This is a genomic window from Pelosinus sp. IPA-1 (assembly GCF_030269905.1).
Classification (GTDB): Bacteria; Bacillota; Negativicutes; order DSM-13327; family DSM-13327; genus Pelosinus.
In genome coordinates this window covers 1-57671 of the sequence record NZ_BSVC01000014.1, presented here as the reverse complement: position 1 = coordinate 57671, position 57671 = coordinate 1, and the positions used below count along the sequence as shown (strand labels likewise).

At 39.3% G+C, this 57671-nt stretch carries 50 protein-coding genes, 1 rRNA gene and 1 other annotated feature (1 of these 52 running past the window's edge); of the genes, 13 read left to right on the top strand and 38 right to left on the bottom strand.

All coding sequences use genetic code 11. From position 1 onward, the window contains the following. Both QSJ81_RS24225 and QSJ81_RS24220 read left to right on the top strand, forming a co-directional pair. Positions 1 to 59: the end of a DHA2 family efflux MFS transporter permease subunit gene (locus QSJ81_RS24225; RefSeq protein WP_285719891.1), read on the top strand. Its footprint begins 1513 nt before the window's first position; only the last 59 of its 1572 coding nucleotides appear in the window; the start codon falls outside the window, past its left edge; the stop codon is at positions 57 to 59. A 20-nt stretch (positions 60 to 79) separates the two neighbouring features. Continuing rightward, the gene (locus QSJ81_RS24220; protein WP_285719890.1) at positions 80 to 523 is read left to right on the top strand and encodes a universal stress protein; all 444 of its coding nucleotides are present in this window, start codon (positions 80 to 82) and stop codon (positions 521 to 523) included. Positions 524 to 846: 323 nt separating this feature from the next. Here QSJ81_RS24220 and QSJ81_RS24215 read toward each other — a convergent pair whose 3' ends face one another. Continuing rightward, complete coding sequence (locus QSJ81_RS24215) at positions 847 to 1905, bottom strand: M48 family metallopeptidase (RefSeq protein ID WP_285719889.1); 1059 nt, start codon at positions 1903 to 1905, stop codon at positions 847 to 849. Between the two features lie 356 nt (positions 1906 to 2261). Here QSJ81_RS24215 and ccpN point away from each other — a divergent pair, with 356 nt between their 5' ends. Genes ccpN through ppdK form a run of 3 tightly spaced genes read left to right on the top strand, consistent with a single transcriptional unit; the run spans position 2262 to position 6436 of the window. Next, the gene (ccpN, locus tag QSJ81_RS24210; protein ID WP_285719888.1) at positions 2262 to 2912 is read left to right on the top strand and encodes a transcriptional regulator CcpN; all 651 of its coding nucleotides are present in this window, start codon (positions 2262 to 2264) and stop codon (positions 2910 to 2912) included. A gap of 36 nt (positions 2913 to 2948) precedes the next feature. Then, positions 2949 to 3782, top strand: a complete 834-nt coding sequence (locus QSJ81_RS24205) for a pyruvate, water dikinase regulatory protein (RefSeq protein ID WP_285719887.1) — start codon at positions 2949 to 2951, stop codon at positions 3780 to 3782. After that, positions 3779 to 6436 (top strand): pyruvate, phosphate dikinase, encoded by a 2658-nt coding sequence (ppdK, locus tag QSJ81_RS24200; RefSeq protein ID WP_285719886.1) that lies wholly within the window; start codon positions 3779 to 3781, stop codon positions 6434 to 6436. Before QSJ81_RS24205 ends, ppdK begins: the two co-directional genes overlap by 4 nt. A 155-nt stretch (positions 6437 to 6591) precedes the next feature. On the opposite strand, the gene hutH is transcribed toward ppdK, so the two are convergent. From hutH to QSJ81_RS24130, 14 genes are all read right to left on the bottom strand, one after another. Further along, on the bottom strand, positions 6592 to 8121 hold the full coding sequence (gene hutH / locus QSJ81_RS24195) for a histidine ammonia-lyase (protein ID WP_285719885.1): 1530 nt from the start codon (positions 8119 to 8121) through the stop codon (positions 6592 to 6594). A 37-nt stretch (positions 8122 to 8158) separates the two neighbouring features. Beyond that, positions 8159 to 9586: an amino acid permease gene (locus tag QSJ81_RS24190; RefSeq protein WP_352230933.1), complete on the bottom strand. Its 1428-nt coding sequence runs from the start codon at positions 9584 to 9586 to the stop codon at positions 8159 to 8161. 86 nt (positions 9587 to 9672) lie between these two features. Next, positions 9673 to 10296 (bottom strand): cyclodeaminase/cyclohydrolase family protein, encoded by a 624-nt coding sequence (locus QSJ81_RS24185; RefSeq protein WP_285719883.1) that lies wholly within the window; start codon positions 10294 to 10296, stop codon positions 9673 to 9675. Between the two features lie 35 nt (positions 10297 to 10331). Then, the gene (gene ftcD / locus QSJ81_RS24180) at positions 10332 to 11222 is read right to left on the bottom strand and encodes a glutamate formimidoyltransferase (RefSeq protein ID WP_285719882.1); all 891 of its coding nucleotides are present in this window, start codon (positions 11220 to 11222) and stop codon (positions 10332 to 10334) included. Then, positions 11215 to 12510, bottom strand: coding sequence for an imidazolonepropionase (hutI, locus tag QSJ81_RS24175; RefSeq protein WP_285719881.1), 1296 nt, complete (start codon positions 12508 to 12510; stop codon positions 11215 to 11217). Before hutI ends, ftcD begins: the two co-directional genes overlap by 8 nt. A 33-nt stretch (positions 12511 to 12543) precedes the next feature. Continuing rightward, entirely contained in the window at positions 12544 to 14571 is a 2028-nt protein-coding gene (gene hutU, locus QSJ81_RS24170) for a urocanate hydratase (protein WP_285719880.1), read from the bottom strand. Positions 14572 to 14748: 177 nt separating this feature from the next. Next, complete coding sequence (hutG, locus tag QSJ81_RS24165; protein WP_285719879.1) at positions 14749 to 15759, bottom strand: formimidoylglutamase; 1011 nt, start codon at positions 15757 to 15759, stop codon at positions 14749 to 14751. 35 nt (positions 15760 to 15794) lie between these two features. After that, on the bottom strand, positions 15795 to 17462 hold the full coding sequence (locus tag QSJ81_RS24160) for a formate--tetrahydrofolate ligase (RefSeq protein ID WP_285719878.1): 1668 nt from the start codon (positions 17460 to 17462) through the stop codon (positions 15795 to 15797). A 21-nt stretch (positions 17463 to 17483) separates the two neighbouring features. Then, positions 17484 to 17822: a diguanylate cyclase gene (locus QSJ81_RS24155; RefSeq protein WP_285719877.1), complete on the bottom strand. Its 339-nt coding sequence runs from the start codon at positions 17820 to 17822 to the stop codon at positions 17484 to 17486. Positions 17823 to 18113: 291 nt separating this feature from the next. Continuing rightward, entirely contained in the window at positions 18114 to 21221 is a 3108-nt protein-coding gene (locus QSJ81_RS24150; protein ID WP_285719876.1) for an ATP-binding protein, read from the bottom strand. 359 nt (positions 21222 to 21580) lie between these two features. Continuing rightward, entirely contained in the window at positions 21581 to 23110 is a 1530-nt protein-coding gene (locus QSJ81_RS24145; RefSeq protein WP_285719875.1) for a CYTH and CHAD domain-containing protein, read from the bottom strand. 252 nt (positions 23111 to 23362) lie between these two features. After that, a complete protein-coding gene (locus tag QSJ81_RS24140) occupies positions 23363 to 24967 on the bottom strand; it encodes a peptide chain release factor 3 (protein WP_285719874.1) in 1605 nt (534 codons plus the stop codon). A gap of 374 nt (positions 24968 to 25341) precedes the next feature. Further along, positions 25342 to 26013 carry a hypothetical protein gene (locus QSJ81_RS24135; protein ID WP_285719873.1) on the bottom strand — a complete coding sequence of 224 codons (672 nt, stop codon included), beginning with the start codon at positions 26011 to 26013 and terminating at the stop codon, positions 25342 to 25344. 13 nt (positions 26014 to 26026) lie between these two features. Continuing rightward, entirely contained in the window at positions 26027 to 26983 is a 957-nt protein-coding gene (locus QSJ81_RS24130) for a DUF1858 domain-containing protein (protein ID WP_038674236.1), read from the bottom strand. 155 nt (positions 26984 to 27138) lie between these two features. Further along, positions 27139 to 27392: a binding site (T-box leader), on the top strand. A gap of 53 nt (positions 27393 to 27445) precedes the next feature. On the opposite strand from QSJ81_RS24130, the gene ilvD reads away from it, so the two are divergent. From ilvD to QSJ81_RS24115, 3 genes are all read left to right on the top strand, one after another. Continuing rightward, positions 27446 to 29098, top strand: a complete 1653-nt coding sequence (gene ilvD / locus QSJ81_RS24125) for a dihydroxy-acid dehydratase (RefSeq protein WP_285719872.1) — start codon at positions 27446 to 27448, stop codon at positions 29096 to 29098. A 13-nt stretch (positions 29099 to 29111) separates the two neighbouring features. After that, positions 29112 to 30056 (top strand): bile acid:sodium symporter family protein, encoded by a 945-nt coding sequence (locus QSJ81_RS24120; RefSeq protein WP_285719871.1) that lies wholly within the window; start codon positions 29112 to 29114, stop codon positions 30054 to 30056. Between the two features lie 161 nt (positions 30057 to 30217). Continuing rightward, positions 30218 to 30478, top strand: coding sequence for a hypothetical protein (locus QSJ81_RS24115; protein WP_285719870.1), 261 nt, complete (start codon positions 30218 to 30220; stop codon positions 30476 to 30478). Between the two features lie 241 nt (positions 30479 to 30719). Here QSJ81_RS24115 and QSJ81_RS24110 read toward each other — a convergent pair whose 3' ends face one another. The 4 genes from QSJ81_RS24110 to QSJ81_RS24095 form a co-directional block, all read right to left on the bottom strand. Then, positions 30720 to 31352: a flavodoxin family protein gene (locus QSJ81_RS24110; protein ID WP_285719869.1), complete on the bottom strand. Its 633-nt coding sequence runs from the start codon at positions 31350 to 31352 to the stop codon at positions 30720 to 30722. 117 nt (positions 31353 to 31469) lie between these two features. Then, a complete protein-coding gene (pepT, locus tag QSJ81_RS24105) occupies positions 31470 to 32708 on the bottom strand; it encodes a peptidase T (protein ID WP_285719868.1) in 1239 nt (412 codons plus the stop codon). Between the two features lie 129 nt (positions 32709 to 32837). Further along, positions 32838 to 33551, bottom strand: a complete 714-nt coding sequence (locus QSJ81_RS24100) for an SDR family oxidoreductase (protein ID WP_285719867.1) — start codon at positions 33549 to 33551, stop codon at positions 32838 to 32840. A 173-nt stretch (positions 33552 to 33724) separates the two neighbouring features. Then, on the bottom strand, positions 33725 to 34072 hold the full coding sequence (locus QSJ81_RS24095; RefSeq protein ID WP_038674244.1) for a winged helix-turn-helix transcriptional regulator: 348 nt from the start codon (positions 34070 to 34072) through the stop codon (positions 33725 to 33727). Positions 34073 to 34220: 148 nt separating this feature from the next. Between QSJ81_RS24095 and QSJ81_RS24090 the strand changes: the two genes are divergently transcribed. Further along, positions 34221 to 35033, top strand: a complete 813-nt coding sequence (locus QSJ81_RS24090) for a nitroreductase family protein (RefSeq protein WP_285719866.1) — start codon at positions 34221 to 34223, stop codon at positions 35031 to 35033. Between the two features lie 338 nt (positions 35034 to 35371). Here QSJ81_RS24090 and QSJ81_RS24085 read toward each other — a convergent pair whose 3' ends face one another. The 3 genes from QSJ81_RS24085 to QSJ81_RS24075 all read right to left on the bottom strand — a co-directional run bounded on the left by QSJ81_RS24085 (position 35372) and on the right by QSJ81_RS24075 (position 37444). Continuing rightward, positions 35372 to 36520 carry a metallophosphoesterase gene (locus QSJ81_RS24085; protein ID WP_285719865.1) on the bottom strand — a complete coding sequence of 383 codons (1149 nt, stop codon included), beginning with the start codon at positions 36518 to 36520 and terminating at the stop codon, positions 35372 to 35374. 152 nt (positions 36521 to 36672) lie between these two features. Further along, complete coding sequence (locus tag QSJ81_RS24080) at positions 36673 to 36834, bottom strand: hypothetical protein (protein WP_173406235.1); 162 nt, start codon at positions 36832 to 36834, stop codon at positions 36673 to 36675. A gap of 109 nt (positions 36835 to 36943) precedes the next feature. Continuing rightward, a complete protein-coding gene (locus QSJ81_RS24075; RefSeq protein ID WP_285719864.1) occupies positions 36944 to 37444 on the bottom strand; it encodes a YbhB/YbcL family Raf kinase inhibitor-like protein in 501 nt (166 codons plus the stop codon). A gap of 341 nt (positions 37445 to 37785) precedes the next feature. On the opposite strand from QSJ81_RS24075, the gene QSJ81_RS24070 reads away from it, so the two are divergent. Continuing rightward, positions 37786 to 39282, top strand: a complete 1497-nt coding sequence (locus QSJ81_RS24070; protein WP_285719863.1) for an IMP dehydrogenase — start codon at positions 37786 to 37788, stop codon at positions 39280 to 39282. A gap of 195 nt (positions 39283 to 39477) precedes the next feature. On the opposite strand, the gene QSJ81_RS24065 is transcribed toward QSJ81_RS24070, so the two are convergent. The 7 genes from QSJ81_RS24065 to QSJ81_RS24035 all read right to left on the bottom strand — a co-directional run bounded on the left by QSJ81_RS24065 (position 39478) and on the right by QSJ81_RS24035 (position 45712). Then, positions 39478 to 39720, bottom strand: coding sequence for a hypothetical protein (locus QSJ81_RS24065; protein ID WP_038674250.1), 243 nt, complete (start codon positions 39718 to 39720; stop codon positions 39478 to 39480). Positions 39721 to 39928: 208 nt separating this feature from the next. Further along, on the bottom strand, positions 39929 to 41347 hold the full coding sequence (gene gnd / locus QSJ81_RS24060) for a decarboxylating NADP(+)-dependent phosphogluconate dehydrogenase (protein WP_285719862.1): 1419 nt from the start codon (positions 41345 to 41347) through the stop codon (positions 39929 to 39931). A gap of 235 nt (positions 41348 to 41582) precedes the next feature. Then, positions 41583 to 41729, bottom strand: coding sequence for a hypothetical protein (locus QSJ81_RS24055; RefSeq protein WP_285719861.1), 147 nt, complete (start codon positions 41727 to 41729; stop codon positions 41583 to 41585). An 80-nt stretch (positions 41730 to 41809) separates the two neighbouring features. Next, on the bottom strand, positions 41810 to 42463 hold the full coding sequence (locus QSJ81_RS24050; RefSeq protein ID WP_285719860.1) for an HAD family hydrolase: 654 nt from the start codon (positions 42461 to 42463) through the stop codon (positions 41810 to 41812). Positions 42464 to 42575: 112 nt separating this feature from the next. After that, the gene (locus tag QSJ81_RS24045; RefSeq protein WP_285719859.1) at positions 42576 to 44186 is read right to left on the bottom strand and encodes a nitrite/sulfite reductase; all 1611 of its coding nucleotides are present in this window, start codon (positions 44184 to 44186) and stop codon (positions 42576 to 42578) included. A gap of 210 nt (positions 44187 to 44396) precedes the next feature. After that, positions 44397 to 44855: a chemotaxis protein CheX gene (locus QSJ81_RS24040; protein ID WP_285719858.1), complete on the bottom strand. Its 459-nt coding sequence runs from the start codon at positions 44853 to 44855 to the stop codon at positions 44397 to 44399. 2 nt (positions 44856 to 44857) lie between these two features. Next, complete coding sequence (locus tag QSJ81_RS24035; protein ID WP_285719857.1) at positions 44858 to 45712, bottom strand: response regulator; 855 nt, start codon at positions 45710 to 45712, stop codon at positions 44858 to 44860. Positions 45713 to 45942: 230 nt separating this feature from the next. Here QSJ81_RS24035 and QSJ81_RS24030 point away from each other — a divergent pair, with 230 nt between their 5' ends. Both QSJ81_RS24030 and QSJ81_RS24025 read left to right on the top strand, forming a co-directional pair. Further along, positions 45943 to 47430 carry an AMP-binding protein gene (locus tag QSJ81_RS24030; protein ID WP_285719856.1) on the top strand — a complete coding sequence of 496 codons (1488 nt, stop codon included), beginning with the start codon at positions 45943 to 45945 and terminating at the stop codon, positions 47428 to 47430. 155 nt (positions 47431 to 47585) lie between these two features. Next, positions 47586 to 48914 carry a hexokinase family protein gene (locus QSJ81_RS24025; protein ID WP_285719855.1) on the top strand — a complete coding sequence of 443 codons (1329 nt, stop codon included), beginning with the start codon at positions 47586 to 47588 and terminating at the stop codon, positions 48912 to 48914. 60 nt (positions 48915 to 48974) lie between these two features. Here QSJ81_RS24025 and pdxT read toward each other — a convergent pair whose 3' ends face one another. From pdxT to QSJ81_RS24000, 5 genes are all read right to left on the bottom strand, one after another. After that, on the bottom strand, positions 48975 to 49544 hold the full coding sequence (gene pdxT / locus QSJ81_RS24020) for a pyridoxal 5'-phosphate synthase glutaminase subunit PdxT (RefSeq protein WP_285719854.1): 570 nt from the start codon (positions 49542 to 49544) through the stop codon (positions 48975 to 48977). Positions 49545 to 49567: 23 nt separating this feature from the next. After that, positions 49568 to 50449: a pyridoxal 5'-phosphate synthase lyase subunit PdxS gene (gene pdxS / locus QSJ81_RS24015; RefSeq protein WP_038674267.1), complete on the bottom strand. Its 882-nt coding sequence runs from the start codon at positions 50447 to 50449 to the stop codon at positions 49568 to 49570. A 116-nt stretch (positions 50450 to 50565) separates the two neighbouring features. Further along, positions 50566 to 51252, bottom strand: a complete 687-nt coding sequence (locus tag QSJ81_RS24010; protein WP_285719853.1) for an NAD(P)-binding domain-containing protein — start codon at positions 51250 to 51252, stop codon at positions 50566 to 50568. A gap of 264 nt (positions 51253 to 51516) precedes the next feature. Further along, positions 51517 to 51906: a YkvA family protein gene (locus QSJ81_RS24005; protein ID WP_285719852.1), complete on the bottom strand. Its 390-nt coding sequence runs from the start codon at positions 51904 to 51906 to the stop codon at positions 51517 to 51519. Positions 51907 to 52063: 157 nt separating this feature from the next. Further along, entirely contained in the window at positions 52064 to 53800 is a 1737-nt protein-coding gene (locus tag QSJ81_RS24000; protein WP_285719851.1) for a hypothetical protein, read from the bottom strand. A gap of 252 nt (positions 53801 to 54052) precedes the next feature. Between QSJ81_RS24000 and QSJ81_RS23995 the strand changes: the two genes are divergently transcribed. Further along, positions 54053 to 54418, top strand: coding sequence for a methylglyoxal synthase (locus QSJ81_RS23995; RefSeq protein ID WP_285719850.1), 366 nt, complete (start codon positions 54053 to 54055; stop codon positions 54416 to 54418). 98 nt (positions 54419 to 54516) lie between these two features. Here the strand turns inward: QSJ81_RS23995 and QSJ81_RS23990 are convergent, their stop codons facing one another. The 4 genes from QSJ81_RS23990 to rrf form a co-directional block, all read right to left on the bottom strand. Then, positions 54517 to 55269, bottom strand: coding sequence for an ABC transporter permease (locus QSJ81_RS23990; RefSeq protein ID WP_285719849.1), 753 nt, complete (start codon positions 55267 to 55269; stop codon positions 54517 to 54519). Beyond that, entirely contained in the window at positions 55266 to 56195 is a 930-nt protein-coding gene (locus QSJ81_RS23985) for an ABC transporter ATP-binding protein (RefSeq protein WP_285719848.1), read from the bottom strand. The genes QSJ81_RS23990 and QSJ81_RS23985 overlap by 4 nt, the downstream gene beginning before the upstream one ends. A gap of 87 nt (positions 56196 to 56282) precedes the next feature. Then, the gene (mqnE, locus tag QSJ81_RS23980) at positions 56283 to 57368 is read right to left on the bottom strand and encodes an aminofutalosine synthase MqnE (protein WP_285719847.1); all 1086 of its coding nucleotides are present in this window, start codon (positions 57366 to 57368) and stop codon (positions 56283 to 56285) included. A 119-nt stretch (positions 57369 to 57487) separates the two neighbouring features. After that, positions 57488 to 57604 (bottom strand): 5S ribosomal RNA (gene rrf / locus QSJ81_RS23975). Between the last annotated feature and the right edge of the window lie 67 nt (positions 57605 to 57671).

Here is a 57671-nt window from a genome sequence, read left to right as displayed (position 1 = left end):
GTTTCCTAGCTTTATTCATTAAAACTAACAGTCACCCACAGCAAAAGAAGCCAACTTAAAGAAATAGGGAGGAATCTACATGAATCAGTCCCGTTTTCGAAAAATTCTCGTACCCCTAGATGGCTCTAAAAACGCCTTCCGAGCATTATCCTGTGCCTGTGACTTAGCCGGATTTTCTAATGCCACCATAGAACTGCTCTATGTCCTGCTTCTTTCTAAGGAGGTAGCGTCTACTCATATCAATAATATTTCGGTTCCTGATAGTGTAATTAATGATCTCCAGGAAAATGGTCAAAATATTTTAAGAATGGGTTTACAGCAAATCCCCTCCTCCATAAATGTAACCTATTCACTTGAAGTAGGTTCCCCTTCCGAAAAAATTATTGAGATTTCTCAAAATAACAAAACCGACTTAATTGTTATGGGCAGCCGAGGCTTAGGAGTCCTCAAGGGAATATTAGTCGGAAGTGTTAGCAGTTATGTCGTTCATCATTCCCAATGCCCTGTTATGGTAGTAAAATAAGTTCAATGAGACAGGAAGACCAGCATGAGCCCATGCTGGTCTTTATTAATACATCCTTCTAACTTCCTTAGGCACCACCAATCTACTTTTCAATTAAAACTCAATAAAGCATACTATATTACCTCTCTTAGTCATTTCAACCCATATCTTCAATATTTTTAAGTTCCGAAATTATATTTTACAAATCTTCATATACTAACGTGGCATTGACTGGCATTAGACTTTTGTGGTCAAATAATTTCTGATTTAATTCACTTTATAAGTTAGCCCCAACCTGCTCTGAGGGTTGAGGTATTTTTTATAAGCGTTACCTTTCATATTGTCTACAACTTTTTCCTGTCCCATTCTTTTAGCTTATCAACATATAATCCAGCCAGCTCCATTTGGTTCGTATTATAGGCTAAGGCATCTTCTGGGGTAATGACAAGAATACGAATGTCATTATAATTTATAACTATGTTTTCACCATCATAATCTAAGATATATGTATCGGGATTATATTCTGCCAATTGACTGACACGATATAATGCTCCTGCCGTTTCATAGGCTCTATATAAGGGTGTGACTCCATTGTATAATACCGTAATAGTTGGTAATTTCCATGTTCCGTCTACCACGATTGCACCTTTCTTATCTGCTGTTAATTGCGCTTTTGGATGTACATGATCCTTCTCTAAATAGCCTTGTATTAATGCAATACGTTCCTTTCCCTCTGGATGATCTGAGAATAAGTCATATTGATAGTGCTGATCCAAACTAGAGAGTTTCATTAACCCCATCGTCATGCTATACGGATTGTACCCTGCCTTAGAAGAATGAATATATCCTAAGTAATCAGCTTCCCGCTCATCACTACGACTATAACCAGCCATGATAACATCCATTGCAAGACTTTGTAATGCAATACCTCGATCACCGAACACAGCCATAAATCCTACATTCATCAAAAGATTTTTTTCAATTTGATGCACTGTATGACGTTTAACTACATGGCCAATTTCATGGCCAATCACTCCAGCCAATTCATCATCTGACGGCATCAAATCTACCAACCCTTTAAATAGATAGATAAATCCACCAGGTGCGGCGAGGGCATTTACCTCATTTGAATTTAATACTTTAAAAGTATAAGGTAAATTTCTCCGTTCACTCACTGCCACCATATTCATCCCTATTTTAGTTACACGTTCCTCTAAAGCCGGGTCACCCACTAAACCATATTGTTTTTCTAACTGCTTCCCTACATCTCGTCCAATATCAATCTCACCCTGAGTACTGATAATAGCAGCTTGAGCACCATTTGGTACCACCCCAAATACAATAAAAAGGCTAACAAGTAGAGTTATAATCATTTTGGCCTGCCGTGCTATACTATGTGTCATATTTCCTCCTTTAGTTCTTATCACGACTTTACTCTATCATTAGTATATTTTAGAAAAGGTTTCCTAATAATAAAAAATCACAAACAGCTCTGTACAAAATAATTCACCCACTATTTATAAATTTCCTTTTATTGATTTGAAAAGTCTACCTTAATTTTACTTTTTAAAAGTATTCAAAAACTATAGTATTTTACAGGGACAGCCGCATATAAATAGTAAAGTAGAGAGACTTAAGCTCTTTGCTGTGTCAGAGTTTGTCAAAAATACAATAATATTTTGTTAAGTAAGCAGGTATTTCAGTTTAAATGTAGTATACTATATACTAGAAAATCACTATATGATGTTTACTTTATCATTTGGAAGGTGAATATATTATACAACTTACAATGCGACAGACTCATATTTTAGAAATAATTCAGTCTCTCGGCCCTATTACAGGAAACCAGATTGCAGAGAAGCTTAATTTAAGCAGGGCAGCATTACGCTCAGATTTGGCCATTTTAACAATGTCTAAATTAATTGGTGCCAAACCTAAAGTAGGCTATTACTTTATAGGACAGGATCTGCAGAAACTAAAAACAATGTCTTTTGATACCATCCTTGTAGGGGATGCTCATTCCTTACCTATTGTTGTAAAAGAAAATAGTTCTGTCTATGATGCTATTGTCACTTTATTTATTGAAGACGTAGGCACTATTTTCGTTGTATCAGAAGGAAATTTTCTTGAGGGAGCAATCTCTAGGAAAGATTTACTAAAGGCTGCAATGGGAGGGAAAAATAATAACGAACTTCCTGTTAGTATTATTATGACTCGAATGCCTAAGATTATTTTGACTACACCAGAAGAATCTGTGTTGTCAGCAGCACAAAAACTCTTATATCATCAAGTGGATGCTTTACCAGTGGTAAAAGCCGTAAAGGAGGGTGAAAATACAAAATTTCAAGTTGTTGGTCGTTTTACCAAGACAAATATTGCACGTCTTTTTGTCCAATTAGCAGAAAGCTAAAAAAATAGCCTTATAGTAAGGTAAAGGAGGTTCTCTTTGAACACTTTATATAACAGCCATACACCTGCTGTCTACGTATTGTCTGATTCCATTGGAGAAACAGGCGAATTGGTTGTAAAGGCGGCAATCAGTCAATTTGATGGAGCGCATATTGAAATTCAACGCAAGCCCTACCTAAAATCATCTTTACAAATCGATGCCGTTCTCGAAGAGGCATCTAAAACCAAAGGCGCTATCGTATATACATTAGTTCGCCCTGATTTAAAAAGTGCATTAGAAACCAAAGCCCAAGCATTAGGACTTATTCATGTAGATATTATGGGTCCAGTCATTTCTGCTTTGCAGAAAATTACCAATTTATCTCCTCGTAATGAACCTGGACTCATTCGCAAAATAGATGAAGCTTATTTTACCAAAGTAGAAGCCATTGAGTTTGCTGTAAAATTTGATGATGGCAAAGATCCTCGAGGCCTATTACAAGCCGATATTGTAATAACAGGAGTATCTAGGGCCTCTAAGACACCTTTATGTATGTATTTGGCCCATAAAGGCATTAAGGCCGCTAACGTGCCTCTTGTAAAGGAAATTCCGCCGCCACCCGAACTTTTTCAAGTGCCTCCCCATAAAGTCGTCGGACTTACTATCAAGCCTTCCTTATTATTTGAAATACGCAGGGAGCGCTTAAGAGCTATGGGGTTACAGCCATCTAGCAGCTACGCAAATTTGGAACGAATCGTTGAAGAACTAGATTATGCGCAAGCAATTATGCGAAAAATAGGCTGCCCTACTATCGATATCACAAATAAAGCTACTGAGGAAACTGCTGCAAGAGTTTTAGATTTTTATCGCAAAGGAGTCGCTGAACAATGAAAAAATTCGTATACTTATTTAACCAAGGTTGCGCTGAAATGCGTTCACTACTAGGAGGCAAGGGAGCCAACTTAGCGGAGATGACTAATATTGGTCTACCTGTTCCGCCGGGCATGACGATTACCACTGCTGCTTGCAAAGAGTATTATCAAAACAATAAGAAGCTCCCTGCCACTATCATAGAAGAGGTGCGCCAAAATTTGGCGCACTTAGAACAAGCCATTGGTAAAAAGTTAGGGGATGAAGTTAATCCCCTCTTAGTTTCTGTTCGTTCTGGAGCCGTATTTTCTATGCCTGGCATGATGGATACCATCTTAAATCTTGGTTTAAACGAAAAAACGGTACAAGCTCTCGCTAAAAATACGAATAATCTCTCCTTTGCTTACGATTCATATCGCCGTTTTATTCAAATGTTTGGTGATGTCGTACTAGAAATTCATAAACATGACTTTGAGCAGCTTTTGTCGGAACACAAGAAAAAACAGGGTGTTATCTATGACCAAGAGATGTCTGCCGAAACATTGCGGGCTGTAATTGATAGTTATAAAGTTTTAGTCTTAGAGCGGACAGGCTCTCCTTTTCCTGAAGAGCCTATTGAGCAGTTATTCTTATCAATTGAAGCCGTATTCCGTTCTTGGAATAACGATCGCGCCTTCATCTATCGGAATTTAAATAAAATTGACCACGAATTAGGCACTGCTGTAAACATTCAATCTATGGTTTTTGGTAATATGGGTAATGACTGTGGTACAGGTGTAGCTTTTACTAGGAATCCTTCCACTGGAGAAAATCTGTTATATGGAGAATATCTAACGAATGCCCAAGGAGAAGACGTAGTAGCTGGCATTCGCACGCCGCAACCAATTGCTAAATTGGCGCAGGAAATGCCTGCTGTTTATGCCCAATTTGCCAAAATTGCCAACATACTAGAAACTCATTACAAAAATGTACAAGATATTGAATTTACTATTGAAAAAGGTACCTTATACATCCTACAAACTAGAAATGGTAAGCGTACTGCCCAAGCAGGAATCAAGATTGCCCATGATTTAGCAGCAGAAGGTTTAATTAGTAAGCAAGATGCCCTATTATTAATTGAACCAGCTCAATTAGATCAACTACTCCATCGCCAGATTGATCCTGAAGCTAAACTTGATATCATGGCTACCGGTCTACCAGCTTCCCCTGGTGCAGCATCAGGAACTGTAGTTTTTGATGCCAACCATGCAGAAGAGTTAGGTAAAAAAGGGCAAAAAGTAATGTTAGTACGCACAGAAACAACTCCCGATGATATTCATGGCATTATTGCTGCTCAGGGTATCTTAACAAGTCGTGGTGGTATGACTAGCCATGCCGCCGTAGTAGCTCGTGGTATGGGGAAACCTTGTGTTTGTGGTTGTGAAGCAATCAAAATTAACTATCATACAAAGACCTTTATTATTGGACAAACCATCATCAGCGAAGGAGATCTTATCTCCATTGACGGTACTACAGGCCGCGTGATGTTAGGTCTTGTGCCAATGAAGGATCCTGAACTATCTTCAGAATACTTGACACTCTTAGATTGGGCTGATGAATATAAGCGCCTTGAAGTTAGAGCCAATGCGGATAACCCTGCAGATGCAAAAAGAGCGTTAGATTTCGGCGCCAAGGGTATCGGATTGACTCGTACCGAGCATATGTTTATGGGACAAGACCGCTTGCCTTTTGTACAAGATATGATTTTAGCAGAAAACTTTGAGGAACGCAGTAAAGCCCTATCCCATCTCTTACCGATGCAGGAGGAAGATTTTTATGGAATATTAAAAGTCATGGCCGGATATCCTGTATGCGTTCGTCTCTTAGATCCTCCACTTCATGAGTTTCTTCCTAGCATGAATGAATTGCTTATTGAAACGACTAAGCTCCAAATGACAGGAGAAAATATGCAGCTATTAGCAGAAAAAGAAGGACTACTGCGAAAAGTTCGCACTCTCCATGAATCCAATCCAATGCTTGGGCATCGAGGTTGCCGTCTAGGCATTACCTTCCCCGAGATATATGAAATGCAAATACAAGCTATCTGCAATGCAGCTGCGCGTTTAACACTAGAAGGCTACACCGTTTTACCAGAAATAGAAATTCCTTTAACCATTGGCATTGCCGAGATGAACTTTTTTAAAGAAAAAATTGATAGTATTGCTAAAGCTACCATGGACAAGCATAAGGTAACTTTCCACTACACTTCAGGTACCATGATAGAATTGCCAAGGGCAGCACTCTTAGCTGGTGAGCTGGCAGAGTCAGCTGAATTCTTCAGTTTTGGTACCAATGACCTTACACAAACTTGCTTAGGTTTCAGTCGAGATGATGCAGAAGGCAAATTCTTAAATGATTATCTAGAGATGAAAATTTTAGCGGACAACCCCTTTATTACGTTAGATCAAAAAGGTGTCGGCAAGCTTATGGAAATCGCCGTAGAAAATGGCCGAAAAACCAGACCCGGTCTTCTGATTGGTATTTGTGGTGAACACGGTGGCGAGGCCCGTTCCATTGCATTTTGCCACCAAATTGGCCTTGATTTCGTTAGCTGCTCCCCTTACCGCGTACCTATTGCTCGTTTAGCCGCTGCCCAAGCTGCAATTAGCAAGGGAGAAACTTACGGAACTAAATAATTGCAATATTAAAAGATCGCAGGCCCATTGTTGCCAAACAATGGAGCTTGCGATCTTTTAATTATATAGGTTGTGTTAATAGAATGAAATGCTAAGGTATTTCCAATTAAACTTCTAACTCTTTTTGATCTCCTAGATAAACATTTTGTTGATTCTCAATAGATCTTTAGTAAACCAACTATAGCTTCTACTTCTCCAACCAGTCTACCACCAGCAATTAAATCATGAAGACTCTTTATATCCGGTGCCGGTACCCGATCTTCATCCAGATGCGATACAACATTTCGAATTGCTTGATGTGCTTTAAGAGTACCATCTCCAGGCGTAAGCGGTGCCAAAAAATCAATGCCTTGCGCAGCTGCCAGCATTTCAATGGCTATCACATTACAGACGTTATCCAAAATTTCTCTTGCTTGACGGGCAGCGATAGTCCCCATGCTAACATGGTCTTCTTGGTTAGCTGAAGTGGGAATAGAGTCTGCACTAGCCGGATGTACTAAGACTTTATTTTCCGAAACCAATGCAGCTGCGACATATTGCGTGATCATTAGACCGGAGTCAACCCCCGGAAAGGCTGTTAAAAATGGTGGTAGCTCACTTAAATGCACATCCAACAAGCGATTGGTGCGCCGTTCGGAAATATTGCCTAATTCAGCAATAGCGAGCTTAAGATAATCCATAACCAAAGCAATGGGCTGACCATGGAAATTTCCACCGGAAATGGCTTCGCCTGTTTCCGGCATAATAAGTGGATTATCAGTCGCCGCATTAATTTCTATAGTCAAAGTTTCCTCAGCACGCCTGAGCGCATCCTTAGAAGCACCATGTACTTGTGGCACACAGCGCAGTGAGTAGGCATCCTGTACCTTGTTGCAATTACTGTGAGAAGCAATGATAGCACTATGTGCCGTTAAGTTCAGCATATTTTCGGTAGTCGCTATTTGACCGAGATGCGCTCTAACTTGGCTAATGCGAGGATCAAAAGCCGCTCTGGTACCTTTTAATGCTTCTAGGCTTAATGCGGCTGCAATATCTGCTGCCTTCATCAGATTAACGGCATCATGCCAGACAATGGTACCAACCGCTGTCATAATCTGTGTTCCATTGATTAAAGCCAGCCCTTCCTTACCGCTCAATACAATTGGCTCTAAGCCGCAAGATTTCAGCGCTTCGTCACCCTTTACCAACTGCCCCTTAAGATAAGCCTCTCCTTCCCCCAGCATAACTAATACTATATGGGAAAGAGGAGCTAAATCCCCACTGGCACCAACAGATCCTTTCGCTGGAATTGCTGGACAGATTTGTTTATTAAGCATGTTTATCAGCATTTCCACTGTCGATAAACGAATACCCGAATAACCTTTTGCCAATGAATTGGCTCTAAGCAGCATAGCAGAGCGGACAACATCTTCCGGCAGATGTTCACCAACACCGGTAGCATGACTTAGAATCAAATTGCGTTGCAATTTAGCTCTTTCGTCTTTTGATATAAATATAGTGCTGAAATTACCAAACCCGGTTGAAATACCATAGACAGGCTTTTCTTCTTCCAATATCTTATCAACAATTCTTCGACTGGCAATGATTTGCTCGCGACCTTTATCACTAACCCTAACCTCTTCATAGTTGCGCGCTACCTTTATTACATCTTCTAAGGTTAAAGAATTTCCATCTAATAAAATCATGCTGAAATCGCCTCCGCTTCCTAAAAATCATGCTGATTTATTTTGCAATATCCGCTGGCTTTTGTTCATGCTTGCTGTGAATGAAAATATAATACAGATAAATACCTGCAATAATTGGTAAGCCCGTATAAAGAACAATTTGCTGATCTTCAATAAATGCTAAACTGGCGATAATACAAATATTTAAGATAATTGCCACAATTGGCAAAATGGGATATAAGGGTGTTCGGAAGACCAAATCTTTTAAATCGCCGCCAAGTTCCAAAAAGTGTTTACGGAAATTAATCTGGCACCAAGAAATGACAATCCAAATTAAACATCCAGTTAAGCCTACACTAGACATCAGCCATATATACACAGTGTCAGCAGCGTATTCGCTAGTCAACAGTGATAATCCGGATAACACCAGTGTTAAAAATATACCGTTAATGGGAACGCCCCCCGAATTTAGATGACCCAACCATTTTGGAGCATGCCCATCTTTAGACATTGACCACAATAATCGGGAACAAACATAAAGCGCAGAATTACTGGCTGATAATGCAGAAGTCAGTACAACAAAACTCATGATATCCTTCGCAATTGGGATACCGATACGTCCAAATACGTATGCAAAGGGACTTTCTAGTACTCCTGCTTCTTTGTAGGGAATGGTTGCCCCCAAAACAATAATAGCCAACACGTAAAATACGATGATTCTGAATACAACACCTTTAATAACCTTAGGCACATTTTTGCCGGGATCTTCACATTCACCAGCTGCCACCCCCACCAGTTCCGACCCCTGAAAAGAATATACAACTGTAATCATAGTTAAAAACAACGCCCAGCCACCATTAGGAAATAATCCCGCTCCCGTATTAAAATTAGAAAATCCAATTGCCCCCTCGTTACCAACAGCACCAAACATCAAACCAGCACCTGCAAGTATAAAGGCAATAATAGCGGCAACTTTGATGCCAGCAAACCAAAACTCAGTTTCACCATAAACCTTCACTGAAATCAAGTTCAAAACAGTTACCAGCACGGCAAATAATACGCACCATATCCAAATAGATACATCAGGAAACCATAGAGCCATAATAATGGCTGAAGCGGTAAAGTTAGCGGCAATACAAACTGCCCAATTAATCCAATACAGCCACCCTACCGTAAAACCTACTCCTGGGGAAATAAATTTCACTGCATAACTTTGGAATGACCCTGATACTGGCATTGCCACGGCCAGCTCCCCTAAGCATAGTAAAGCCAAATACATCACCATGCCACCAAAGAGAAACGCTAGTACAGCACCAACGGGCCCAGCTTCGCTTACCACCTGTCCGGCACCTAAAAAAAGTCCGGTACCAATCGTACCGCCAATCGAAATCATCATCATATGTCTTGATTTCAGACCACGATTAAGACCTTTTTTCTCTGGAACCAACTCTTCCACATTTACTGCCGGTTTATTGGAATTCGACAGTTTCGTCACAACAGTCCCTCCATTTCCTTAACTCTCTTTACTTGGGTTCTTTTTCTTGCCCGCACGATCTTACATCAGATTCCCATTTATATTTTTTCATCCACGGTCTTAATTAATTGAGCCATTAATACTTCAGAGCGAACTACAATGTTCTCTATATTGCCTTTCAGTTCAGCAACAAAATCTATATCCTTAATGGAACCCAAATTAATCCGTACATTATAGATAGCGGACCACATGGCAGCTTGTGCCATTCTCCCTGCTACCGCTGCATCACTAGCCGCATTCGTGTTGCCAATGGAAAGCATTTTCCCTGATAATTCCAATACTTCTAAACAAACCTTGGCGACCTTAAGGGGTAGATTCGATGCACCTTTAAGTGCTTCTTGAATGGCATCGCTGCGACGTAACTTTTCTTCTTCGGTGCTTTTAGGTAGCTTATATGCATTTATTACATTATTAAATGCCTCGGTATCCTCATCAATATACTTTTCCAGTGCCGCTAAACATTTTTCTAAATCTGAAATTAACTTTCTACTTTCTTCATGCGCAGCCTCATATTTCGCACTACTTACTGTTAGATTCCCTACCATAATTCCCAGTGCCGCCCCGATAGCACCTGCTAAGGCGGCTGCACTCCCGCCTCCAGGTGCGGCGGAGTCTGATTTTAGCTCAGCTAAAAATTCCGTAATGCTTTTATTTATTAGCAAAATTCATTCCTCCCAGCTTTTATCATGATTCCTAGTTAAATGTTTTCTTCCATAACTTGCTTACGACTGAATCCTTCCAGGCGCAGGTAATAGTCCGCTGTATCAATCAGTGCCTGCATTGGAACCAATCCTACAATCTCACTGCCGATAATATTGACACCATAGCGAGCTGCTTCATTTTTGACCGTTTCAAAAACCCGGTAGAGAGGTGTACCTTCGTAATTAATCATGTTAATGGTTACCTGCGCTACATTCCGCTCTTCAATCATGATGCCCATAGCACGGCAGTATTTAAAGCCACCCTTGGCTTCTCGGATGGCATTCGCAATCTTCTTGGCTATTGCAACATCGCCGGTACTTAAATTGATGTTATAGGCAATTAGGCATTGTCTAGCCCCCACAACTGTAGCACCTGCCCTAGGATGCATTTTTGCTGGACCATAATCAGGCTTTCTTTCAGGCTCACTAATGGCTGCTTTCAAACCTTCATACTGTCCTTTACGAACGTCTGGCAAGTTCTTACGTTCACTTCTTTTGGCAGCTGCTTCATACATATACACTGGAATATCCAGCTTTTCGGCAATTTCTTGGCCTAATTCGTTGGCAAGTTCAACACACTCATCAAGACTGATTCCCTTTATTGGAATAAACGGAATTACGTCGGTAGCGCCGATCCGCGGATGCTCGCCATGATGTTGTTCCATATCAATCAATTCCGCAGCCTTCGCACAGGAGGCAAAAGCTGCCTGTTTAACGGCTGCCGGTTCACCAACAAAAGTTACTACCGATCGATTATGACTCGCATCCGATTGTACATCTAAAAGCTCAATTCCTTCTACTCTTTTAACTTCATTTACAATGGCTTCAATGACCTCAGGACGACGTCCTTCACTAAAGTTAGGTACACATTCAACTAATTTACTCACTATCAATTACCTCCAAATTTGCCATACGTTTATCTACAATCACTTGCCCTTTTTTGATGACCTTATCGATGATATCCATTCCAACATGATAACTTAGGAACAAATGAGATGGGTATTTAAGGATAAGAATATCCCCCTGTTTTCCACGTTCTAAAGTCCCAATGTGATCTGCCCTCCCGACAGCAGCGGCCCCGTTCAACGTTAACGCCGTCAGAATTTCTGCTGGAGAAAGTTTTAGCTGAATAGCCGCTAATGCGATCAACATGGGGATTGAATGGCTAAAGCAGCTGCCTGGATTATAATCAGTTGCGAGTGCAATTGCTCCGCCGCTATCAATCATCGCTCTGGCTCTAGCGTACTCTTCTCTCAGACAAAACGCTGTCATTGGCAATACCGTCGCTACTACACCGCGTGCAGCCATCTCAGCAATCCCCTTGTCTGATGCCTGTAGCAAGTGATCAGCAGAAATAGCTCCTAGTTCCGCTGCAAGCTCAGCTCCACCAAAGGACACAATCTCATCCGCATGGATTTTTGTTTTAAGCCCCAGACCACTTGCAGTTTGTAGAATTTTTCTTGTTTGTTCTACAGAAAATACTCCCTTCTCACAGAACGCATCGCAAAATTCTGCAATTCCCTGCTCGACTACTGCCGGCAGAACTTTTTGTGTGATAAATGCTACATAATCATCTACTCGCCCTCGATACTCAGGCGGCACAGCATGTGCCCCCATAAAAGTTGGTACAACTTCGACAGCATGACGATTGTTTAATTCTCCCATGACCTTTAATTGCCTTAGTTCCGTATCTAAATCCAGTCCATAACCACTCTTGCCTTCGACAGTAGTAACTCCCATGGCGACCATAGCATCTAGCCGATTTGATGCAATTTGTAACATTGCATCATACCCCATGGATTGTGTAGCTTTAACCGTATTTAAAATACCACCGCCACGTTCTAAGATATCTAAATAGGGCGTCCCGTCTAGTCTCCAGAAAAATTCTTCCGGACGATAACCGCCGAAGACAAAGTGTGTGTGGGAATCTACAAAACCAGGAATTACACTACAACCTGAAGCATCAATGATTTCCGTATTTTCCTCATTATAGAAAGGCAAGTCAGCGGTTAATCCTACCCATTCAATGATGCCTTCTTTTACTAGAATTGCTCCGTCTTCAATTTTCGCTAATTGATTCATCCCTGCACCTTTTTTTGCTGCCGTTCCAGTATTGGTAACAATTTCAGCTGCATGTTTGATTAGTAAGGATCTGCTGCCACTTTCCCTATGCAAAATATCTCCCCCTTTGCACTTTAACCCTTGCTATTAAAAAAAAGCCGCTACAACTTTATCTATCAGTTCATCTGTTGGTATATAAGGAATGGTTACATGAGCTTTCTCTCTATAATCGCGATTAAATTCAATAATTGTTTCAATGGAATGTTCATTTCTTGCCCATGACCGCCGGGCCACGCCGCCAATAACATCCCATAGTATTGCCGATTGCAAAATTTCATCCACTCTTTTACTACCATCCAAAACCATGCCAAATCCACCATTAATACACTTACCAATTCCAACACCGCCACCGTTGTGCAGTGCTACTAGACTCATCCCTCTAGCAGCATTTCCGGCAAAACATTGCACTGCCATATCTGCCATTACATTACTGCCATCCCGAATGTTCGCCGTTTCACGGAAAGGTGAATCAGTGCCGCTGACATCGTGATGGTCACGTCCCAACATAACTGGACCAATCTCACCTGTACGCACCATTTCATTAAACCGCAAAGCAATCTTCTTACGACCTTCTGCATCCTGGTATAAAATTCGCGCCTGAGTTCCTACAACCAATCCATTCTTCTCAGCATCACGAATCCAAATATAATTGTCCCTGTCCTGTCCACGTCGTTCAGGATTAATGCATTGCATTGCAGCCTGGTCAGTCTTATGTAAGTCCTCTTGCTTACCGCTCAAGCAAACCCAGCGGAACGGTCCATAGCCGTAATCAAACAACTGTGGCCCCATAATGTCTTCCACATAAGAAGGAAAAATAAAGCCATCTTTTTCGTCATGCCCGTTTTTAGCAATTTCTTTAACCCCGGCATCATAAATGGCCTTCATAAATGCATTGCCATAATCAAAGAAATACGCTCCTCGCTCTACCAATTCTTTAACCAATTCAAAATGGCGTTGTAAACTTTTATTGACCAATTCATGAAATTTGCTGCGATTATTCCTCAATAGTGCAGTTCTCTCTTCAAAAGTCAGCCCTTGTGGGCAATAGCCACCGTCATAAGCCGCATGGCAAGAAGTTTGGTCAGACAATAAGTCAATATGCTTTTGATTGGCTACTGCATATTCTAGTAAATCCACTATATTGCCATGATAAGCTATGGATATCGCCTTGCCCTTAGATTGGTATTCCTTCGCAATCTTAAATACCTGATCAAGATCATCGCTGCATTGGTTAACCCATCCCTGTTCCAGCCTCGTTTGAATACGAGAGGCGTCTACTTCAGCTATAATACCTACTGCACCAGCAATTTCCGTTGCCTTAGGTTGTGCACCACTCATACCACCTAATCCAGAGGAAACAAATAACTTTCCATGCAAGTCATCGTCAGGTGCTACGCCCAATTTAATCCTGCCTGCAGTCAATAAAGTGTTAAATGTTCCATGAACAATGCCCTGTGGGCCAATGTACATCCAACCGCCGGCTGTCATTTGTCCATAATTAGCAACTCCCATTTGTTCAGCGACTTCCCAATCATTCTGATTATCGAACATCCCCACCATTAGTGCATTCGTAATAATTACCCTCGGCGCTTCAGGTTTTGACGGAAACAATCCCAAGGGGTGACCTGACTCTATAACCAACGTTTGATCCTGAGTCATAACTTCCAAATACTTTTTAATCAACCGATACTGCATCCAGTTCTGACATACACTGCCTGTTTCTCCGTAAGTCACCATTTCGTAAGGATAAAGAGCTACATTGTGATCTAGGTTATTATCAATCATGACCTGAAACGCTTTACCTTCTATGCAATTTCCTTTGTATTCATCTAAGGGTTTTCCGTAGATCCTTTCTGAAGGCATATATCGATAGGCATAAATACGCCCAAACGCTTTTAATTCTTCCATGAACTCCCTTGCCAATTGACTATGTAATGCTTCTGGGACATACCGCAGAGCATTTTTTAATGCCACTTTACTTTGTTCAATTGTTAAACGAAAACCTCTATCTGGCGCCCTACGCACCCCTTTTTCAAATATAGGTGGCTCCGGCAAAACATCGTCCAACTTAACAGTCATGGCACAAGTGATTACTGTATTGTCAATATTCATCATCAAATCCCCTTCCCCAAAAACTATATTCAGTAAAACAATGCAAAAAATCTATATACATTCTAAATATTTATTATATTCTGATTATATTGCAGCTACTGTCAAAATAACGTCAAAAACCGTTTACTGATTTTTTTAAAAATACCTCATATCGTCTAAATAAAATTTAGAACTTCGCTTTCATCTTGCTAATCCTTTCAGTCGGCAGAGAGTATCGACTACTGCGAAAATAATCACTTTTGCTAAGCTTGCAGTTGCTCGGTCATGGTCAAACCGCGGTGACACTTCAGCAATATCAAACCCAACTACTTTTTTTGTGCGAAGTATATGCTTTAAATATTTTAGCACTATCTCAGGATGCAACCCTAGCGGTTGTGGCGCACTGACCCCGGGAGCAAAGGAAGAAGCAAACACATCTGCGCAAACCGTTACATAAAGATGGGGCACCAACTGCATAAAATAATCGAGTTTTTCTATAATATGTTCATCATTGTTGGTGAAAATATCACCTGCTAATAAATAATCAACGCCTAATTGCTGAGCTGTTTTAAATAATTCAAGTGTATTGCTGCTACGTTGGATTCCCAGACAAAAATAGTGGAACATTTCCCCCCATTGGCTGGCATCATCAGCAATCTGCCTAAACATCGTCCCTGAATTTCCGCCGCCGGCAAAAGGGCGAAGGTCAAAATGAGCATCAAAATTTAAGATACCCAATTGACATTTGCCATCTTTTTGCCGTAGAAAATCTGCTTGACCCCGAAAGTGTCCTAAGGCGGTTTCATGTCCGCCACCAATAACAAGAGGAAACAGTCCTGCCTGCCTGAGACGAAACACAGCTTGTTCCAGCGCCACCTGGCTTTTCATTAATTCTCCATCTGTGCAGGTAATATTTCCTGCATCAAACAAAGATACCTCAGAAGAAAATGAGCACGGTAAATTGGAAAGTTCGCCGCGAATTCCCTCGGGTCCCGAGGAAGCGCCCTTGCGTCCATTGTTCCGTATAATACCTTCGTCACAGCAAAAACCTAGCAAAGCAAATCCCATTTTACCTGTAAATTCACCGATTGGCTGCCTTAAATCCAGTGATTTTATCCATTGGTGCCACCGGAAGGCATCATAATTTTCCCTACTGTCAATCCGCCCTCGCCATATCGTAAAATCTGCTGCTTCATATCGATTCTGAAACATAGTATCCTCCAGTTCGTCATACAACCTTGTGGTTTTTAAAATAATCCACTAATTTTACCGTTATTATCAATATCCATTATTTCCGCTGCTGGTTTCTTGGGAAGCCCAGGCATGGTCATAATATCTCCGGTAATAGCCACTAAAAATCCTGCGCCAGCAGCTATACGTATTTCTCTGACCATCAATGTAAATTTTTCAGGACGGCCAGTTTTTGTTGCATCATCAGACAAAGAATATTGGGTTTTAGCAATACAAACTGGCGTTTTATCTAAGCCTATACCAGTTAACTCCTGGATGCTTTTTTCAGCTGCCTTGCTATAACTGACAGCTTCAGCACCATAAATTTCTTTGGCAATCACACGAATCTTCTCTTTAACAGGTAGCGTTTCATCATACAAAAATCTAACAGCCTTTGGCTGTTTAAACATGTCAAGAAGCTGTTCTGCAAGTTCCATACCTCCTGCACCACCATCGGCCCATACTTTTGAAAGAGTTACGGTGACACCAAGCGTTTTGCACTGCTCCCTGACAAATGCCAATTCTGCTTCTATATCATTGGGAAAAACATTAATAGCAACTACTGTAGGCAAATTAAATTTTTGCATGTTTTCTATATGTTTTTTAAGGTTTTCCATCCCCAGTTCTAGTGCTTGCTGATTTTCTTTGGTAAGCTCAGTTTTGCTAACGCCACCATGTGCCTTAAGTGCCCTTATCGTTGCAACTAGCACTACTGCATCCGGCATAAACCCTGCAAATCGACATTTAATATCAATGAACTTTTCTGCCCCTAGATCAGCACCAAAACCAGCCTCGGTAATTAATATTTCTGATAACTTTAAGGCAAATTTCGATGCCATTACACTATTGCAGCCATGTGCGATATTGGCAAATGGTCCTCCATGTACAAAAGCCGGTGTATTTTCCAGTGTCTGCACCAAGTTAGGTTTAATTGCATCTTTGAATAAGAGTGTTAATGCACCCGTAACTTTTAAATCAGCTGCCGTAACCGGTTTATTGTCATAGGTATAGCCTACAATGATCTTGCCGATTCGCTGTTTCATATCATCTAAATCTTTCGCCAAACACAAAATAGCCATTAGCTCTGATGCAACGGTAATGTCAAATCCGCTTTCCCGTGGTACGCCGTCAGTCTTTCCACCAAGCCCAAGTATAATATGGCGTAATGCCCGGTCGTTAAGATCAATTACCCTTCTCCATGTAACGCGGCGCGGGTCAATGCTCAGTACATTACCTTGTTGAATGTGATTATCAATAATAGCTGACAATAAGTTATGTGCTGACGTCACGGCATGTATATCGCCGGTAAAGTGTAAGTTAATATCCTCCATAGGAACAATTTGTGCATAACCACCACCAGCGGCACCGCCCTTCATACCAAAACAAGGTCCCAATGATGGTTCACGTAAGGCAATCATCGCTTTTTTTCCTAATCTGCGAAAAGCATCGCCCAATCCAACTGTCGTTGTCGTTTTCCCCTCACCAGCCGCCGTCGGGTTTATAGCACTAACCAAGACTAATTTACCATTGGGACGTTGTTTTATTTTATCCCATACCGACAACGATATTTTAGCCTTATATTTTCCATACTGCTCAATATCCTCTTCCGTTAAACCAAGACTTGCTGCAATTTGGAGAATTGGCTGCATTTTAGATTCCTGGGCAATTTCCACATCACTTTTCATTACCTTCACCTCGTCAGCATTTTATTGTCTTACATAATGGGGTATTTCAGCAGGAATTACCATAGAGAGTTCTACCAAGCCTGCATATTCCCCATCCTGATACCAAGGCGTTTGATAAACTAGCTTTTTTACACCATTTTTTTCAATTGTATAGCTATTGGCAGTTTTAGTTTCGATAATCTCAGCAATTTTTTTGTACGCATGTTCAGAATGAACATCTTTTACATTTTTTCCAACCAAACTCTTACCGCCATACTTCTCGAATGTTTTGACGGATTGAGCATTCATTTCTATGATATTACCAATTTTATCTGTAACAGTGACTGCAAAGGGTAATTCCTTTACCCATTCATTAGACATTTTCTTGACCCTCCTACATAAACAACTTTGTATTTAAATGAATTTTATAATCAGTACTGTCAAAATATCGTCAAATCGCTTTCAATGGTGTTCAAACAATCTAAAGTTAAAAATTAAAGTTATTAACCTCCTCAGCTTAGAGTCCCAGAATATCAATAGCCTGACTATGACGAGAAATTTGCATGAAAAATAGGGGCTGGAGCTGTTACAAAATTGCCCTTCATTTTGTAACATTCCCATCCCCTATGCCATGACCTTGCCGATGACATTTTTATTACTCATATATTTTTCTTATATAAATTCAGCAGCTTGCTGCTTATAATCACTCTGTACTGTATATTGGGCTATTATTTCCTCTAGAGAAGTAATCTCAGCCATCCTGCCAGTTCTTTCGAAAGCTTTTCGGGCCTTCATATAATATTCCGCCACAGGCAAAGTCAACGAATCTTTAAATACTTCCGCTATCCCTTTTTCCTGCTCCATTAACAGCCTTATTTCTGCTTGCGTGCGAAAAATTACTCCACTTTGGTATTGATCATTATATTTCTCCAGAAAATCTTTTGCCTGCTCTAGGTACTGTTTTGCTTCGTGAGGACGGTGCAGCCTCACTGCAATCAATGCCAATACACAGTAAAGTGTGCTATAACCTCGCAAGCACCAATAACCCTTTTCATCGCCAAATCCATCTGCAACAGCAAGAGCATCCATAAGGTATGCACTAGCTTTTCCATAGTCATTTAGCTGAAAGGCTGTACAACCAGCATTAATATAAAACAAAGCTACGCCTTCGCTAACATTTTTGCGTCCGGCGATTCTAGCTGCCTGCTCATAGTGGTACAATGCTGCTTTATAATCAAAACTTTCTCGCCGCAAATCACCAATATAATTATTGGCTGCTGCTATGGTAAAAACATAGAAACTATTGTGAACAGCCAATTTTTTTAACAAAGTCAGCGATTCTCGGTAATACTTCTCAGCCTGCTGATATTGGCCTTTGAGCGCAGAGGCCACCCCTAAAAATCGTAATGCAGTCGCCTTTTTCTCTGAAAGTTCATCCTGTTCGGTCAAATGCAATAACTTGATGGCAAAATTTTCTATTAGATATGCTTTCCGCGTCTGAATACCACAATAAATAATTTGCTGACACCCCTTGATTTGATACTCTCTGAGGTTTTTCTTTGAAGCCAACCGTAGCATCTGATGCATTAATTTCAACCCCGCTAAGTGTTCCCCTCTCCAGATATGATATCGCCCAGCCATCTCCCAATAAGCAACTCGGTAAGTGTCCAATCGCTCATCTGCTATTGTTTTAGACAATAATACATCTAATAATTCCCTTATCTTACTGAAATACGTAGTAATCTGACTCCTACTTTCCTGAAAATCAATCCCCGTTGGATAGTAATGATTTAACTCCGGAAACATCTCATATTGGGGGCAATAATATCTTTCGACCATTTTAATCGTATAATCTAAGATTTTCAGCTTTTCATCCGCGTTTGTGTAATGATATAAAATATGTTCATAAACATCTTTGCTTTGCATACCACATTGCAATTGCTGTTCTAAATAAAGTGCCGATCGCTTATGCAAAATTCGTTGCCTTATTGTCGACATCTCACGATACACATAATCACGAATTTTTAAGTTATAAAATTTATAACTAGAATCACCCTTGTCTGAATCAAACTCTTCCATTAGCAGTTGCTTTTGTTGTAACTCTTCAATTGCTTCAACTAGGTCAAATTCATTTATTGCTGAAACGGCAAGCAGCACTTCATAATTGGCATTATCAAAAAATACGGAAGCTATTTCAAGAACTTTTCTGCCATTTTCAGAAACATTAGCCGTTCTTTCCTTTAATACGCTATTTAACTTGATTGAACAGTGACTGATATCTTTGCCGGCTGCAATCAAATTCAGACATTCAATTAGAAATAATGCATTGCCACCTGTATATTCGTATAACCTGGCTTGCATCTCCTTACCAATGCTGGGTAAGCGTATTTTTGATAAGCTCATCACGTCTTGTGCACTGAAACGTCCAATGTTCATCTTTTCCAGCATACCGTTACGTTCAAACTCTTCTATTGATTTATCAATTTGCGGTAAATATTCCCTATGGCAAGTCGCAATACAAACAATATTGGTATGTAGGCGTAATAACTGCCATAGCAACAACCACCCTTGCTTATCCATCCAATGAATGTCTTCAATCAAAATAATCGTTTTTTTCAAACTAGAAGCCTTGACCAATACTTCGCACATGATCTCTTCAATCATTGTTGTACTGAATTTATAGGTGTCCACTGTTATTTTTGTCTGTAAAAGCTTTTCACCTATTTTTGCTGTCGGAAAAGCATACGCAATAACTTGCTTCCAAAGGGGTGGTAACTCAATCTCGGCTTGCATTAAAACCGCTATAACTTGTAAAAAAATATTATTCCATGCTTTATAAGTATACTCAAATTCAGCTTGATAGCATTGGGTACGAAAAACATTACAATTTACTGTTGAAATCGGTGAAAGCAGTTGTTCAACAATTGCAGATTTACCAACGCCCTGATCGCCCTGTAACAGTAGCATTCGTTTGTTCTGCTCCTTTTGGAACGATCTATCCAGCAATAGACGCAATTGCCCCAATTCTTTTTCGCGACCATAAAACTTTTGGCTTTTAAATACCTCTTCCTGAGTGACCCTACTCTTCCTATCCTTAATCCGTTTATAAATTTCCTGTGTCCGAGCACTGGGTAACAAACCTAAATCCTGTGCCATTTTCCGTTCCAACTGTTGATAGATTTCCACTACTTTATGAGAATCTTCTTTTTCATAGATCTTCATTAGTAGCCGATAAGCTCCTTCATTATATGCATCCAGTCTAATCAAGTACTTTAGGTATCGTTTCATAGACGTATAATCTTTAGAATTCATTTTCTTTACGATCAATTTTGTCAAACAGCTTATGCTATCCTTTCGAAATCGTTCACGAATTTCAGTAACCCACTCATCAAAATGGATTGCATCTTTGCAATAAAATCCTTCTAGAAACTCACCTGTATCTTTTTCTAAAAATTTAGCAATATTGTTTACTGTTAATAACTCCAATTCCGTCGTTACAACAACTTCTGGATTTAATACAATCTTCGCTCGTGATGAAGTAATCAATAAATCCACCGAAAACATTTTTTTTAGTAAATAAACTGTATTGCGTAAATTCCTCTTAGCGGCACTATCTCTCATATCTCCCCAGAAGAGGGCTGCTAGACTATCACGTGTAGCCTCACCTATAACCAAAAGATAGTACAACAAGGCTTCCATCTTAGCAAATGGAAACACCATCTTTTGATCATTCCAATATATTGCTGGCTTTCCAAACAACTCCGCACGTAATTTGGTCACACGCTCATCTCCTTGGAAAAAAATGTTATATATAGCTATTTTATACTGACTCATCTCACTATTGCAAATTATTATCTTGGTAAATTTCTTACTACATTCCACATTAAATCAGCTAATACGTATGTATGCTATACCCAAGCTTAAAGGTGGTATTAGAAGATTTTATTATTCATTAACTATGCAGATAAGAAAAGACTTGGCTTGTGCCAAGTCCTCGGACGCAGGCAGAAGCCTTAGTCGTTCTTACTTGGAATCAAGAAAGTGTTATACTTTCTGATTCCGTAAAAAATTAAAAGGGAGGAATTTTATAAAAAATTCTCTCCCCTTTAACAACCCTTTCAAATGGCTATTTTTCTCTGCTATTTCCACTTTTGTACAGTACGATTAAATTTCAGCCAATATTTATCTAGTTTTTTCCTTAGCGTTAAGGTTTCGTGGCATTGCCAACCAATCAGCATGCCTGCCTCTAATGGTAAACCTTTACTTGATTTCCCTCGTAATAGTTCCCTAAGTAATCCTTCTGTACTTTTCGCATCACTAATGATTCCTAAAGTGTCTTGGAGTTTTTCTAATTTTAATAATAAACGAGGGGTTCCTTTCAAATCAGGCTGCAATACTTCCATTGTATATCTTATCTTCTTAACCCAAAGCCTAATTTTGTGGACATTTTCAGCATCCGTCCATTCCACTGATTTCTCCTGTTTTCCCACTATTCTGAGCCAGCTTAATAAACCAGTAATCACATAATCATCAACTGTACAGTCATGGGGAATAATTTGCTGACAATCTTCATCAAGAAGTTCCGCCCACAACCCTAACAAAGTAGACGTTGTTAAGCCAGAATTATACTCTGCATAGATCTTTTCGGCTTCCTGGCTGCGCTTTTCTGTTAAAACTTCCCCTAACCATACCTTGCCCTCCATAGATACCATTTGATAACCAAGGAACTGCTGCCAACTACAGTAGGCTACATCAAGTTCTCTTAAAGCCTCTACTTTCCTCCCAAACTTTCGCAATTCGTCTTGGTAGCGGGAATACTCCTTGATCACAGCTAACGGTTCAGAGAATTCTAATACAGACCGCAAGCGACGCAGGCAGATACGTAGCTCATGAACCAGCCCAGGTTGCTCTTTGTTTTCTAAAAAAGACCTTTGGGCTAATAATACTTGAGCTATCAGATCCACCAATACAACTCTTAATATCTCACCTACCGGTCTACTTTTGTCTACCTTTGGTAACTCATTTCTCCTTGGTATCTCGGTAGACAACCCTGCTAATAAAAGTCCACGATAGTACTTACTATCAGGCTCTGGCAGTAACGGATATTCTCTGGCTAAGGCAGCCCCTAACAAAAACAAATCCCTAGGTTGTCCACTCTTAAGCTCCAATTCTACTTCTAAAATTGGTGCTGTCTTCTCTCCTGCTATAATTTCACCTTTATCGGCAGCCACTTCAATTGTAGCACCATCATGCATATTAACCTCTAAGATTTGCCTTTCAAAACGAGTGATTAAAATAGGCTCTAGTATTTGGTCGCCTATTACTTCTTGTAACCGAGAACCAACCTCCGTATTAAAAAATACTGTTATATCCGGTTCTTCACTGTCTACAGCAATATTCCATTCCTGGCGGGCATGCAGCCCCCCTTTAGATGACCCACTACTTTTTACCGTAGCCACCCAAACCTCACCCTCACGTCGAACACGATAAGCTAGTTTCGCGTTTTGCAAAGAATGATTCGCTGTGTCAAAATAACGGGCTTCCAATTGCTCAGTCTTCGCCGTTCCTGGAACTGCAAGGCTCGTGAGTGCTTCTGCTGTCATAATTCTTTCCCATACACTCTCATCTGTACACCGAAGTTTCAATTCTGTTTCTGTATGCTTAGACAATAGGTATCACCATCCTATTAACATTATGCCATTTTCACTTATTCTTTCAGCGTATATCATACATCAACCATTGTCAATGGAAACCACAAATGGAAGATTGCTATAAGAAAAGACTTGGCTTGTGCCAAGTCCTTGGACGCAGGCAGAAGCCTTAGTCGTTCTTATTTGGAATCAAGAAAGTGTTATACTTTCTGATTGCGCAAGACAAAAACGCCTCAAAACCGGTATATTACCGACTTTGAGGCATTTTTTTTAAAAGCTTGCAGAATCTTGAGGAATTTCTAAGAACTCTACACCAGGATTCCGTTCACTTACCCAGCGAATGGCCCATTCATTACTTAAGAGCAGCACAGGCCGATCCTTTATATCACGAATCATCATACCACTGTCAATGCTCTTCATTGATTTAATGGCAGCTTCATCACCAACTAACCAACGAGCTACGCTAAAGGATAAGCGATCCATGATTAGCTCTACACCATATTCATTTTTCAATCGATATTCTAGTACTTCAAATTGCAGCGAACCAACTACGCCAATGATGAAAGCCTCGGAGGCAAAATCACTCTGGCGAAAAACCTGAACAGCACCTTCCTGAGTCAATTGCGTCATGCCTTTAACGAATTGTTTACGTTTCATAGTATCTTTAGGCTGTACCTTCGCAAACTGTTCAGGAGGAAATACAGGAAAATCCTGAAATGTGAACTTGGTGTTTTCTGGGCATAAGGTATCACCAATGCCAAAAATTCCTGGATCAAAAAGCCCAATGATATCACCAGGATATGCCTCGTCAATAATAGTTCGCTCTTGTGCTAAGAATTGTTGGGGCTGAGATAATTTAATATTCTTGCCGGACTGAGCATGATATACAGACATACCTCTCGTAAATTTACCCGAGCATATCCGAATAAAGGCAAGTCGATCCCGATGAGCGGGATTCATATTTGCCTGTATTTTGAAGACAAAGGCGGAAAAATCCTCACTTGCAGGATTGACTTCCCCTACGCTGGATGTACGCGGAACAGGGGCAGGTGCTAACTTCAAAAATGCCTCTAAGAAAGGACGAACACCAAAGTTTGTCATCGCACTGCCAAAAAACATAGGTGTAAGCTCACCAGCTGCCACTTGCTCATAATCAAAGGCATCGCCAGCCATATCTAATAGTTCAATATCTTCAATTAAAGCTGCATGAACAGTTTCCCCTAATAGCTCACGAAAAGCAGGGTCACTTACACTTCCCATCGTGGAAGGCAATACAGACTGACCATGGGCGCCGTCTTTTGCAAATAGTTCTACTTGTGCCTCTTGCCGATTATAGACCCCAACATAACTACCGTCTATTCCTACAGGCCAGTTCATTGGATAGGCTCGTATTCCCAATACCTGTTCTATTTCTTCCATTAACTCAAAAGGACTCTTACCATACCGATCCAGTTTATTTACAAAAGTAAACACAGGGATTCTCCGTTGACGACACACGTGAAATAACTTCTTTGTCTGATCTTCTACCCCTTTGGCCACATCAATCAGCATGACAGCGCTATCAGCCGCCATGAGAGTGCGATACGTATCTTCACTGAAATCTTGGTGACCAGGTGTATCCAAGATATTAACTCGATACCCATCATAATCAAACTGCAATACGCTAGAGGTTACAGAAATACCTCTTTGTTTTTCAATCTCCATCCAGTCAGAAACAGCATGTTTTGCCGCCTTACGGGATTTTACCGAACCTGCCAAACGAATGGCACCACCGTATAATAATAACTTCTCAGTCAACGTAGTCTTCCCTGCATCCGGGTGGGAAATAATAGCGAATGTTCGCCTTTTATTAATCGTCAATTGTAAATCTTCCATTATATCGTAAAAAACCCCCTACACTCATACCTGTACTATATAAATTACTCTCTATTACTATATGGTTACCTATCTAAAATGTCAAATATTATCCTTATATATACACTTATTTATCATACATTCCCGGCGTTTTCCTTTCTCGTGATGATTTGTTGTATCCTCGCGATCTCATTCCAAACCATCCCCACCAATCTTTCTAAAATAAATTCTTGCAATGAATTAAAATACCTTTTTACTTTCCTAATCTTGCTAACAATGCAAATATATTTATTCCAGTATAAAAAGAGTAGAATTCATAGGATACTATGAATTCTACTCTTTTTATTAATATAGAGAGTAACCCCTGCTGCTTTATTTCAATCTAGCTTATATCTTTACGCTTTTTTGCTAATCTCATGTCTGTTTACTTTGTCACCCTTTAGGGTATCCGCCGTCTGCTTGTAAACAAACTCTGTATTTAAGGCAGTAACAAAACCCGCAAACCATTTTTGGTAACACTCTTTCATAAAAGCTTTATCTACACCAGCCTTTATCCAATTGCGCTCTTGAAGGCAGGTATTTCCTTCCCAGCTCACTTTGTCAGCTTCATTTACTGTCACTTCATCACCTTGATCACAAGGCATGCCATTCAATAAATAATCATTAATAGCCTGGTAAATGCCGCCAGCCCTTTGTACATCATATTTTTGTTGGGCTTTGGCATGCTCACCGCATATTTTTCCATGATCTGCAAAGGCATCTAGTACTAGCGTCTGGGCTGAACCACCGCAATTATCTACTAATTCTTTAATAAAAGCAGCTTCGCGGGTTTCAGAAATGGTTACTTGACGTTGCAGCCAACCATGGATATTACTATGATCAATTAGTTCTCCAAGTTCTGTATCGGGCAAAGGTTGACCATAAATTTGCCACACTTGCGATTGTAGCTCTTCAGCCGTTGCACCACATAGCTCTTCAGCCTTTCGAAAAATTAGTTGCTCTCGTTCTGCAACCCGCCCTATTTTATGATACAACCAATAGTGAATATGACCTAAAAAAGCACTCATTATAAATTTCCTCCTAAATTACCTTATTTAAACCGGCTACGATTTCGTTTACATCTAGACCATGAATTTCTGCTGCTTTGCTTAGCGCTTCGCCCGTTGCAGAAGGGCATCCAAGACATCCCATGCCAAAGGAACGGAATATAGGGATTGTTTGTGGATAGACTCTGATAATGTCACTTATGACACTATCCACTGTGATTTTGTCCCCAAATACCAATGTGCCTTCTGTTAGACCACCTGCAACGGGGATAATCTCACGCCCCTCTTCCGATTGAGGTACTAAGGGCTTTGTCGTTTCACTCACACCTTGATAGAATTGAGCCAATACGTCGGCTCGAAACTTTTTAAATCCAACCCGGTCAATAAACTGACCTATACGCTCAATATCCGCATTTTTCTGATAGTACTGAATAATAACGCCTACGATTCGGAGTACCTCATCGTAATCTAACCCTTCAATTAAAAGATCCGCCAAGCGAGGGTGCGAACCAGCAGTGCCACCTACATAAATATCCCAGCCAATATCCGTCCCCATAACACCAATGTCTCTTACGTGTACCTCAGAACAAGAATTTTGACAACCCGCCACACTAAATTTCATTCGGGATGGCATTTCTTTTTTATGATACAACTTGTCAAGTTCCATACCTAGCTTAATACTATCTTGCTTGCCACGTTTACAAAATACACTGCCCGGGCATATTTTAACACTACGTACACAATTGGCGAAACCCATAGCAGGCTGCATACCTAGTTCTTCCCAAATTTGATCAATATCTTCTGCTTTAAGCCCCGTAATCATGATACGCTGTGCAGATGTCAATTTCATTACACCATGATACTTCTCGGCAACATCTGCATACTTTCTCATAGCATCCGGTTTTATAAAACCTCCTGGCAAATGGGGTGTTATCGCATATGTACGATTACCATTATGGATCTTTTGTAAATTAGCACCTTTAGGTAACATTGTGCCACCTCCCTTAAATATTATCTTTATCATACCCGATACTCGCTTTCTTATCTGTGATCTATATCATCTTTTGTAAAAAACTAAAAAATATTTGACACCTGCCTTTTTTCCGTTATAATGAACATATACCAAGTTTACAACTTTACACTTTTTTAAAAGTTATGATGGAGAAATAAAGAAATACCCCTATGTTTCAGAGAGCCGGAAAAGGTGTGAACCGGTAACATATGTATTTTGTAAGTCACTCCTGAACTGCAAAGCTGAAAATAGTAAGTAAGCTGCGCCGGAAACAGTTCCATTGGAACGCAACCGTTATCTTGCTAGGGTTGATAGACCTGATGAGATGCATACACCTTCATGTGGATGCAATAAGGGTGGTACCGCGAGATAACCTCTTGCCCCTTTTGAGGGAGCAGTGGGTTTATTTTTTTTATCTAATTTAAAAGGAGGCTATTACTTATGCGTAGTGACATTGTAAAAAAAGGTTCAACTCGGGCAGCCCATCGTTCCCTTTTCTATGCTATGGGATACAATCAAGAGGATTTGGATAAACCTCTCATTGGCATTGTCAATTCCTTTAACGAAATTATCCCTGGTCATGGGCACTTAAAAGATATTGCCCAAGCGGCGAAACTTGGAGTGGCAGCCGCAGGCGGAACCCCCTTAGAATTTCCCGCTATTGGGATTTGTGATGGCATTGCCATGGGGCACAAGGGTATGAAGTACCCCCTGCCTAGCCGTGAGTTAATTGCCGATTCCATTGAAGCAGTAGCAGAGGGTCATGCTTTTGATGGTCTCGTCCTTATTCCTAACTGTGATAAAATTGTGCCTGCTATGCTTATGGCAGCTGCTAGAATTAATATTCCTTGTGTAGTAGTTAGTGGTGGCCCTATGCTGGCGGGACGTTATCAAGGCAAAAACATTAGCGTCAGCAATATCTTTGAGGCGGCTGGAAAATATGAGTCAGGAAAAATCAATGCAGAAGAATTAGCTGCCATGGAAGCATCTGCTTGTCCAGGCTGTGGATCTTGTGCGGGACTGTTCACTGCCAATACTATGAACTGTTTGACAGAAGTCTTGGGAATGGGTCTCCCTGGTAATGGTACCATTCCTGCAGCCTTTACTGGAGCTCGAAAAGTACTTGCCAAGCAGGCTGGCGCCGTTATTATGGACCTCGTAAAAAACAATGTCCGCCCACGAGATATTTTGACCAGTAAAGCTTTTGAAAATGCAATTACCGTCGATATGGGAATTGGCGGCTCTTCCAATACAGTATTACATCTTACAGCGATCGCCCATGAAGCGGGACTTCCCCTTCCTCTCTCCTTATTTGAAACCATCAGTGCCAAGACCCCTTATATTACAAAACTCAGCCCTGGTGGAACCCATCACATGCAAGACTTACAAGAAGCCGGTGGTATTAGCGCTGTCATGAAAGAACTAACAAAAGCCAATCTCATCCATACAGATGCTCTAACCGTAACAGGCCCCTTATCTCAGCGTTTGGTAGATGCCGAAATTACACGGGCTGATGTAATCCATACCATTGATAACCCCTATAAGAAAACTGGCGGCATTGCCGTGCTTGCCGGCAACCTTGCTCCTGACTGCGCTATTGTCAAGGAAAGTGCCGTAAAGGAAGATATGCTTGTTTTTGAAGGTCCTGCCCGTGTGTTTGACTCTGAAGAAGAAGTAATTGAAGCACTCCTGGCTAAACAAGTAACAGATGGTGAAGTCGTTGTCATCCGCTATGAAGGACCAAAAGGTGGTCCAGGCATGAAAGAAATGCTCAATCCTACGGCCATTATTACTGGCATGGGACTTAAGGTAGCACTTCTCACTGATGGACGGTTTAGCGGAGCTACCCAAGGGGCCTGTATTGGTCACGTCTCACCAGAAGCCATGGAGGGAGGGCCTATTGCTCTAGTCGAAAATGGGGATGTAATTTCCATTAACATTCCAAACCGTACTTTGGTTCTAAATATCACAGAGGAAGAGATGGACAAACGCCGCCAAAACTGGGTACAACCAGAACCAAAGATCAAAACAGGCTACCTCGCTCGTTATGCACGTATGGTTACATCCGCTAATACAGGTGCTGTATTAAAATAAGGAGATTATTACAATGAGATTCATTAGAACTTTAAGCAACTATATTACCCAATACTTCCCTTTATGGGTTGTATTATTTGCCGCTGCTGCCTTTTTTCAGCCGGCCCCATTTAAACCACTCGGCACCTATATTCCTTATCTACTTGGGCTTATTATGCTTGGTATGGGACTGACAATGTCCCTTAATGATTTCAAACTGGTTCTTACTCGTCCCAAGGATGTTCTTTTCGGCATTGTATTGCGCTACGTTATTATGCCCGTTGTGGCCTTTCTGGTGGCTAAGCTCTTAGGCTTACCGCCAGCTTTGGCTGCTGGACTCATTTTAGTAGGCGCCTGCCCTAGTGGCACGGCCTCCAACGTTATGACCTTTATTGCCAAAGGAGACACTGCTTTATCCGTCACCGTATCTAGCTTTAATACCATATTGGCTCCCATTCTTACACCGTTTATCTTTTTATACTTTGCCGGCACGATGATTCCCATTCAGGCGGGCGCCTTGCTAGTAGACATCTTAAAAATTGTTTTATTACCTGTATTTATTGGTATTACCCTGCGTATGATTGCCTCCTCTTTGGTTGATAAAGTAAACAACCTAATCCCCGCCTTCTCTGTTATTGCTATTATTATGATTATTACTGCCGTAGTCGCTCTAAACGCTACCAAACTGGTTACTATTGCTGGCATGGCCTTCCTAGCCGTTATTCTGCATAATAGCATTGGTCTTTTCCTAGGTTATGCCTCTTCTCGAGTCACAGGCATGAGTGAAAGTAAAGCAAGAGCGATTTCTTTCGAAATCGGCATGGAAAACTCCGGTCTCGCTGTCGCTTTAGCCATGGCTCATCTTGATCCGATAGCAGCCATTCCAGGTGCTATCTTTAGTGTGTGGCACAACTTCAGTGGCAGCTTGCTCGCAGGATTCTGGAGTACTCGTAAAATAAATAACAAAAAAACTCTCTAATCTTATTAAATGACATAACGAAAGGTCCTGTTAGGCACATAAGCCTTACAGGACCTTTTACATTTACATATATGTAATTAGCCGCAGTGCATTATTATTCTCTTTTTCTGTTTGAGTATTACATATTATGGAAATACTCTTATAGGTATGGAGGTAATACAATGAAAAAAACGTTTATAATTCTAACTATTGTTTTTGGGCTTTTACTTTTTATTCCTACTTCGACTTTTGCAAGTTGGGGCTGGGAACCTACTGATAATCCCGTTCCTTATTATTATCAGGCATGGGGAAAATGGTATAATAACGAGGATTTCAAAGTTTTTATGGTGCAAATAGAGGAATCAACCTATAAATACGTCTTCGACTACAATGGAACTTTTATCGGTGGTTGGATGACATATATGCCCATGCGATTACCATAAGCTTTAGCTTTTTTATACTGATCTAAACAAGAAGTAGCTCATGAATTGATTCAATTCATGAGCTACTTTACTTACTATTGTGTATATATTTTCCTAAGAAGTTCTCACATATTTTTATCCGATGACTAAACTGCTCTAAGACTCCCATCTTCTATAAGTGGGAGTCAAGAGCGGCTAAGTCCCTGGATAAGTGCGACTAAGATTCAGATGGAGTTAAAACTCCATCTGAATCAAGTCTTCTTTATCTAATGAAATGAGTGAAAACTTTATCTTCTCTTTCTGGTTGCTTGACTTCATCTTTTCCAAACTCTACTAATTTCATCAGCCATGCCATATTTTTACCAAGGACTCTTGTGATTTGGTTCCCCTCTCCATCTTCTTGAGCATCCCCTGGTTTTGTACCGTGTATAACATTCCAATAATTTGACGTTGGCATTAACATTTCTGCATATGTAACATAATGGTTTAATTGATCGAAGGTCGTAACGCCACCGGAACGTCTCACAGCAACAACACTAGCTCCGATCTTATGTCGCAACATGGATTTATTAACAGATGTAACATAAAAGGCTCGATCCAAAAATGCTTTCATCGTTGCTCCGATTCCAGAATAATGAACAGGCGATCCGAGTATAATACCATCGGCTTCTTTCATCTTTTGAATCCACTCATTGACTTCATCGCCAATTACGCACTTTTCATTTTGATTTCTTACACAGCCGCCACAAGCCGTACAGCCTCGAATCACCTTATTGCCAACATGCACGATTTCAACTTCTATACCCTCTGCTTCTAGCTCCTGGGCTACTCCCTTTATTGCGTGGTATGTATTCCCTTCTTTTGTAGGACTGCCATTAAAAGCTACAACTTTCATTTTTATACCCTCTTTCTTTTTTCTTTAAAATCACATAGTATCATAGTAGATGATAAGATCACCTTTGACAAGTACGCACTTAATAGTATGGTAGTTCCTATATATATACTTTAATCTTTACAGTGTTCCTACGCGACGAATGATTTCAACGACAGTTTCAGCAGACTTTACCAAAGATTGTACTGGCAAAAATTCATATTTCCCATGGAAATTGTGTCCTCCCGTAAATAGGTTCGGACAAGGTAATCCCATAAAAGATAAGCGCGCACCATCGGTACCACCACGAATTGGTTTGGTTATAGGATGTACGTCAACAGCCTTCATCGATTGGCATGCTAAATCTATGATATGCATTACTGGCTCAACTTTTTCTCGCATGTTGTAGTACATATCGGTAATTTCCAAAGTAATGGTTCTTGGGCCATATTTAGCATTAAAGGTATTAGCCATAGTGACTAACAATGCTTTACGTTGTTCATATCTTTCAGAATCATGATCCCGCACTAAAAGACTTATTTCGGCGTATTCTACACCACCATTTAATTTATTAACATGAAAAAATCCTTCATAACCGTCTGTATACTCAGGCCGTTGACCAGCAGGTAACAGCTGTTGCCACTCTGCAGCAATACTCAGAGCATTGACCATCTTACCTTTTGCTGCTCCTGGATGAACGCTTCGCCCTTGAACCTTTATTGTGACATTCGCTGCATTGAAATTTTCATACTCAATAGCCCCAATTTCTCCGCCATCTACAGTATAAGCAAACGCAGCACCAAAAGCCGGTACATTAAATAGGTCAGCACCACGACCAATTTCTTCATCAGGAGTAAACCCAATTCGTACCTTACCATGCTGGATTTCTGGATGTTCTATTAAATACTTAACTGCACTAACAATTGCACACATGCCAGCTTTATCATCGGCTCCAAGTAACGTCGTTCCATCTGTAACCAATAAATCTTGCCCTACATAGGCTGTAAGCTCAGGAAAATCCCGCGGTGAGAGAATAACGGAATGCTCTTTATTAAGGAGAATATCATTTCCATCATAAGATGTAACCAAACGAGGCTTAGGCGAAGTACCAGTCATATCAGGACTAGTATCTAAGTGAGAAATAAAGCCAACGACGGGCGCCTGACGGAATCCGTTTTCCGGCAAGGTAGCCGTCACATATCCATTCTTATCAATTTCCACCTCATCCAGCCCTATTTTCTCTAATTCGTCAGCTACATATTTCGCGAGTATTTTCTGACCTTGAGTACTAGGACACTGGTGGTTTTGATCGTTAGATTGGGTATCAATTGCAACATATTGCAAAAACCGCTGTATTAACTCCTCTTTCTTCATTTCCATGTTATTATCACACCTTTCTAAATCTGATTTCTCCCAAAAGTATAAATTATCTATTATCTATCATAACAAAAATATCCTGTAAAAATTCACTTTGAATTCTACAGAATATTTTTTTGCTAATAGAATAACTTAAAGTAAGCTATGCCCACCATCAATATGAAGGACAGTGCCAGTGACAAAAGTGCTGGATAGTAAATATAAGACTCCTTGTGCCACATCTTCGGCCTGCCCTATTCTTTGTACAGGCAGTTTACTGGCTAATCCATTGTAGAAATTATTACGGGCTTCTACTGGCATTTTGCTGCGAGATGGTGTATCAATAATGCCGGGAGAAACAACATTCACCCTAAGAGGAGCAAGTTCTAAAGCAAGGGTTTTGCCAAGATTAGCAACTGCCGCATTAATCGCTCCAAGAGTTGCAGATCCGACCATGGCTTTAAAGGCTACGACTCCTGAAAACAGAGTAATAGATCCTTTTGCAGAAAGATATGGTGCCCCATATTTTGCCGCGTAGTACTGACCCCAAAATTTGTTCTCAAACATTTGATGGTCTTTGGCAGCATCTGCCTCAAGGAAGGACCCTCCCGAAGTCTCCGCTGCTGTAACTACTAAATGATCAAAACTGCCTACCATCTCAAAAAATTCCTTCATCTTATCTTCTTGGCTCGTATCCAATACATAAGAGGTTATATTTCCACCTAATTGTTCCTTTGCTTTTTGTAGTTTTTCTTTAGAACGACTGGCTATCGTTACTTTTGCTCCTTGCCCTATAGCAAGCCTAGCTGTTTCCAAACCAATTCCGGAACTTCCACCAATAATAACAATATGCTTACCCTGTAACATTTTTCATACCCCCAACTTTTTATTTAATTGCTGTTGAGGCCATTGTAGCAACATTACTTCCCCATGTAAAGTAGTGTAATTAAATACACATGGTTACCTTTTTGTAAGTTTTGTATATTATCTGTAGTAAGTATGAAAAATATTTTTAGTATTTTTTATTCCTCTAAGGTTGGTTAGTTATCGGGTAGTGTTAAGCCAAATCGTTTTAGTTCCTTAAATATACCTTCTAGCTTTTTCCCTTTTTCCGTTAAGGAATATTCAACACGAGGCGGAACCTCTGGGTATACTCGTCTTGTCAGAATGCCTTGTTCTTCTAATTCCCGCAGTCGTAAGGAAAGGGTTTTCGGACTAATTCCCTGCATCGCTCTATGCAGATCACTGAATCGCATCGTCCCTTCAATTAGTAAATCTCGTATAATCAAAAATGTCCATTTCGTGCCAATAACATCAAGTGTTTTAGCAATTGGACAAGGTGTTCCTGGCGTTCCCTTTGTCAACTCAATAGGTTCCAACATATCCATTATAAGTCTCCCCTAGCTTTTTTTCTCTTTTTTGTAGTATATCATAAAATACCCATTAGGTAATTAGTGTAAAATAAATGGCAGGTAAATATATCTAATACGGAGAATCAAGAACCCTAGAAAAAATAAAAAGGCAGGTATGATAGTAATGGATTTGATTCAAGTCAATCAAGAAAAATGTATCCGCTGTGGCCTCTGTGCTACGGTATGTCCAACAGATGTTATTGGCATGGATAGTTCTGGTCCTAAAACCATTGGACAACACTGTATTGCTTGCGGTCACTGTGTGGCCATTTGCCCAGAAGCAGCATTAGATAATATAAAAGCTCCTTTAGCTAAACAAACGTCTTTAGGAGAAACACCTGTTTTAGACTCAGATACAGCAACACGCTTTCTCCGTTCACGGCGATCCATTCGATCCTATAAAGAAACTACAGTTTCTCGAGAAAAAATTCTGCAGCTTCTTTCCATTGCTCGCCTTGCTCCTACTGGTGGAAATACACAGGGTGTCAGCTATCTTGTTATTGACAATAAGGGCACATTACGCAAAATCACAGCAGCAGTTGTTGACTGGATGGAAGAGGAAATAGAAAAGAATTCTCCTTGGGCAACCTACTTTTCAGGAAATGTTACTAAATATCGTAAGACAGGCAAAGATGTGATACTACGGGGTGCCCCCTGCTTAATCATTGCCAAAGCACCTAAAGACTTTATGCCTCGGGGAAGGGATAACGCTCATTTTTCCTTAACTTATGCTGAATTGTTTGCGCCAACCATTGAACTAGGAACCTGTTGGGCTGGCTACTTTGAAGCCTGTGCCCTTTCAGGTTATCAGCCCCTTCTCAATCTTTTGCAACTTCCAGAAAAAATGGCTGTTACTGGTGGGCTGATGGTCGGTTATCCCCGATTTTCTTATAAAAGATTAGTGGATAGAAACCCCTTAGACGTAGCTTTCCAATAGGATTTACTTCACAAAATAGATAGACCAGTAGTAAATTAAACTCCTGCTGGTATCTATTTTGCTATAAAAGTAAGGCAATACCTGTACAAATAGTAACAAAACATAGTATAGTAGTAGCATCACTACTAACAAACTTTATAGATTAAGCAACGATTTATAGGGAAATACTTTACACATGGGGGTGATTGTATGGGAAAAGTATCGCCTAAGGATAGCTATAAAAATATCAAAACTGCCGCTAAAAGCACACAGTTCTTCACTGCCAAACAAGCACCGAAAAAACCGAATAAAAAGTAACAAAAGGTGGATAAATCTACCTTTTTTCTTTTATAGTTACTTTATTTCTCAAATGTAATCAACAGATCAATAATCTCTGGGTGATTTCCTATACGAATCGGTGGTCCCCATGTCCCAATTCCACAAGATACTATGACTTGATATGCACCTTTTCGCAAGTAACCCCAGTCAATTTCAAAGACGCGTTGTATAATCAGATTATTGGGGAAAAACTGTCCATGATGGGTATGCCCTGATAACTGAAGATCAACTCTATTACGCTGTCCTTCTTCTAATTTATAGGGTTGGTGGTCTAACAAGATAATCGGAAGCTCATGATCAATACCTTGCATGACTCTATATAAAGGAAATCGCCCTTTTCCGTTTGCTTTCTTTGCACTCCGATCATCTCGACCAACCACATAGAATTGTTTATTAATCATTAGGTATTCGTCCCGTAATAACTTAATATTAGATTTGCCAATATGCTCTGCGGCGAGATCACTTTCTCCACCAAGATACTCGTGATTTCCAAGCACTGCAAACACACCATAAGGAGCATGCAATTTACCCAATGTCACAGACATTTCCTCTTCTATGAAAAATTTTACATCTTCATCAATTGTGTCCCCAACTAAAAATATAATATCGGGATGCAGCGCATTAATTTGCTTAATGATGGTCTCCAGCCGATCCTTATCAACAATCACACCAAGATGTATATCAGATATCATTGCAATATGAAGCTGTGACAATCCAGGTGCTGTTTTATTGACCGTCAATTCGTATTTACGAATACGCGTTTTTTTTGCATTCCAATTTCCATAAAGAATTAGAGCAACCACTAAGAAGAGGACGCTAAATCCTAGTACCATTGATGGATATGGTACTAGCAAAAATTGGGGTAACAACAATTTATTCAGAAATCGCAAGAGATCCACAGCCACCCAAACCAAGAAAAAGTAATAGCTTGCGGCAAGCCAATAATCCCCAAAGATAGTCATTCGAGTATTGAAAATACCGGGAAAATTTTTCCTTCCGACTCTGGCCACAATTTTTGTTACTGCAAATAAGGTATATCCACCCCAATAAAATAAGGAATAAGGCTCAATGATATTACGGAGACATTGAAAAAAACGAAGTGCTATATAGTAATTTGCCGCAGCATATAGTAAGAAAATAATGCCTAGTACCATAAAAAAAGAATTCATCTACTATTCCTTTCTGTATATCCCTTAAAACCTCATATCTTAGATTCTTCTTATATTTCCATCCTAGATTAACAACTACAAAAAATCATCTTTGGACTATGCTATAGCAAACAAGCATCATTCTATAAAGAATGGTGCTTGTTTGTTAAGAGTTACACACTCCTTTTTTCTAATTGCCTTGCTCTTTGCTGATTCATTTTTTGTTTCGCGAGTTGCTTTGCATCTACTGGCTCAATTTTTGTGCCATATGCAGATGATAGCAAATTCTCTAGTTCTTCCTGAGGTAAGGTATAAGAAATCATTTTTTTAGTCATATTATTCTCCTTTGCCAAGTAGTTTGCAAAACGATATAAAGTTTACTTCTATAGAGTATATGCAAAAGATCCCTTTTTTATAAGGCCTAACCATATCTAAACCGAATCTTTAATTATAATAGATTCCTTTTAAGGTATATTGAGCGAGTATGTGGCCTTCCATCGCCTTGTAAAGTTCATTTACATAAAATCCATCTTGCAAACCTAATGATCGATCAAGAGCAAATACATGTATTTCATAAGTATGAGGTTTATCGGGAGGCATCGGGCCACCAAACCTAGCAGCTTCATAACGGTTTAAAGGTTCAGAAAGTAATCCACTCGACCAACTATTTGTTCCTTGGACAAACCCTCTTGCATTTACACTTACATTTTCACCAATCGAATCCTCAACTAAATTAGCAACAGACCAATGTATCCAAGAAAATCCCGTTGGCGGTATGGCATCTTTATCCTCCATAAGAATGGCAAAGGTTTTTACATTGGAGGGATATTCTTTAATCACTAGTGGCAAAGACAGGGTCGGCATACCTTTATAAAATTGCTCCCCATATTTTCCATACTTTTTGTCAATGATGCCATTCACAATACCACTGCTCGTAACAATCATAATACAACCTCCTATTTTCTTTAGTGATTTATATTAGTTCCTCATTATTTCCTCTATCACCTTCAGTAAGAATTCATTTCTCTTTGCGTCTTATTTTCAGATTATACCGCTCTCCTCTAACTTCGGCTATGTTCTAATTATGCCCATTTCCGTAAAATAACCTAATCTAAAATGGTTATCAAATTACAATCCAATTATCTACCTCTCTAATCAAGAGTATTAATTTCTTTTACTATAGAATTCTCTATTTAAAAACTAAAATAACAATAAGTCAGTTGACAGTACTTATTAACTTTGATAAGATGGTAAAAATTTATATAAGAAGGCGGCAGTGAAATAATATGGCATTTTATTATGAAGAAGTTTCTAGAACTTTTAGTGAATATCTTCTTGTACCTAATCTTACAAGAAAAGATTGTATCCCTAGCAACGTTAACTTAAAAACCCCTATTGTAAAATTTAAAAAAGATGAGAAGCCTCCTATTGAAATAAATATCCCATTTGTTTCTGCAATCATGCAATCTGTATCAGATGATAATCTAGCGATTGCTCTTTCCAAATGTGGAGGATTATCCTTTATTTTCGGTTCTCAATCAATAGAACGACAAACTGAAATGGTAAAAAGAGTAAAGAATTTCAAAGCTGGTTTCGTAGTCAGCAATGCAAATCTGTCTCCAGAACATACTGTAAAAGACGTTATTGAATTAAAAGAAAAAACAGGACATGCCACCATCGCTATTACAGAAGATGGAACACTAGCTACTAAATTATTGGGGATTGTTACCAGCAGGGATTATAGAACCAGTAGAGATTCTTTAAATAAAAAAATTAAAGAATTCATGACTCCTTTTTCAAAGCTTATCGTTAGTACAGTTAATACTAGTCTAAAAGAAGCAAATGATATCATTTGGGAACGTAAGCTTCACTGTTTACCGATTATAAATGATAAACAACAATTAGTATATTTCGTTTTTAGAAAAGACTATGAAGATCACAAACAAAATCCCTTAGAGCTTTTAGACTCTGAGAAGAGACATATGGTTGGCGCAGGTATAAACACAAGAGATTATAAAGAAAGAGTACCCGCTTTAGTTAAAGCTGGCGTAGATATTTTATGCGTCGATTCTTCTGACGGCTTTAGTGAATGGCAATCAGAAACAATAAAATATATAAAAGAAGAATATAAGGATACTGTTAAAATCGGCGGCGGAAATGTGGTCGACAAGGAAGGGTTTATGTACTTCGTTGAAGCAGGTGCTGACTTTGTAAAAGTTGGAATCGGCGGTGGGTCAATCTGCATAACTAGGGAAACGAAAGGAATCGGTAGGGGACAAGCTTCTGCAATTATAGAAGTTGCCCAAGCTAGAGACGATTATTTTAAAGAAACAGGCATCTATATTCCAATTTGTTCAGATGGCGGAGTTGTGCATGACTACCATACCGTGCTAGCTCTAGCAATGGGTGCTGACTTTATTATGATGGGACGATATTTCGCAAGATTTGATGAAAGTCCTGCTCCTAAAACAAAGCTTGGTAATAACTATGTTAAAGAATATTGGGGGGAAGGTTCCAAACGTGCCCGCAACTGGCAACGTTATGATTTTGGCGAAGGAAGTAATCTTAAATTTGAAGAAGGCGTAGATAGCTATGTACCGTATGCTGGTAAACTGAAAGATAATATTGATGTTACTTTAAGTAAAATAAAATCAACAATGTGTAGCTGCGGAGCTATCTCGATTAAAGAACTGCAAAGAACCGCAAGAATTACCCTAGTATCTTCTACAAGCATCGTAGAAGGTGGCGCTCATGATGTTATTTTGAAGGAAAACAACTATTAAACTTGCAACACTTCCTGAGTAGCGATACTGTACTTCTATAAAAATGAGAAACGCCCTCCAGATATTGGCAGGCGTTTCTCATTTTTTATGATATATATATTTTTTTATTGAATATCAACAGACGACGTCCACCTTTTGTCACCATTAATACCATTCCTCATTTTTATTACGATGATTTCACTTACCTTTAATCAATTAAGAGAGTTCCCCTCTAAGGCGAGCCAATTCAGCTTGATCTTCCGAGTAGTACCACCTGACAGACTTTCCAACGACACATTGCATAGCGTCGACCTTCCCAGCCAAAGCAAGTTCTCTCATTTTTTTTATGTTAAACCCATTAGCAGAAAAATAATTAGTGGGAATAAAGCCTCTATTAACTAGTCTCTTTCGATATTGTTCAAAATCTCTAGAATCCATTTTAATTAGCCATATTGACATTTATCTTACCCCCATCTTACTTCAATAACTATATCATAATGCAGTTCCTTCTCAATTGCTTCTATCAAAAGGTAGAGAAACGACATTTTTTTTGAAAATTCTACGTTATTTGAGGGTAACAGTCCCTAAAAGATAATAAAATTCCTTGGGCCTCATAGATTAAGTAAAAACCGTACCAATATAAGGTACGGTTTTTTAGCGACTCATATTATTTTTTAATCCACTCTGTATGAAAGCTACCTGGTCGATCAATTCTTTCATAGGTATGAGCACCGAAATAATCTCTCTGTGCTTGAATTAGATTGGAAGGAAGTACAGCGCGGCGATAACTATCATAATAGTCTAAAGAAGCGCTAAAGGCAGGGGTTGGTATCCCTAACTCTTTACAATTCTTGACTGTCAGTCTCCAGTTATCCTGTACTCGGCCTAAAGCGTCTTGGAAGTAGGGAGCAAGTAATAGATTGGGAAGACTCCCATCCTGCTGAAAGGACTCTTTTATCCGATCTAAAAATTGAGCTCTAATAATGCAGCCGCCGCGCCAAAGAAGGGCGATATCGCCATAATTCAAATTCCAGCCATATTCTTTGTCCGCTGCCTTTAGTAGGGCAAATCCCTGGGCATAGGAGCAGATTTTAGAAGCGTACAAGGCATCATGAATGGCTTGAATAAATTCTTGCTTATTTCCTAGGTATTGATCACTGCTTGGTCCTTTTAAAAGACTGGAAGCTACCACTCGTTCTTCTTTGTATGCTGACATGCAGCGAGCAAATACCGCTTCTGTAATCGTTGGTGTAGGTACGCCCAAATCCAAAGCACACTTAGAGGTCCACTTGCCCGTTCCCTTTTGCCCAGCTTTATCAAGAATCATTTCTACCAAGGGCTTGCCTGTTTGTTCATCTTTTTGCAGAAAAATGTCCCTAGTAATTTCAATGAGATAGGAATCTAGAGCTCCTTTGTTCCATTCATCAAATACTTCGTATAGTTCCTCCGCTGATAAACCTAAGGCAATCTTCATAATATAATATGCCTCACTAATGAGCTGCATATCTCCATATTCTATACCATTATGTACCATCTTAACGTAATGTCCAGCACCATCAGTACCTACATAAGAGCAACATGGACCATCAACCACCTGTGCGGCTATAGCAGTAAAAATAGGTGCAATTTCTTGGTAGGCAGATAGCTCGGCTCCAGGCATCAAACTAGGGCCCTTTAATGCCCCCTCTTCTCCCCCTGATACTCCCATACCGACAAATCGAATACCTTGGCGAGATAACTCTGTAAACCTCCTGCGGGTATCTTCAAAAAAAGAATTTCCCCCATCAATAATAATATCTCCTTGCTCTAAATAAGGTAGCAACTCTGCAATCATGTCATCAACAGGTTTACCTGCCTTAACCATCAGCATAATCTTACGGGGCTTAGTTAGTTTTTTTGTCAGCTCCTCGATAGAATGAGCTCCACCAAGTTTTTTCCCCTTGGAATTTCGTTGGATAAAATCATCTACCTTGCTTGTGGTTCGGTTATAAACCACTACACCAAAGCCTTTGTTTGCCATATTCATGACTAGGTTTTCACCCATTACTGCTAAGCCGATCAATCCTATATCGTATGCCTTTTCCATGTTTCTACCTCCCACTGCAAGTCTTCGTATCTAATTAATACTGTATTATTCTCGTATGTTTCCGAGAATACCTGCAATTCAAGAAAAAATAATCCTATTTTTTATCTATTTCGGGGCATTTATTCCATCCTTTGCAGAATTAAGAAAAGACTTGGTTGCACCAAGTCCTTATAAGCAGTTAGAGACTTTATTCACTTTCACGCAAAATCATGAAGAATTACGATTATTAGAATTTCTATTCCTGTTTATCATATTCCATCTCATCCTTTGGTTCGTAGTGAAATTCGGGAACAAAAGGAGTAATAAATTGCTGTACCTTTACTGCATCATAGTCAGATAGGCTATCAACCCATTGGTGAAGTTCGTCCTTTATATTCCTCATATGATAAACTCTCCTTTCATGATTTTAATCTATAGAAATAGAATTCCATTATCCTTAAAAAATATTACCGTTTTTTTATATTATGAAATAAATTTTAGCAGGTTAAAAAGTTCATCCACTGACGAAACCATATGGTTCGGCTCGGCTGTAACTAATTCTTCCTGGCTACCATATCCATACGCAACTGCAATCACATCTATACCATTTTTCTTAGCGCCGATTACATCATGTTTGCGATCACCAACCATAATAATCCTTTCTCGCTCTTTAAGATTTTGATCTTGCAGAGCAAATTCTATCACATCACCTTTTTCGGTTCTCGTGCCATCCAGATTACTCCCGATAACAGCATTAAAAAAGTGGAGTAAGTCGAAGTGTTCCAAAATTTTTACGGAAAATACAGTTGGCTTAGAAGTTGCTACAATTAGTTTTTTTCCTTGTTTCTTTAGTTCCGTGAGCAATTCTCTAATACCTAAGTAAACTTCATTTTCATATAATCCGACTTTTGAAAACCTTTCTCGATAGTAAGAAATAGCCAAGGTAGCTTCCTCATCACTCATATGATAAAACTCCTTGAAAGCACTTAATAAGGGTGGTCCAATGAAAGGTGTCAGTTTTTCCGCATCTTCTTCATAAATCCCCATTTTATCTAGCGCATATTGAACAGACAATGTAATGCCCACTTTAGGGTCTGTCAATGTGCCATCAAGGTCAAATAATATTACATCATACATAGCAGTACCATCCTTCTCCTCATTTAAACTAACTATAAAATATAGCTCACAACAACTAACTGTCAAGTAAAAAATATAAGCCTGCAGACTATATTCTACAGGCTTATATTAATCAAGCTGTTTTATTAACAACAAAAGCGTTTAACTTATCTTGAAGTGCCCCAAAACCAACACGGTTGACAAAGTCAGTAAAAGATTCAGCTTTGACCTTATTTTCTTTGTAGAATCCAATTATTTCGACTAAGGCTTGACCAACCTTTTCTTTTGTCACAAGCCCTGATAATTTCGTCGCAAAGGAAGCAGAAGGTCCAAGTATCCCACCAAGCCATACTTCAAAGCTTTCGATTGCTTTGCCATCGACTAATACTACATTCCCTTGCAGTCCAATATCAGAAATTTGCGGCTGTCCACAAGAGTTTTTGCATCCGCTGATACTAAGACGAATAGGTTCTTCAAGAGAAATATGTTCGTCCAAATATTGAGCAATTTCTTGTATGCTGTGCTTGGTTTCCGCCACAGCAAAAGGACAAAATTCTTTTCCCGTACAGGTAACTGCAGTAGCAAGGAAGGATTGAGAGTCGGGAGAAAATTTATTTACGATTTCCTCTGCCAACAAACCTTCAATTTTTTGATCAGGAATATTAATCAGAACAATATCTTGTGAGTTAGTAGTTCGTATTTCTCCATCACCATAAGCATCCGCTACCCCTGCTATTTTCTCTAGTTCACTTGCGCTCATTCGTCCCGCAGGTATGGTTAAGCCAACATAAGAAAGACCAGGCTGCTTCTGCCTATGAACCCCGTGGAAAAAGCCCTTGTTCCAGTTACTTGTTAAATCAGTACCTCTTGTTACAAATGGTCCTGTAATCTTAAGTAATTCCTCTGTAAATTTCTCCATACCCCAGTCAGCAACCAAAAATTTTAGTCGTGAATGATTACGTTTTTCACGATATCCGTAATCACGAAAAATAGTGGCAACAGCTGCCGAAACTTTTAGAATTTCTTCAGGCCGAACAAAAATATCTACATCTTTAGCCAACTGTGGTTCTGCTGATAAGCCACCGCCAACTGCTACGTGAAAGCCTTGTACCATTTTTCCATGTATTTCTTTCTGCGCAGGAGTAAAGGCAACATCATTGATCTCTGCATGGATGGAATTGTGAGGAGCTGTCGTAATGGCAATTTTAAATTTCCTTGGCAAATTAGAGAAATCTCGATTGTATTCAAAGAAACGATTCAACTCGCGAACAATGGCGCTGGCATCAAAAATTTCATCAGGATCAACCCCTGCTAAAGGACTGCTGACAATATTTCTCGGACAGTCACCAGCTGCCGCGACTGTCGTAAGACCAACATCTGCTAACTTTTTAAAAATTTCTGGTAAGCTTTCTACCCTTATCCAATGAAATTGAATGGAATGACGACTTGTAATATCAAGTAATTCCCGCCCATGTTCTTTAGATATCTCTGCAATTACCCTCGCTTGCTTTGCTGTAAGGACTCCACCAGGAATTTTGACTCTAAGCATAAAAAACTCATCCGTCTTAGGCCTTTGTACATAAAGTCCTAGCCATTTGAAGCGGTCGAAATCATCCGCAGTAATCGCGGCAAAGCCCTCCTCGGCATATTTGTCCAAACTTTGAATAACATCTAACCCATCCTTTTCTAATTTGGCGATCTCAACATGATTTAGCTTAGTAACATCTTGACTCCATTTTTGCATTAAAAAAAACCTCCACTTTTCTTTATCTTTTGAAATTTAGTGATTACAAATACGGGGTTCTAAGATTTTTAATACATTACAAAAAAAAGGCTAAGGATTCCTCCCACTGTAGAGAAGCCGTCCTTAAGCCTTTGGTTTTCCAATCAGCTAACTATTATTTTTTTTACTATAGCACGCAGAAACTATAATGTCAAATCAGATTGCTCTATTCTATCCAATTCCAATGTTTAGCTCAATGACTAACGAATCTGCCACCATTTCAACTACAAGAAATTTCGTACTGCTAACCTTCACTTTGAAGTTTTCGCCAACAACTATACTTGGTGGTGAAATATCTACCCTTAGTCCTTCTTTTTCAAAATTGGTTGCCGCATTTCCTGTAACCATATTTGTCAATTCAGAAATAGCACTTTGGGCTAATTCATCTAGAGAAGTAACAGACATTCCCATCATCATTTTTGATGCAATTTGCATGGCAGTTTCTTCTTTCAAATTATAAGCAATATTACCTCGTAATTGATCTGTCAACCCTACTAGCACCGTAATTCCTTTACTCTCAACAAACTGATCTCCAACAGATAGCTTACCTTTTACAATGTTTTGAAAGCCTAGTTGAGGCATGATTGTCATAATTGCATCAATAAATGGATTGATCATTTTTACATCCAAGATTATTTCCCTCCCACGAACCCAACGTTCATATACAATGAGCCAATGATCGTCTGGGTTGTGACTGTATTAGAAGCCATTTTAGGATTAATAATTGCAACTGACTCACCAATTAAAATACTTGGTGGTGTCAGCCGAAGCTCAAATTCTTTATCTCGTAACAGATTATTAATTTGAGAAACACTATGCCCTGCAATAATATTAGCTAATTCAGCAATACTATTAAATACATCTTCATTTGCTACTACATCTGTCCCTAATAATTTTTTAGAAAGTTCCTCTGCGGCAGACATGGATAAATCTAAGACAAACCTTCCTTGACGGCTTCCTGTAATACCAATAATAACTGCTAATCCATGTGACTCTAACTTATGACCAGCTATTTGAGCTATATCACTAGCATCCATTCCTGTCATATCTATAATATTCTGCTTAAAAGCTGTAATAAAATATTTCAGATATTGATCCTTGTCAGCATTATTGTTATCGTCAGCATCCAGGATATCATGTAGCCCCGTTAACAATTCATCTGATTTCACTGGTTTTTGGAAGAATGCCTTTACGCCAATTGCTGTTCCTTTAGTGATAATTGCTTCATCTTTCATAGCGCTCACTACAGCTACTTTAGCATTTGGATCAATCGTTAATATTTCTCGACAGCATTCCAATCCATCCATATCAGGTAACGTTAAGTCCATGGTCACTACAGCAGGACGTAGCTCGCGATATTTAGCAATTCCCTCGCTACCTGTACCTGCAAAGCTACATACTTCATAATGGGAATTAGCTAAAGCATCTTTAATTAATCTTTGGCTAAAAGGAGAATCATCCACTACCAACACACGAACTTTATCCATACTTTCACCACCAACGTAAATTTTGGTCCCTTTTCATTGCTAATTTATACTATATATCTATTCTCCTAGATTTCCTTTTTACCTGCGTTAGATTCCAAGTTTCCCTATAAAATTACATTTTTTTATCATTTATTCAGTTATGGCTCTTGAGTAGTATAAAACTTACACACTTTACCAATAAAGGGTTATGGGTTACTATTATTTTATAATTTGGTATCAAGGAGGAATATATGCTTGTTCATGATATTATCCAAAAAGGTGACAAAGATCAAATCGCCTTTTTAGGAAAGACACCAATTACTTATGGTCAAGCGGAAGACGCGATTGCAAAATATAGAGACTTTTTCTACCAGCAAGGTATTCGTGCTGGAGAAAACGTTGGCTTATTTTCCAAGAACTCCGTTGAGTTTATTTACAGCTATTTAGCAATTACCAGCTTAGGTTCCGTCATCGTTCCTCTCAACTTCCAGCTTGTCCCACGAGAGGTTGCCTATGTAATCTATAATGCGAATATAAAAAAACTAATTACAATGACCACATTGGAGTTAGATACTGAATTGGCCAATTATGACTCTCCTGAAAAGATAGTTCAACTTCTCATTCCTGAATTTTCTAGGACAATTGATAATCTAAATATTCCTCCAGCCCCTGTACCTCAAAATATTCATGAGGATGAAGTATGCACAATTATCTATACTTCAGGTACTACTGGTCAGCCAAAAGGCGCTATGTTGACTCATAAAAATCTTGTCAGCAATGCCCAAGCCTTTTCACAGGTTTTTACCTATCAGCCTTCTGACCGTATACTTTGCGTTTTACCTATGTATCACTGTTTCGCCTGGACTGCCGCAGTTATGACTCCGTTACTCAACGGCTGCTCTATCGCAATTTTAGAAAACTTTTTAATTCGAGAAACGATTTCTAAGATTCGAGACAGTGCTTTAACCATTATTTTTGGTATTCCTAACATGTTTAGACTCTTTTCCCAATGGGCGACAAAAGATGATTTCGCTCATGTAAGACTTTATGTCTCAGGTGGTTCTTCCTTGCCTCAAGAAATTTCAGAGCAATTTACTAAGAAGTTTGATAAGCAAATTGCGGAAGGTTATGGACTTTCGGAAGCTTCTCCCATCGTATCCCTAAATCCAACCGATAACATAAAATTTTGCTCCATCGGCAAGCCTTTACCTGGAGTAAAAGTAAAAATCAGTAGCGAGGAAAATGGGGATCTTCCTCCTGGTGAAATTGGCGAGTTACTCGTTAGCGGTCCAAACGTTATGAAAGGTTATTATAAACTGCCAGCGGACTCAGCCAAGACGTTACAAAAAGGCTGGCTCCATACAGGTGACTTAGCTTACATGGATCAAGATGGTTATTTATTTATTGTTGATCGCCTAAAAGATATGATTATTATTAATGGAGAGAATATTTACCCCCGAGAGATTGAGGAACTTTTATATGCTTATCCAACCATATCTGAGGTTGCTGTAATTGGCGTCCATAATAAACTGCATGGTACAGTTGTGCATGCTTATATTGTCCCTAAAGAAGAATCGATCATCGATAAGAAACTACTCAAAGTTTATTTACAAGGAAAGCTAGCCCCCTTTAAAATTCCTAAAGAATTTACTATTGTTAATTCTTTACCCAAAAACACTACAGGAAAGATCTTAAAAACTGCTTTACGGCAACAACACGAAACTGGAACTAATGAATAAACTATAGTTATATATCTCGAAATTGATTTATCCAAATTTTAACTAAAATATATAGAGAAAAGTCAGTTAAATTAAGCTGAGTATGATATAATTTTTTTAAGCCCTGTTATATTTTGGGGAAAATCTACATAAATCAATTTACGGAGGTTTACAAAATGAGCAATTTGTTAACTAGGCTACACTCGATAGCCTCGCAATTTACCATTTCCCCCGATCAAATCCGCCAAATAGCGAATGACTTTGAAAGTTCAATGCTAGATGGGTTACATGGATCTCCTAGCACACTAAAAATGTTACCCTCCTATTTAAGTAAACCTTCCGGAAAAGAAGTTGGCACGTTTCTAGCTTTAGACTTTGGTGGCACGAACGTTAGAGTGCTCTTAACAGAGTTATTTGGCCAGGGACAGTTCAGGGTACACGCTCGTGAGGGTAAACCTCTTAAAGATAGAGCAGAAACATATAATCATATTTCCGGGGAATCTACTGCCGAACAATTATTTGACTTTATTGCGCAGCAAATTGCTACTCTTGTAAAACCTGATATTATATATCCTTTAGGCCACACCTTTTCTTTTCCCACGGATCAAACTGGTCTAAACACAGGCACACTCATTCATTGGACGAAGGAAATTGAAACAACAGGTGTAGAGGGCGCCAATATCACAGCTCTTCTAAAAGATGCATTACTAAGGCAAAATCTCTCTAATGTTCTCCCAGAGGCTATTATCAATGATACGGTAGGTACATTACTCGCTGCAGCTTATACGAATCAATTTACCGATATTGGCTCTATATGCGGCACAGGCCATAATACAGCTTATCTTGAACCCTCCCCTCCCTGGACAAAAGAGCCGATGATTATTAATATGGAATCGGGTAACTTTGATCAACTCCCCTTTACACATTACGATATGTTATTAGATACTCGTAGTGAGAAGCCTGGTGCCCAGCGGCTTGAAAAAATGGTTTCAGGTCATTATATTGGTGAACTTGTACGCATCATTGCCTGCAGCTTGTTTGATGAAGGTCTTCTTGCAACAAAATCTAGCAGCGAGGTCTTAACCACGCCTCACATATTAAATGGTGCCCATATATCACTTCTCTTGGAAGATGAAACCCCAGAACACTCAAATATTAAATCATTCTTGGAAGACACTCTTAGAATCATAGGCTCTACAAAAGAAGATCGTGAATCATTTAAAAAAATAGCTTCTTTTGTAACAACTCGCTCAGCTCGCTTGGTTGCTGCAACATTTTTAGGTATTATTCAACATATGGATCCAAACTTGGCTGAGCATCATAATATTGCGATTGATGGATCACTTTATGAAAAAACTCCAGGCTACGCCGAAACAATTAATCTAACCTTAGCCCAAGAGTTGGGCAACAAAGGAATGAAGGTAACAACAAGCCTCACCAAAGACGGTTCAGGAATTGGTGCAGCAATCGCGACTGCCATTGCCGTTACAATGAAAAAAGAATAACGTTTATCCATCAAAAAGAGTGATTGTATACCTATGGTAACAATCACTCTTTTTCCTATCTTATTCGCTTATCATAGAAATAAAATATTTATGGATACGATCATCATCTGTCAATTCCGGATGGAATGCTGTTACAAGTATCTTGCCTTGTCTCGCTATGACTATTTTATCTCTTACTGTAGCTAGAACTTTTACACCTTGGCCTGCCTTTTCAATATAAGGTGCACGGATAAAAATAGCCTTTAACGGTTCTATGCCAAATTCAGGTACTACCATATCGGCCTCAAAACTTTCCCGTTGACGACCAAAAGCATTGCGGCGTACTTCAGCATCCAATAATCCTAAACGAGGCTGATCACTATCTATGATGTCTTTCGCTAGCATAATCATACCGGCACAAGTACCATAGACCGCCATACCTTGGCTAACTCTACTCTTAATTTTATCCATTAATCCCCATTGAACCATCAGCTTACCAATGGTGGTGCTTTCTCCGCCAGGGATAATTAAGCCCACTACATCATCCAGTTCTTCTGGTTTTCTAATTTCAATCGCTGTTACGCCACAGCCTTCAAGCATCCAACAATGCTCACGAAAAGCTCCTTGTAATGCAAGAACCCCTATCTTCATTATTATCCCTACCTTCTAGCCTTTTACCAGCCACGCTCTTGCATGCGCTCATGCTCTGGCAAGGTAGAAATCTCAATTCCTACCATAGCTTCACCAAGATCGCGGGAAACTTCGGCCAGAATCTTAGGGTCATTATAATACGTAGTGGCAGCAACAATCGCTTTTGCTCTTTTTACAGGATCGCCGGATTTAAAAACACCAGACCCGACAAAGATCCCATCGCAACCCAAATGCATCATAAGGGCTGCATCTGCTGGAGTCGCAATACCGCCTGCTGCAAAATTAACAACTGGCAGGCGCCCTAATTTTTTAACTTCCATAACAAGTTCTAGCGGAGCAGCAATATTCTTAGCAAACGCAGCTACTTCTTCATTCGGCAAGTTTTGCAATTGGCGAATTTCGCTCATCACCATGCGGATATGCTTTACTGCCTCTACTACATTTCCTGTGCCTGGTTCCCCTTTTGTTCGGATCATAGCGGCCCCTTCACCAATACGACGCAAGGCTTCGCCAAGGTTTTTTGCACCACAAACAAAAGGAACTTTAAATTGGTGCTTATCAATATGATATTTGTCGTCAGCAGGAGTTAATACTTCACTTTCATCGATATAATCTACACCTAACGATTCTATGATTTGGGCTTCTACCAAATGACCAATTCTTACTTTAGCCATAACGGGTATGGTTACAACATCCATAATTCTTTGAATAATCGTAGGATCCGCCATACGAGCAACCCCGCCTGCAGCTCGAATATCTGCTGGTACACGTTCTAATGCCATAACAGCACAAGCCCCAGCTTCCTCGGCAATTTTTGCTTGCTCAGGAGTAGTTACGTCCATAATGACGCCACCCTTAAGCATTTCTGCTAAACCAGCTTTTACACGAAAAGTTCCTTGTAACATCGATCTTACCTCCATCTGTACCTATCGTTTATATAGGATTCTTGTATATAGATACGACATGATTACACTTTATCCTGCAAGCATTTAGCTGAACTGTAATAAATATGGTATTATATTTACTTCCTATTTAATTTAGTCCGTACTGAATGCACTATCTCTTGAGCAAAGGGCCCCAGGTTATTATCTGCATAGGACTTCATTATTCCAGCTGCTACCTGTCTTATTGCGCTTTTGATTATTGCTGGATCTGTGATTTTATTATCTTTTAATTCCCTTTCAATACTTACTGCTGCTTCAATCGCCTTTTGGGCCGCTATTGTATTAATTTTTTGCACCAAATCAGCATCACCTACGATTACCTGCCCGATTAACTGAAAAACGTCTACTGCTATGGAAACTAATTCCTTGGGAGATTGATTTACTATAATGACAGGTCTCTCTCCGAAAGCCATCTCACCTGCATGTCCGATAAATTTGACAGATATGCATTTCACATGGGAAGCTGCAATGCTATTAAGGGTATGTTGCCCCACATTTGTGGCTATATTCATAACAATAATCGGTTCATTCAATTGATTCAATTCTTTAATACAAGTAATGACTTCCCGATCAGGTAAAGCTAGAAGAATTAATTTTATTTTCACGATTTCCTTTAAATTATTGGCTACAGATGCCCTCAGTTCTTCCGCTATCAAATTCATCCGTGCATTATTCTTATCAAATAAATAAAGCTCACAATGGTCTGCCAAAATAGTTGCTAACACACTACCCATACGACCTATTCCTACCAAACCGATTTTCATATAAACACCCCGATATTAGCGTATGATTGGATTGGATACTCTATGTCAGTAGACAATCGTGACCCGCATCTTATACATATTAGAATTTCAGATCCAACAGCAGTGAACAAATAGAATTCAACAAGTTCGCCTTGATTATTTGTCTCTCTTATTTAAAATTTTATGCCAATTTCATTAAAAAAATCTTATATCGTAAATAGAAGAAGAGATGGTTCATGATAACTCATAAACCATCCCCCAAAGTACAATGTCATGAAGCACCCTTTATAATTTTGCGTTAATTTCCTCTATATCACTTTCACTAATTGGACCAAACCAGGATTCTAATTTGCTCTTTGCCTTATTCTTTACTTCTTCATCAACATACACAGACACAACAGCTAATGCAACTAGCAAAGCTCCAAAGTCATCCGTATATCCGATAAGTGGTATAATATCTGGTATTGCATCTATCGGAGAAATAAAATACCCTAATACACCAATGATAGTGGCTTTGGCTTTCAATGGTACATTGTCTTTCTGCAACGTATAGAATAGAAGAAGCACTACATATACCAGCTTCTTGCCAGCCTTAGCAGCAAATCGTCCTAATTTCTCAAATAACTTCTTTTCAGAAAAATTTTCTGCATATGCACCATATTTTTTATCATTCATACCAAAACCTCCTGCAAACCCTATCTTCATCCTACTTTTTTCGCTATTTATCTACCTTTCCCTCTAAGAATAATTATATACTGAAGAGATTTTCAAATGAACTTATTTAATTAAAAGGGACCATCCTCCCGCCGAAAGCTGAAGGATGGTCCGCTTCTTAATAACTTTCACCTTTGAACTCACTAATACTTAATGTATTTTCCCTCGTATCATTCGCTGTTACTGCCACTATGTCACCAACTTTAGCCAAGGGAACCTTTGGTGAGGTAGAAACACTCCCTACGAAAATCCGATTATCGCCCTCTAACATAAAGTAGAAATAAGAATCTCCACCCTTAACAACTTGAGAAACACGACTAATTTTCCCTTGTAATTTTAGCGTTCTATTTTCTTGGCTAGGAATGAATTGATTCCCCTTACTCGCTAATACCTGTTGGTACGTTCGCAAGCCGCTTTCGATATCCGCTCCTACACCTACTAAATTATAATTTTCTACAGAAATAAAAGATACAGCTTTCAACAACCCTTCTTTATCTTTTAAAGGTGCAATATAGGTAGGCACACCGCCAATATTATATAAGATAGGGTATCCTGCACGGTAAGATTTTTCCTGCACTTGGCCTTCAGCTGACTTTTTAGCCCCTGCTTCATCTGCACCAGATACCTTATACCACTTTGCTTCTTTTGTACGAGAGTTAATCAAAATGAAACCTACAGAGCTCCCATCCTTTCCTGAAGATGTAATGCCCGTGTACCAATATACCTTATCATCATTCCCATAAATAAGATGAAGATCAGTTCCCGTTGGCTTTAATGTACCTGTTTTCGCAAAAATGCTATTCCAGAATCCATTAATATATTCGCCCCAGTCACGAACTTGCCGATAGATAAGCTCTTCAGGCTGCACTCTGTCAACCCAACGAGGTAAATTTTCTAAACTATATCTTGCAATTTCTCCCGTTTGCGCATTAACAGTAACTGCGCCAACTGCATCAGCACCATGATAACCTATTTTATTCTTATACAAAGTAACAACCCAGTAAGGGTTCAGATCATCATCAACTTCAAAAGAATAATCCGTAGTACCAATTGTAAATAAACCATTGAAGTAAACGTATCTTGGCAAATAATCAAAGAGAAAGCCTTTCATTTGATATTTCAAAAATACTTCTTTTCCGTTTATATTTTGAATTAGGCGTACATCTTGCGGATTCGTGGCTGAGACCATAACATAGCCCTTACTCCCTTTACTATGATTCGTTAGCCATTGAAAAATACCACGATGTTCTAGTGGGGCAACATAATATAATTTATCCTGTACCTTCTGCAACGATAACTCGCCTATTTGAACTTCACTACCTAATGCAGGTACTTCACCAATCTTCTTCTCTGCTAATTTTCGGGCTGTTTCATCATCTACGATTCGTATTTGAGCTAAATTAATTGGCTCAATATCAGAAGTAAAAGAACTCTCGCTTACTTCTCCTAACAGTTCCCTGTAAGAATTACTATACAATATCGGTGCACTCGTTAAGATAGGTAAAATTAATAAGTTACTTACACCGACTATCAACAGTATAATCCCTACAATCCCCAACATCTTGTAACGCTTAAAATTCTGTCCATTATTTTGATAATTAGCAATATCAACAACGTGTGGCCTCTCTTGAAATAATTGTGGGAATAATTTTTTTAAAATTTCTCCCCAGGCTGTCTTAGCAATAAACTGCCTAAATTTATTAAGTAATATTAATGCCGAAACAAAGAGTAAAACAATTCCCCAGGCAATAATTAAGTTAGACCAATCTGTAAAGCCGAAAGCCAATACAGGCATTTCCATAAAGAAATATAAAAAATTGATTACAAAAAATACTATTATAAGAAATGGCAACACATTTATTCACTCCTTGCAAATATTAAACCATACTACCTTAAAATACTATTCGCCATAGAGCTATCCTCATCCTTCTATAATTGTTAGTAAACCCCATCTTATTATTAGTGACCTATACCGTAAATATAACCCCTCCCCCTTATATATTATGAAAAAGTATTCTAATATATTGCCATCCTGCATTATAATTTAACGTAATGTTAACACTAATTATGTTATAATTTATATATCTATAAAAAGGTAGGTGTTATCATGAAAACCGTCGCATTAATTGCCCACGATCGTAAAAAAGAATCTATGCTTGCTTTTGTAAATCAACATCGAGATATTTTAGCAAAACAAAATTTATTGGCTACAGCCACCACCGGACGTCTCATTAAGGAAAATACCGGATTAGAGGTTACTACCTATTTATCTGGCCCACTTGGTGGTGACCAACAAATAGGTGCACGCATTGCTAGCCAAGAAGTTGACTTGGTTATATTCTTGAGGGACCCTTTAACAGCACAACCCCATGAGCCAGATATTACAGCACTTCTAAGAGTTTGTGATGTACATAACGTACCTGTTGCTACAAATGAGGTCTGCGCACACTTACTTGTTTCAACATTAGCTTAATATATATTTACATTCCTTTAAAACAATGAAAAGTAGGGGCGGTTTTACGCAACCCCTACTTTTCATTGTGAGCATTTTTTGTAATTACATACATTTATTTAGCTAATCAGCCGTTTTCTTAGAAAGTACACGGGTACTGGTGCTAAAATAATTGTAAATATCAATAAGCTTATAACATGCTGCCATAACACCATACTAATAGTACCAACTACTAATCCACGACATACTTCCACGCTATGATACAGCGGATTAAGCCAAGCTAACGTCTGCATCCATCCTGGCATAGATGAGACAGGAAAAAAAACGCCAGCAAATAGATACATTGGTGTTGTTACTAAGGTAATATAATAATTCAAATAATCGATATGATTAATCAACCCCGTATATGATAAAGCCATTAAGGAAAAAACGGCTCCAGGAAAAATGAGAAACAGAGGAATTAACAAAGACCATACCGACTGTACTTGTCCCATGGCAGCAATCACCATTAAAATGACAATGCCAAAGACAATATTTTTAACAATACCAAATAATACTTCACCGATAACTACATCAGTTACAGTCGCAGGTCCAGCCAACATGGCGTGAAATGTTTTCTGATAGTGTAAACGAACGAAACTAGAGTAGGTACACTCGAAAGTCGCTGCCCACATCGCCGCAGAAGAAACCATCCCTGGTGCAATAAACTGAATGTAGCTCATGCCCCCCATATCTTGTATATAGGCCCCAAGACCAAACCCCATAGCTGAAAGATATAAAAAAGGTTCCAAGACATTTAATACCATATTGGACCACAAAGTACGACGAAATACAATTAGATGACGCTTTAAAATGCCCACTGCCGTTTTCATTCTTCGTCCCTCTTCCCTGTCAATTTCAAAAATACATCTTCTAAATTAGTAGGTCGTAGATAGCAAACGCGCTCAGATAATCCGAGGTCCCCTAGCTTATTCCATAGGCTCTTACCATCATTAGTAAAAATAAACAAACTATCAACAATGTACTCTGCCCTACCGCCCATTTCTTCGATTTTCTCATTGATTTGGGAAGGCAGCAAAGCAATAGGGATTCGTACTTCTATCACAAAGGGCAATACATACTGGCGAGTTAATTCCTCAGGACTACCCTCTGCTAATATTAGCCCGTCATTCATAATTACTAATCTGTCACATAGCTGTGCTGCCTCTTCCATATAATGAGTCGTCAAAATCATGGTAACTCCCTCTTCTTTAAGACGCCTAAGCTTTTGCCAAACCAAACGACGAGCTTGGGGATCAAGACCCGTTGTTGGCTCATCTAAGATAATTATTTGTGGGTTATTAATAAGAGCTCTAGCTATCACTAACCTACGTTTCGCTCCACCAGAGAGTAACTCAACATTTACATCGGCTTTATCTGCTAACCCCATGAACTCTAACAACTCTTGCCCATATTCTCTTGATTTCTTACTTGTAATACCAAAATATCCGCCATAAACCTCTAGATTTTCGATAACAGATAAGTCTGAGTCTAAATTATCTTCCTGTGGCACAATGCCAAAAATCTGCTTAATATGAGGTGGAGTAATAGGCTGAATCCTCTCACCAACAATTTCAAGAAAACCCTCATCTACTGTAGACAGTCCATATATCATTTTCATAGTAGTAGATTTACCTGCCCCATTATGGCCTAGAAAACCAAAGCACTCTCCCTTGGTAATGCCAAAAGAAATACCCTTTAAAGCACGAAAACCTCCATATGTCTTTGCTAAGTTTTCAGCTTGAATAACAAAACTCATTATTAGCCTCCTATGACCTATTTACATCCACCCTAATTAATAGTAAGAAAGAACAGCCGCTATATTCGTTAGGCTGTTCTTTTTTCACTATAATATTTTAACTATATTGTACATAGAATCTCGTTCAGCAGGAATACGCCCTGTCTGACGAATGGCCGCAATAATATCTTCTTTACTGAGAGATGTAGCTGATTTTGCTCCTGCAGCGTGCATTATTTTTTCTTCACTTACTGTACCATCAATATCATTTGCACCAAATCCTAATGCCACTTGGGCTATAGGCAATGTTAGCATAACCCAATATGCCTTGATATTTTTAAAATTATCTAGTAACAAACGAGAAATTGCCATAGTTTTAAGCTCATCCCATACGGAAGTCCGGTCAACCCGTTTGCCGAGCTCCGTATTATTCGGATGAAAAGGAAAACAAATAAAAGTCTGAAAACCACCCGTTTCATCCTGCAACTTTCGTAAGGATAATAAATGATCTACGCGCTCCTCAATTGTCTCAATATGCCCATATAGCATACTAGCATTACTGCGAATTCCTAATTTATGGGCAGTATGGGCCACCTCTAGCCATTCTGTTGCCGTTGCTTTTTTGGGGCAAATTTCTGCCCTCACTCGGTCGGATAAAATTTCTGCCCCACCCGCTGGCATAGAATCCAGCCCTGCATTTTGCAACTCTTCTAATACTTCCGTAACAGACTTACCAGAAATCTTCGCAAAATAAGTTATTTCTACGGCTGTAAAAGCCTTCAAATGAATGTGAGGTAGCGCCTTCTTTAATGCCCTTATAACGTCAACATAATATGTAAAAGGCCAATCAGGATGAAGCCCACTTACTATATGTAATTCTCTAAGATCACTGTCTTTAGCGGCTTGTATAGCAATTTCTAAGGCCTTCTCTTTTGTCATTGTATAAGACTGGGCGCTATCCGCATCACAGCCGAAGGCACATAAGTCACATCGAGCAGTACAAACATTTGTTAGGTTAATATGGCGGTTGACATTAAAATATACATAGTCACCACTCACACGTTGTCTAACTATATCTGCTAAATAACCCAACCAAGTCAAATTATTACTTTCAAATAGAGCAATGCCGTCTTCCCTCGTAAGTCGAATCCCGTTGATAACCTTTTTCTCTATTTCATCTAAAATTTTATTCAAATAATGACACTCCTTCCATTTTGTATTCTTCCCCAAAAAAGCATTGTCTTCCTGCAAAATAGGTAAAAAAACATATAATATATAAAAAAACACTCACAAAAAGTGAGCGTTTTTTCTTTAACCAGCAACTATCTATCCTCCCAGGCCGTTTCCAACCAAGTACTTTCGACGTATAAGGGCTTAACTACTGTGTTCGGTATGGGAACAGGTGGATCCCCTTAGCTATCGCCACTGGATTTTAGAAGTACATATTTTCATATGTTCCTTCAAAACTTCACAGAAGAAAGACAACATGTTAGTCGT

Coding starts and splice junctions, on each gene's coding strand:
- QSJ81_RS24220 (WP_285719890.1), top strand. CDS start 80: ATGAATCAGTCCCGTTTTCGAAAAATTCTCGTACCCCTAGATGGCTCT.
- QSJ81_RS24215 (WP_285719889.1), bottom strand. CDS start 1,905: ATGACACATAGTATAGCACGGCAGGCCAAAATGATTATAACTCTACTT.
- ppdK (WP_285719886.1), top strand. CDS start 3,779: ATGAAAAAATTCGTATACTTATTTAACCAAGGTTGCGCTGAAATGCGT.
- hutH (WP_285719885.1), bottom strand. CDS start 8,121: ATGATTTTATTAGATGGAAATTCTTTAACCTTAGAAGATGTAATAAAG.
- hutU (WP_285719880.1), bottom strand. CDS start 14,571: ATGATGAATATTGACAATACAGTAATCACTTGTGCCATGACTGTTAAG.
- hutG (WP_285719879.1), bottom strand. CDS start 15,759: ATGTTTCAGAATCGATATGAAGCAGCAGATTTTACGATATGGCGAGGG.
- QSJ81_RS24160 (WP_285719878.1), bottom strand. CDS start 17,462: ATGAAAAGTGATGTGGAAATTGCCCAGGAATCTAAAATGCAGCCAATT.
- QSJ81_RS24155 (WP_285719877.1), bottom strand. CDS start 17,822: ATGTCTAATGAATGGGTAAAGGAATTACCCTTTGCAGTCACTGTTACA.
- QSJ81_RS24140 (WP_285719874.1), bottom strand. CDS start 24,967: ATGGAAGATTTACAATTGACGATTAATAAAAGGCGAACATTCGCTATT.
- QSJ81_RS24135 (WP_285719873.1), bottom strand. CDS start 26,013: ATGAGTGCTTTTTTAGGTCATATTCACTATTGGTTGTATCATAAAATA.
- QSJ81_RS24130 (WP_038674236.1), bottom strand. CDS start 26,983: ATGTTACCTAAAGGTGCTAATTTACAAAAGATCCATAATGGTAATCGT.
- ilvD (WP_285719872.1), top strand. CDS start 27,446: ATGCGTAGTGACATTGTAAAAAAAGGTTCAACTCGGGCAGCCCATCGT.
- QSJ81_RS24120 (WP_285719871.1), top strand. CDS start 29,112: ATGAGATTCATTAGAACTTTAAGCAACTATATTACCCAATACTTCCCT.
- QSJ81_RS24115 (WP_285719870.1), top strand. CDS start 30,218: ATGAAAAAAACGTTTATAATTCTAACTATTGTTTTTGGGCTTTTACTT.
- QSJ81_RS24110 (WP_285719869.1), bottom strand. CDS start 31,352: ATGAAAGTTGTAGCTTTTAATGGCAGTCCTACAAAAGAAGGGAATACA.
- pepT (WP_285719868.1), bottom strand. CDS start 32,708: ATGGAAATGAAGAAAGAGGAGTTAATACAGCGGTTTTTGCAATATGTT.
- QSJ81_RS24100 (WP_285719867.1), bottom strand. CDS start 33,551: ATGTTACAGGGTAAGCATATTGTTATTATTGGTGGAAGTTCCGGAATT.
- QSJ81_RS24095 (WP_038674244.1), bottom strand. CDS start 34,072: ATGGATATGTTGGAACCTATTGAGTTGACAAAGGGAACGCCAGGAACA.
- QSJ81_RS24090 (WP_285719866.1), top strand. CDS start 34,221: ATGGATTTGATTCAAGTCAATCAAGAAAAATGTATCCGCTGTGGCCTC.
- QSJ81_RS24085 (WP_285719865.1), bottom strand. CDS start 36,520: ATGAATTCTTTTTTTATGGTACTAGGCATTATTTTCTTACTATATGCT.
- QSJ81_RS24080 (WP_173406235.1), bottom strand. CDS start 36,834: ATGACTAAAAAAATGATTTCTTATACCTTACCTCAGGAAGAACTAGAG.
- QSJ81_RS24075 (WP_285719864.1), bottom strand. CDS start 37,444: ATGATTGTTACGAGCAGTGGTATTGTGAATGGCATCATTGACAAAAAG.
- QSJ81_RS24070 (WP_285719863.1), top strand. CDS start 37,786: ATGGCATTTTATTATGAAGAAGTTTCTAGAACTTTTAGTGAATATCTT.
- QSJ81_RS24065 (WP_038674250.1), bottom strand. CDS start 39,720: ATGTCAATATGGCTAATTAAAATGGATTCTAGAGATTTTGAACAATAT.
- gnd (WP_285719862.1), bottom strand. CDS start 41,347: ATGGAAAAGGCATACGATATAGGATTGATCGGCTTAGCAGTAATGGGT.
- QSJ81_RS24055 (WP_285719861.1), bottom strand. CDS start 41,729: ATGAGGAATATAAAGGACGAACTTCACCAATGGGTTGATAGCCTATCT.
- QSJ81_RS24050 (WP_285719860.1), bottom strand. CDS start 42,463: ATGTATGATGTAATATTATTTGACCTTGATGGCACATTGACAGACCCT.
- QSJ81_RS24045 (WP_285719859.1), bottom strand. CDS start 44,186: ATGCAAAAATGGAGTCAAGATGTTACTAAGCTAAATCATGTTGAGATC.
- QSJ81_RS24035 (WP_285719857.1), bottom strand. CDS start 45,712: ATGGATAAAGTTCGTGTGTTGGTAGTGGATGATTCTCCTTTTAGCCAA.
- QSJ81_RS24030 (WP_285719856.1), top strand. CDS start 45,943: ATGCTTGTTCATGATATTATCCAAAAAGGTGACAAAGATCAAATCGCC.
- QSJ81_RS24025 (WP_285719855.1), top strand. CDS start 47,586: ATGAGCAATTTGTTAACTAGGCTACACTCGATAGCCTCGCAATTTACC.
- pdxT (WP_285719854.1), bottom strand. CDS start 49,544: ATGAAGATAGGGGTTCTTGCATTACAAGGAGCTTTTCGTGAGCATTGT.
- pdxS (WP_038674267.1), bottom strand. CDS start 50,449: ATGTTACAAGGAACTTTTCGTGTAAAAGCTGGTTTAGCAGAAATGCTT.
- QSJ81_RS24010 (WP_285719853.1), bottom strand. CDS start 51,252: ATGAAAATCGGTTTGGTAGGAATAGGTCGTATGGGTAGTGTGTTAGCA.
- QSJ81_RS24005 (WP_285719852.1), bottom strand. CDS start 51,906: ATGAATGATAAAAAATATGGTGCATATGCAGAAAATTTTTCTGAAAAG.
- QSJ81_RS23995 (WP_285719850.1), top strand. CDS start 54,053: ATGAAAACCGTCGCATTAATTGCCCACGATCGTAAAAAAGAATCTATG.
- QSJ81_RS23990 (WP_285719849.1), bottom strand. CDS start 55,269: ATGAAAACGGCAGTGGGCATTTTAAAGCGTCATCTAATTGTATTTCGT.
- QSJ81_RS23985 (WP_285719848.1), bottom strand. CDS start 56,195: ATGAGTTTTGTTATTCAAGCTGAAAACTTAGCAAAGACATATGGAGGT.